Origin of the sequence: Kitasatospora sp. NPDC048298 (genome assembly GCF_043201465.1) — a bacterium.
Taxonomy (GTDB): Bacteria; Actinomycetota; Actinomycetes; order Streptomycetales; family Streptomycetaceae; genus Kitasatospora.
Window position 1 is genome coordinate 1 of the sequence record NZ_JBICYZ010000043.1, and the last position, 56293, is coordinate 56293.

The window sequence follows — 56293 nt, forward strand, 5'->3', positions numbered from 1 at the left end:
ACATTCCGAACCCGGAAGCTAAGCCTCACAGCGCCGATGGTACTGCAGGGGGGACCCTGTGGGAGAGTAGGACGCCGCCGAACAATTCTTCTGAAAAGCCCCTGATCCATTCGGATCAGGGGCTTTTCGCATTTCCCGGAAACCGGACTCGACGGACTCGACGGGCTCGATGGGTTCGAGGGATTCAACGGATCTGACGGGCCGACGGATTCGATCGATTCGCCAGACGGCCGCGTCAGCCGCGATCAGGGCACCGGAGGCACCGCGTGCCCCGCCCAGCCTTGTCTACGCCCGTAGCACCCCTTCACGGCCCGTCTGAAGGGTCGTGGGACCCCGTTGGCGTCAGTCGCCGGGCTTGGCGCTGGTGATGACGGCGAAGACGGCGCCGTGGGGGTCGACCAGCTGGGCCAGCCGGCCGACGCCGTGCACGTCCATGGCCGGGATCCGTACGGTCGCGCCGAGGGTGGCGGCGATGGCGAGGCTGGCGTCGGTGTTGGGGACCTCGAAGTAGGGGAGCCAGTGCGAGGTGGTGCCGCGCGCGGTGTGCTCGGGACCGAGCTGCATGATGCCGCCGTGGGCGTCGTCCGTGCCGCCGCCGGCCGGGGTGAGGACGGTGTACATCACCTCGCCGAGCGGGACGTCCTGCTCCTGCCACTCGAAGACGGCCCGGTAGAAGGACTTGGCGCGTTCGGCGTCGACGCTGTAGCACTCGGCCCAGCAGAGGCTGCCCTCCTCGGTGACGAGGTCCAGGCCGCGGGTGTCGTGCGGCTGCCAGACCGCGAAGTCCGCTCCGGTCGGGTCGGTGTAGCCGGCCATCCGGCCCGCGGTGAAGACGTCGAAGGGGGCGAACCGGACGCGGCCGCCGGACTGTTCGACCAGGGCGGTGGTGTGGTCGGCGTTCTCGGTGGCGAAGTAGATCGTCCAGCCGGGAGGGGCGCCGTCCTCGGCGACCGGGCCGAGGGCGGCGACGGTCCGGCCGTCGAGCTGGAAGAAGCCGTAGCCGCCGGCCTCGGGGCCGGCCGAGTCGAAGGTCCATCCGAACAGCGCGGTGTAGAAGTCGACGGACGCCCGGGTGTCGGGACTGCTCAGGTCGAGCCAGTCCGGGGAACCGGGGCGGAAGTCGGTGTTGAGCATGGCGGCACTGCTCCTCGGACGGGGCGCGGGCGGGCGCGGTCGACGGCGGTCCCCCTCGGTTCCTCCCACCTTGGCACCTCGGCCGGGGCGCTGCACGGCAGCAACGGTTCCGGGGCTGTCGGGGCAGGGCGGTACGGTGCGTAGCGGAATGATCCACCCGTACCGGTCGAAGGGGGTCCGGTGAGCAAGCAGGCGTCGCAGTCCGGGCAGCAGGTGCCGCGCCAGCTGGCGCAGGTCGAGGGCGTGCTGGAGCGGATCACCTACGCCAACGAGGAGACCGGTTACACGGTGGCCCGGGTGGACACCGGCCGGGGCGGGAACGACCTGCTGACGGTGGTGGGCGCGCTGCTGGGGGCGCAGGTCGGCGAGTCGCTGCGGCTGCACGGGCGGTGGGGCTCGCACCCGCAGTACGGGCGGCAGTTCACGGTGGAGAACTACACCACGGTGCTGCCCGCGACCGTCCAGGGGATCCAGCGGTACCTGGGTTCGGGGCTGATCAAGGGGATCGGGCCGCGGTTCGCCGAGCGGATCGTGGAGCGCTTCGGGGTGGACACCCTGGAGGTGATCGAGAACGAGCCGGGCCGGCTGATCGAGGTGCCGGGGCTGGGGCCGAAGCGGACGAAGAAGATCGCGGCGGCCTGGGAGGAGCAGAAGGCCATCAAGGAGGTGATGGTCTTCCTGCAGGGGGTCGGGGTGTCCACCTCGCTGGCTGTGCGAATCTACAAGCAGTACGGCGACGGCTCGATCGGTGTGGTGAGGAACGAGCCGTACCGGCTGGCCTCGGACGTCTGGGGCATCGGCTTCCTGACGGCGGACCGGATCGCCCAGGCGGTGGGCATCCCGCACGACAGCCCGGAGCGGGTGAAGGCCGGCCTGCAGTACGCGCTGTCGCAGAGCACCGACCAGGGGCACTGCTTCCTGCCGGAGGAGCGGCTGATCGCGGACGGCGTGAAGCTGCTCCAGGTGGACGTCGGGCTGGTGATCGACTGCCTGGCGGAGCTGGTGGCGGCCGAGGGGGTGGTGCGCGAGGCGGTCCCGGGGGAGGGTGGCGAGCCGGTCACCGCGGTGTACCTGGTGCCGTTCCACCGGGCGGAGATCTCGCTCGCCAACCAGTTGCTGCGGCTGCTGCGTTCGGACGAGGACCGGATGCCGTGGTTCGGGAACGTGGACTGGCCGGTGGCGCTGGACTGGCTGGCGAAGCGCACCGGGGCGGAGCTGGCGCCGGAGCAGGAGCAGTCGGTGCGGCTGGCGTTGACGGAGCGGGTCGCGGTGCTGACGGGCGGTCCGGGCTGCGGCAAGTCGTTCACGGTGAAGTCGATCGTGACGCTGGCGTTGGCGAAGCGCGCCAAGGTGGTGCTGGCGGCGCCGACCGGCCGGGCGGCGAAGCGGCTGGCGGAGCTGACCGGGGTGGAGGCCTCGACGGTGCACCGGCTGCTGGAGCTGAAGCCCGGCGGGGACGCCGCCTACGACCGGGACCGGCCGCTGGACGCGGACCTGGTGGTGGTCGACGAGGCCTCGATGCTGGACCTGATCCTGGCGAACAAGCTGGTCAAGGCGGTGCCGCCGGGTGCCCACCTGCTGTTCGTGGGGGACGTGGACCAGTTGCCCTCGGTGGGTGCCGGGGAGGTGCTGCGGGACCTGCTGGCCGAGGGCGGGCCGATCCCGTCGGTGCGGCTGACCAGGATCTTCCGGCAGGCGCAGCAGTCCGGCGTGGTGACCAACGCGCACCGGATCAACGAGGGCAGGCCGCCGCTGACGGACGGACTGGCGGACTTCTTCCTGTTCGCCGAGGACGACGCGGAGCGGGCGGCCGGGCTGACGGTGGACGTGGTGGCGCGCCGGATCCCGCAGAAGTTCGGCTTCGACCCGCGCCGGGACGTGCAGGTGCTGGCCCCGATGCACCGCGGCCCGGCCGGCGCGGGGAACCTGAACACCCTGCTCCAGGCGGCGGTGACGCCGGCCCGGGAGGGGCTGGCCGAGCGCCGCTTCGGCGGCCGCACGTTCAGGGTGGGGGACAAGGTCACCCAGATCCGCAACAACTACGACAAGGGGCGGAACGGCGTCTTCAACGGCACAGTGGGAGTGGTGACCGCCCTCAGCGTGGACGACCAGCGGTTGACGGTGCTCACCGACGAGGACGAGGAGGTGGTGTACGAGTTCGACGAACTGGACGAGCTGGCCCACGCGTACGCGGTGACGATCCACCGCTCGCAGGGCAGCGAGTACCCGGTGGTGGTGATTCCGGTCACCATGTCCGCTTGGACGATGCTCCAGCGGAACCTGCTCTACACCGCTGTGACCAGGGCGAGGAAACTGGTGGTGCTGGTGGGGTCACGCAAGGCGATCGGACAGGCCGTTCGGGCCGTCAGCGCAGGTCGGAGGCACACCGCGCTCGATCATCGGCTGTCTACTGGATGATTATCCAACGGGATGGTTGCCTCTAATGTTCTCTTGACGTGAAGAGATTTACGGCAGAGCCTAGGGTGGTGCCGATCTTGTCCGGTTCGTACCGGCTGCGGCGGCAGGTTTTGTAGGGGCGGGCCCTTTCGGGCCACCCCGGGTGCGCGACTGTCCTCCGGATGGGGGATGGTGGAGACAGTCAGGGCACCTTGGAAGAGGATTCATTTCGTCGGTGAGGAAGACGTGAGCGACAACTCGGTAGTACTGCGGTACCAGGACGGCGAGTACGAGTACCCCGTCGTCGAGAGCACTGCGGGCAACTCCGGCTTCGACATCTCGAAGCTGCTCCCGCAGACCGGCCTGGTCACCCTGGACAACGGCTTCGGTAACACCGCCGCGTACAAGTCCGCGATCACCTTCGTGGACGGCGACAACGGCATCCTGCGGTACCGCGGCTACCCGATCGAGCAGCTCGCCTCCGATGGCGGCTTCATCGAGACCGCGTACCTCCTGATCAACGGTGAGCTGCCGAACGCGGACCAGCTGGCGGAGTTCAACCGCGAGATCACCCAGCACACCCTGCTGCACGAGGACGTCAAGCGCTTCTTCCAGGGCTTCCCGCGGGACGCCCACCCGATGGCCATGCTGTCCTCGGTGGTCGGCGCGCTGTCCACGTTCTACCCGGAGAGCCACAACCCGTTCGACGCGGCCCAGCGCCACCTGTCGACCGTGCGCCTGCTCGCCAAGCTGCCGACGATCGCCGCGTACGCGTACAAGAAGGCGATGGGCCAGCCCTTCGTCTACCCGCGCAACGACCTGAGCTACGTCGAGAACTTCCTGCGGATGACCTTCGCCGTCCCCGCCGAGGACTACGAGCTCAACCCGGTCATCGTCAACGCGCTGGACAAGCTGCTCATCCTGCACGCGGACCACGAGCAGAACTGCTCGACCTCCACCGTGCGCCTGGTCGGCTCCAGCCACGCCAACCTGTTCGCCTCGATCTCGGCCGGCATCTCGGCCCTGTGGGGCCCGCTGCACGGCGGCGCCAACCAGGCCGTGCTGGAGATGCTGGAGAGCATCCAGAAGGACGGCGGCGACGTCGACGCCTTCATCACGAAGGTGAAGAACAAGGAAGCCGGCGTCAAGCTGATGGGCTTCGGTCACCGGGTCTACAAGGCCTTCGACCCGCGCGCCGCCCAGGTCAAGCTGCTCGCGCACGAGGTCCTCGGCCAGCTCGGCAAGAACGACGAGCTGCTGGACATCGCGCTCAAGCTGGAGGAGCACGCCCTCAAGGACGACTTCTTCATCTCGCGCAAGCTGTACCCGAACGTGGACTTCTACACGGGTCTGATCTACCGCGCCATGGGCTTCCCGACCAGCATGTTCACCGTGCTGTTCGCGCTCGGCCGGCTGCCGGGCTGGATCGCCCACTGGCACGAGATGATCAACGACCCGACCAGCCGGATCGGCCGCCCGCGCCAGATCTACACCGGCACCGCGATCCGCGACTACGTCCCGCTGGACGCCCGCTGACCGGAGCGGAGCCGACCACCGGCCCGCGCGGAAGCTGAAAGGGGCCCGACCGCTGCCTGAGCGGTCGGGCCCCTTCGCGTCCCGGTGGCGCGCCCGAGGGCCCGCGCGGAGACGGAACCGTACGGCGCACGACTCCGGGGCCGGCCGCAGCCGGGGACGGCCGCTCAAAGCGTCCCAGGCCCGCCAGAACCCCGGCGTCGTGCGCGAAGGCCGTCGAGAGCCGACGACCGTTCCCGGGGCCCGCCGGAGCCCCGTCGGCGACAGCCGCTGGAAGCGCGGGGACACGATGCCGTTCAGCGTGTCCCCGCCCATCGGAAAAACTGCCGCACTACCAACCTAAGACGTATCAGGGTGCGAGAAGTTACGCCCCGGGGGTGTGAGCTGCCTCTCGCCACGCTCCGTGTGCGCGTCGTACCTCGCCCATATCACACGTTCACACGGGTGGGACGTCACCCTCCCCGCAGTCACGGCAACCGAGCGTGATAGGAATCGTGGCATTCCGGTACGGACCGTCGCGCCATTCGCCACGCGACGGCGGAACTGGGGAGGGAGTGGGCTGATGGCCAGGAACGTCGTCGTCACCGGTGGTGGCACGGGAATCGGGTACGAAGTCGCGCGTCGGTTCGTCGAGGCCGGCGACCGCGTGGTGATCGTGGGCCGCCGCCGGGAGGTCCTGGAGAAGGCCGCGGCCGACCTCGGGCCGAACGTCACCCCGCTGGTGTGCGACCTCGCCGACCCGGACGCCGTCGAGGCCGCGCTCGCCGATCTGCCCGAGCGGATCGACGTCCTGATCAACAACGCCGGCAGCCGGGAGACCGTGGTCGGCGGCGGCCCGCACGCCCTGCTGGCGCGCTGGCGCGGCGACTTCGAGCGCAACGTGCTCACCGTGGTGCTGCTCACCGAGTCGGTCCGCGACCGGCTCACCCCGGGCTCCGGCCGCGTGGTCACCATCAGCTCCATCGCCGCCCTGCGCGGGGCCGGTTCGTACGGCGCGGCGAAGGCCTCGCTGCACGCCTGGAACCACTTCCTGGCCGCCCAGTTGGGCACGTCGGGCATCACCGCCAACATCGTCGCGCCGGGCACCGTCGCGGGCACCGAGTTCTTCGGGCCGCGGCTGGACGAGGCCGAGGTCGCCCGCCGGTCCGCCCGCACCCTGCTCGGCCGGATCGGCGAGACCGGTGAGGTCGCGGCGGCGGTGTACTTCCTGGCCTCGCCCGAGGCCGGGTTCATCACCGGCGAGATCCTGCACTGCAACGGCGGCGAGCTGCTGGGGCGTTGAGACGAGCCCGGACAGACCCGAGGGCCCCGGACCGGTGTCGGTCCGGGGCCCTCGCGCGTGCGGTCGGGGTGTCCCGGTCGGGGTGTCCGGGCTCAGGCGGGCCGGAAGCGGCGCAGCCGCAGGCTGTTGGTGACCACGAAGACCGAGGAGAAGGCCATCGCGGCCCCGGCGATCACCGGACTGAGCAGGCCGGCCGCGGCCAGCGGGATCGCCGCCACGTTGTAGCCGAAGGCCCAGAACAGGTTGCCCTTGATGGTGCCCAGGGTGCGGCGGGAGAGCCGGATCGCGTCGGCCGCCGAGCGGAGGTCGCCGCGGACCAGGGTGAGGTCGCCGGCCTCGATGGCGGCGTCGGTGCCGGTGCCCATCGCCAGGCCCAGGTCGGCCTGGGCGAGCGCGGCCGCGTCGTTGACGCCGTCGCCGACCATCGCCACGACCCTGCCCTCGGCCTGCAGCCGCCTGACGGTGGCGACCTTGTCCTCGGGGAGCACCTCGGCGATCACGTGCTCCGGCGCGATGCCCACCTCGGCCGCCACGGCCCCGGCCACCGCCCGGTTGTCGCCGGTGAGCAGCACCGGGGTCAGGCCCAGTGCCCGCAGCCTGTCGACGGCCTCGGCACTGGTCGGCTTGACCGCGTCGGCGACCTCCAGCACGGCCCGGGCCTCGCCGTCCCAGCCGACCGCGATCACGGTGCGGCCGGCCGCCTCGGCGGCGGCCTTGGCGCGGGCCAGGGAGGGCGGCAGGTGCAGGGCGCGGTCGGCCAGCAGGGCCTCGTGCCCGGCGACGACCGCGCGGCCCGCCACGACCCCCTCCACGCCCCGTCCGGGCACGTTGCGGAAGTCCGCGACGGCGGGCAGTTCGCCGGCCTCGGCCGCGGCCTCGGCGACCGCCCGGGCGATCGGGTGCTCGGAGGCGTGCTCGACGGCGCCGGCCAGGCGCAGCGCCTCGGCCTCGTTCACGCCCTCGGCGGTGTGCACCGCGACCAGGGCCATCCGGCCGGTGGTGACGGTGCCGGTCTTGTCCAGGACGACGGTGTCCACCGTGCGGGTGGTCTCCAGCACCTCGGGGCCCTTGATCAGGATGCCGAGCTGGGCGCCGCGGCCGGTGCCGACCATCAGCGCGGTCGGGGTGGCCAGGCCCAGGGCGCACGGGCAGGCGATGATCAGTACGGCGACGGCCGCGGTGAAGGCCTCGGTGGGGCTGTCGGTGGTCAGCAACCAGACCACCAGGGTGGCCAGGGCGATCAGGATGACGACCGGGACGAAGACGGCGGAGATCCGGTCGGCCAGCCGCTGGGCGGCGGCCTTGCCGTTCTGGGCCTCCTCGACCAGCTTGGCCATCCGGGCCAGCCGGGTGTCCGCGCCGACCCGGGTGGCCTCGACCACCAGCCGGCCGCCCGCGTTGACGGTGGCGCCGGTGACGGCGTCGCCGACGGTGACCTCGACCGGGACGGACTCGCCGGTCAGCATCGAGGCGTCCACCGCCGAGGCGCCCTCGACCACCGTGCCGTCGGTGGCGATCTTCTCGCCGGGGCGGACCACGAAGCGGGTGCCGACCGTCAGCCGGTCCACCGGCAGCCGTACCTCCCGCCCGGCCCGGAGTACCGCGACGTCCTTGGCACCGAGGTCGAGCAGGGCGCGCAGGGCGGCGCCGGCCCGGCGCTTGGAACGGGCCTCCAGCCAGCGGCCGAGCAGGATCAGCACGGTGACGGCGGCGGCGGTCTCCAGGTAGAGCGAGGAGGAGGGATCGGTGTCGCCGACGGACGGTGAGAACTCGTGGCGCATCCCGGGCCGGCCGGCGTGGCCCCAGAACAGCGCCCAGCAGGACCAGCCGAAGGCGGCCAGGGTGCCGAGCGAGACCAGGGTGTCCATGGTGGCGGCGCCGTGCCGCAGGTTGGTCCAGGCGGCGCGGTGGAAGGGCAGGCCGCCGTAGACCACGACCGGGCCGGTGAGGGCGAAGGCCAGCCACTGCCAGTTGGTGAACTGGAGGGCCGGGACCATCGACAGCAGGACGACCGGGAGGCTGAGGACGGCGCTGATCAGCAGCCGGTCACGCAGAGGGTCGGCGGGCTCGGGCTCGGGTCCGGGCTCGGGGGCGGCCGGGGCCGGGGGCGGCGGGAGTTCGGCGGTGTAGCCGGTGCGCTCGACGGTGGCGATCAGCTCCTCGACCGTGGTGCCGGGGCCGAAGTCGACCCGGGCCTTCTCGGTGGCGAAGTTGACGGTGGCCTCGACGCCGTCCATCCGGTTGAGCTTCTTCTCGATCCGGGCCGCGCAGGAGGCGCAGGTCATCCCGCCGATCGACAGCTCGACCCGGTCCCGGGCCCCGAGGTCCGGGGCGGACGTGCTCATGCGGATCAGCTCCTTGGTCGGGCGGACGGCGGGAGCGGTTCGAGGCCCCCGCCGTGCCGGGGGGTTCAGGCGCTGCGGCCGACCAGCTCGTAGCCGGCCTCGTCGATCGCGGCGCGCACCTGCTCGTCGTCCAACGGGGCGGCGGAGGAGATCGTCACGGTTCCGGCCGTGGCGTCGGCGGCGACCTCGGTGACCCCGGCCAGGGCGGAGACCTCCTCGCTGATCGCCTTCTCGCAGTGGCCGCAGCTCATGCCGGACACGGTGTAGGTGATGGTGCTGGACATGGAGGCCTCCGGGAGGTCAGGGCGGCCCGGGTGCTGCCCGGGATGCGGCGCCGACAACGACTCTGCTACCGACACCATACCCCTCCAGGGTATTTCCGGGCGGGGTGGGGTGGGATGTCCCGCGGTGCGGGGGACGGGCCGGTAGGGCCTCGCCCGTGATCGTCCCTTATGTTCGGTATGTGTTTCCGCTCCGCCGCGCCCAGTCTCCCTCGGCTCCCACGGCAGCCGGACTGCCGCCGGACCGGCAGCGCGGCGCCCTGCTCGCCGCCGACCTCCAGGACGTGCCGTTCTGGCGACGCGCCACCCCGGCACTGATCGCCGTCCTGCTGGTCGGGCTCGCGGACTTCCTCTCCGGCAAGGACCGCTACCTCGCCCCGCTGATGACCGTGGTGCCGACCGTCGCGGCGCTGACCCTGAAACCCCGCGAACTGCTCCTGGTCTGCTCCCTCGGGCTGGTCACGGTGTTCGGGCTCAGCCACCACGACGAGGTCGACAACATCAACGACGCCCGCTTCCTGTACGGGGCGATGGTCAGCTACGTCGTGCTGACGCTGTTCTCGGCCTGGGTCGCCAAGATCCGGATGCGGCGGGCGGCGGCCTTCGCGGCCGTCAGCTCCGTCGCCGAGGCCGCCCAGCGGGCGCTGCTGCAACTGCCGGGGCCGGCCGTCGGACCGCTGCGGCTCGCGGTGCGGTACGTGTCGGCGGCGGACGCCTCACGGATCGGCGGGGACCTGTACTCGGTGCTGGAGACCCCGCACGGCACCCGGGTCGCGGTCGGGGACGTCCGTGGCAAGGGGTTGGCGGCGGTGCAGACCGCGGCCGTGGTGCTGGGAGCGTTCCGCGAGGCGGCGTACGACGAGGCCGGGCTGCGGGGCGTCGCCGCGCGGATCGAGGCCAGCGTCGAACGGCATGTGCCGGACGGGGAGTTCACCACGGCGCTGTTCGCGGAGTTCCGGACGCCGGGGGCGATGGAGCTGCTGCAGTACGGGCACGTGCCGCCGATCCGGGTGGACGGCGACGGGCGGGCGCACGTGCTGCACGCGCCCGACCCCTGGGTGCCGCTGGGGCTCGGCCGACTGGCGGCGGGGGAACCGACGACCTGGGGGCAGCCGTTCGGTGCGGAGGACGTGCTGGTGCTCTGCACGGACGGGGTAATCGAGGCGCGGCACCGGACGAACGGGGAGTTCTACCCGTTGGCGGAGCGGGTCGGGCCGCTGGTGCGGGGAGCCGCGCGCTCGGCGGGGGAGCTGGAGGCGGCGGTGGGGCGGGTCTACGCGGACCTGCTGGCGCACACGGGCGGGGAACTGCGGGACGACGCCCTGCTGCTGCTGATCGCGCGGACGGACGGGTGAGGGGCGCTCCGCGGGGGCCGGGGGTTCGGGGGTTCGGGGGTTCGGGGTTCGAGGGTTCGGGGCGCGGTGCGGGTGGGGGCCTTCCGCTTCGCGCAGTTCCCCGCGCCCCTGCCGGGGCTCGGGGAACTGCGGGGGGAACAGGAAGGGAAAGGGCCCGGGATCTGCCCGAGAGCGCGGGCCGGGAGGGGAGCGCTCGGGGAACCGGGCGAGGAGGAACGGGGGGCTCAGGTGGCGGTGATGTCGGCGAGGGTGCGGAAGACGAGGGCCGTGGAGGTGGCGCCCGGATCCTGGTGGCCGATGCTGCGGTCGCCGAGGTAGGAGGCGCGGCCCTTGCGGGCCCGGAGCGGGACGGTGTCGAGGGCGCCCTGCTCGGCGGCGTCGGCGGCCGCCGACGCCGCCGCGGGGAGGCCAGCGCCGGCCGCGGCGCGGAAGGCGGCGACGGCCGGGGTCCAGGCGTCCACGATGGTCTTGTCGCCGGGTTCGGCCTTGCCGAGGAGGCGGACGGCGTCCAGGCCGGCCGACAGGGCCTCGGCGACCGCGGCCGGGCCGGCCGGTTCGGGCAGGGCGGCGCCCATCGCGCGGAAGGCCTTGCCGTAGAGCGGGCCGGAGGCGCCGCCGACCTTGGAGATGAGCGTGGTGCCGGTCTTGGTGAGGACGGCGCCGGGGCCGGCCGGTTGGAGGCCGTCCAGGGCGGTCAGGGCGGCGGCGAAGCCGCGCTGGAGGTTGCTGCCGTGGTCGCCGTCGCCGATCGCCGAGTCCAGCTCGGTGAGCCGGGAGCGCTCCTTCTCGACGGCCGCGGCGATCGCGCGGATCCAGGCCTCGGCCAGGGCGGTGTCGAAGTCCATCGGGTCTCCTTCGGTGTGGCTCGGGGCTGGGGCGAATTGATCGGACACGCCCTACGCCCGCTTGAGGGCGGGGGTGTCGACCGGGGCGTCCCAGAGTTCGAGCAGCTGGGCGTCGGCCTTGGTGAGGGTGAGCGAGAAGCCGGCCATGTCCAGGCTGGTGACGTAGTTGCCGACCAGGCTGCGGGCCACCGTGATGCCGCGCTCGGCGAGTCTGGCGGCGACCTCGCCGTAGACCACGTACAGCTCCAGCAGCGGGGTCCCGCCGAGGCCGTTGAGCAGGGCGATCACCTCGTCGCCCGGGGTCAGGTGGTGGTCGGTCAGGATGGTCTCGACCACCTCGGCGGCGAGTTCGCGGGCCGGGCGGAGCTTCTCGCGCCGGCGGCCGGGCTCGCCGTGGATGCCGACGCCGACCTCGACCTCGTCCTCGGGCAGGTCGAAGCCGGGCTTGCCGGCCGCCGGGACGGTGGCCGCGGTGAGCGCGATCGCGAAGGAGCGGGAGGCGGCGTTGACCCGCTCGCCCAGGGCGGCCACCTCGTCCAGCGGGGCGCCGCGCTCGGCCAGCGCGCCGGCGGTCTTCTCGACCAGGACGGTCGCGCCGGTGCCCCGGCGCCCGGCCGTCCAGGTGGAGTCCTCGACCGCGACGTCGTCGTTGACCAGGACGGTGCGGACCTCCAGCCCCTCCTCGGCGGCGAGTTCGGCGGCGAGCTCGAAGTTCATCACGTCGCCGGTGTAGTTCTTCACGATGAAGACCACGCCGGCGCCGGTCTCCACGGCCTTGGCGGCGGCCAGCATCTGGTCCGGGACGGGCGAGGTGAACACCTCGCCGGGGCAGGCGGCGTCGAGCATGCCGGGGCCGACGAAGCCGCCGTGCAGCGGCTCGTGGCCGGAGCCGCCGCCGGAGATCAGCGCGACCTTGGCGGCGGCCGGGCGGGCGGCCCTGGTGATCACCCGGTTGGGGATGTCCACCGCCAGCTCCGGATGGGCGGCGGCGATTCCGGCCAGCGCGTCCTCCAGGACGCCTTCCGGGGTGTTGATCAGCTTCTTCAACGCTCTTCGCTCCCTTGGTGACCTGGGTGACCTGGGCGGGGACGCCACGGCAGTCGACGCCGTCGCCCCGACGCTACGCCAGACGGGGGTGGTGGGCACGGGGTGCGACACGCGGGATTCCGACCACTCTCCCGGAGCAGCGGGTTCCGGCCGTAGGGTCGGCCGCATGAGTGAGAACGTGGGCATTGTTCTGGTCTCGCACAGCGCCCGGCTCGCGGAGGGGTTGCGCGAGCTGCTCGGCGAACTCGCCTCGGACGGCGTGCGGGTGGTCGTCGCGGGCGGCACCGAGGACGGCGGGCTCGGCACCAGCTACGACCTGATCGCGGCGGCGATCGCGCGGGCCGACGCCGGGGCGGGCGTGGTCGTGCTGCCGGACCTCGGCAGCTCGGTGCTCACCGCCGTCACGGTGCTGGAGGACGAGCCGCGCCCGGGCGTGAGGCTGGCCGACGCGCCATTCGTGGAGGGTGCGGTGGCCGCCGCCGTCACCGCCTCGACCGGGGCCGGGCTGGCCGAGGTGGTCGCGGCGGCCGAGGACGCGCGCGGGTTCCGGAAGCTCTGAGCTCCGGGCGGCGCGGAGGGGCCCCGGAAGGAAGCGCCGAAGGAAGCGCCGAAGGAAGCCCGGATGGGAGCCCCCGCGGGAAGCCCCTCAGGAAGCTCCGGTCACTTGGCGTCGGCGTAGCAGTCCACCACCGCCGTGCTGAGCGGGAAGCGCACCGGGGTGTCGCCGAACACCAGCCGGCGGGCCTCCTCGGCCGCCTCGGCGATGGCGGAGGCCACCTCGTCGGCGAGGTTGGCCGGGGTGTGCACGATCACCTCGTCGTGCTGGAAGAACACCAGGTGCGGGCGGTCCGCCGGGCTGGGCACCGGCAGTGCGTTCAGTCGGCGACGCAGCGCCGCGAGCAGGGCGAGCGCCCAGTCGGCGGCACTGGCCTGGATGACGAAGTTGCGGGTGAAGCGGCCACGGGCGCGGGCGGTGCGACCGCCGGCCTCGCCCGCCGTCTCGCCCTCGGTGAGGTCGAGGAAGTCCGCGGAGGCCGGCGGGCAGACCCGGCCGAGCCGGGAGGCGACCACGCCGCCGTCCTCTCCGGTGCGGGCGGCGGCCTCGACGTAGCCCATCGCGGCCGGGTAGCGGCGGTGCAGGGTGTTCAGCAGCGGGCCGATGTCGCCGCTGGTCTGCCCGTACATGGCGCCGAGCAGGCCGAGCTTGGCCTTCTCGCGGTCGCCCTGGAAGGCGTGGGCGGCGAGTGCCTCGTACAGGTCGCCGCCGGCGGCGGTGCGGGCCAGCCCGGCGTCCTGGGAGAGCGCGGCCAGCACCCGCGGCTCCAGCTGGGCGGCGTCGGCGACGACCAGGTGCCAGCCCGGGTCGGCGACCACGGCGCCGCGCAGGATGCGCGGGATCTGCAGGGCGCCGCCGCCGCGGCTGGCCCAGCGGCCGGAGACCACGCCGCCGACCACGTACTCGGGCCGGAACCTGCCGCCGCGGGCCCAGGCGTCCTGCCAGGCCCAGCCGTGGGCGACGTGGATCCGGGACAGCTCCTTGTAGCGGATCATCAGCCGCGCGGCCGGGTGGTCGAGGCCCTTGAGCTCCCAGGAGCGGGTGGAGCCGAGCTGGAGGCCCGCCTCGGCGAAGGCGCGCAGCACCTGGGCGTGCGAGTCGGGGTTGAACGGCTTGGCGCCGAGGGCCTGGTGGAGTTCGACGGCGAGTTCGGCGAGGAGCCTGGGCTGGGTGCCGGAGACGTTCGGGCGGGGGCCGAGCAGCTCGGTCAGCAGCCGGTCGTGGACGTCGGCCCGCCAGGGCAGCCCGTCGTGGGCCATCTCGGCGGCCACCAGGGCGCCGGCCGACTCGGCGGCGACCAGCAGCCGGAACCGCTGCCGGGCGGCCGGGTCGGTGAGGGCGGTGATCCGGCGCTGCTGTTCGGCGTGGACGGCGACCACGGCCGCCAGTGGGTCGGCGCCGGGCGGCAGTTGCAGCCGGTCGGGGGCGAACAGGCTGTCCTGGCCGTCGTCCGCGTCGGCCAGGCCGGGCTCGGGCAGGTCGTCGGGGACGGGCAGGCCGCGCAGCCGGGCCCAGGCCGCGCCGAGCGAGCGGGGCGCGCCGAAGCGGCCCTCGTGCGCCAGCAGCAGCGCCTCGACCAGCCGGAGGTCGTGGCAGCGGGCGAGCCGGTCGGGCAGGTGCGGCAGCAGCGGGGCGTACGCCGAGTCGGCCGCGGCCCAGACCCAGCGCGGACGCTCGGCGGCCTCCCGGGCGGCGACGGCGGCGGCGAGGTCGCGCACGGCCTCCGGCGGGCCGAGCGGGGCGCCCGCGTCGTCCAGCGGCTGGAGCCTGCCGCCGGGGCCGTGCGGATCGGGCGCGAGGGCGGTCCTGGGTGCCACGGGGGCTGCTCCTCTCCGGCGCGCGGTCGGGCGTGCGGGGACGGGGACGGGACGGGGTGCGAGCCCGCGGGCGGGGCGCGCCGCGGCCCGCGACCGACGGGTCCGCGCCGTCGACGTTAACGGGTGGGTCCGACAACGGGCGGCAGGCGGGTTCGGCGGGGGTCGGCGGGCGGGTGTGACAGGCGGGTGCGGCAGGGCCGACGGGTGGTCGTCCGCGGTGGGTGGTAAAGCGCATGAGCGGGGCGGGTGACACGGCGTATGGTCGCGAAATGACCGAGAACCCGTTCTTCCAGGCCAGCCCGCTGGTCTACGAACTCCCGCCGTTCGCCGAGATCCGCGAGGAGCACTACCTGCCCGCGTACGAGCGGGGCATGGCCGAGCAGCTGGTCGAGATCGCGGCGATCACCGCCGACCGGAGCCTGCCGACCTTCGAGAACACCCTGGTGGCCCTGGAGCGCTCCGGGGAGCTGCTGCGCCGGGTCGACGCGGTGTTCCTCAACCAGTCCTCCTCGGACACCACCGACGTGCTGGACGAGGTGGAGGCGAAGGTGAGCCCGCTGCTCGCCGCCCACCACGACGCGATCCACCTGGACCTCGCGCTGTTCGCCCGGATCGAGGCGTTGTACGAGGAGCGCGCCGGGCTCGGCCTGGACCCGGAGTCGCTGCGCCTGCTGGAGCGCCGGTACACCGCCTTCGTGCGGTCCGGCGCCCGCCTGGGCGCGGCCGAGCAGGCCCGGCTGCGCGAGCTGAACGCCGAACTCGCCGCGCTCGGGACCACGTTCCAGCAGAACGTGAACGCCGTCACCCGCTCCGCCGCGCTGGTGCTGGACTCCGCCGAGGAGCTGGCCGGGCTGTCCGAGGGCGCGATCGCCGGCGCCGCGGAGAACGCCCGGGTGCTCGGCCACCCCGGGAAGTACGTGCTGAGCGTGCGGAACACCTCCGGCCAGGCCGAGTTGGCCCAGCTCACCGACCGCTCGGTGCGCGAGCGGCTGCTGGCCGCCTCGCTCGGCCGGGGCCTCGACGTCAACGGCCCGCTGGCGATCCGGACGGCCGCGTTGCGCGCCGAGCGGGCCGCGCTGCTGGGGCACCCGAGCCACGCCTCGTACGTGGTGGCGGACGAGACGGCCGGCACCGTCGAGGCGGTCTCCGGGCTGCTGTCCCGACTGGTCGGCCCGGCCGTGGCGATGGCCCGCCGGGAGGCCGGGGAGCTGGCCAGGGAGGCTGCCGCGGACGGGATCGGGGAGATTGCCGCGCACGACTGGGCGTACTACTCGGAGAAGGTCCGGCAGAGCTCCTACCAGGTGGACGCGGCGGTGCTGCGCCCGTACTTCGAGCTGGAGCGGGTGCTGCGGGACGGCGTGTTCTTCGCCGCGAACCTGGCGTACGGGGTGAGCTTCACGGAGCGGCCGGACCTGATGGCGCACCACCCGGACGCCCGGGTCTTCGAGGTGTTCGAGGAGGACGGAAGCCCGCTGGGCCTGTTCGTCGGCGACTTCCACGCCCGGGCGTCCAAGCGCGGCGGCGCGTGGATGTCCGAGCTGGTCGCCCAGTCCGGGCTGACCGGGCGGCGGCCGGTGGTGCTGAACAACCTGAACATCCCGCGTCCGGCGCCCGGCGAGCCGGCGCTGATGGACTGGGACGAGGTGCGCACGCTGTTCCACGAGTTCGGGCACGCGCTGCACGGGCTGTTCTCGGACGTGCGCTACCCGCTGTTCTGGGGCACCTCGGTGCCCCGGGACTTCGTCGAGTTCCCCTCGCAGGTCAACGAGATGTGGATGGTCCGGCCGGAGGTGCTGGCCAACTACGCCCGCCACCACGCGACCGGGGAGGCGCTGCCGGCCGAGCTGGTCGAGCGGATGACGGCGGCCGAGGGCTTCGGTCAGGGCTTCCGGACGGTGGAGTACCTGGCGGCCACGCTGCTGGACTGGGCGTGGCACACCGTGCCGCGGGGCACGGAGATCGCGGACGCCGAGGAGTTCGAGGCGCGGGCGCTCGCCGCGGCCGGGATCGCGGTGGACGCGATCCCGCCGCGCTACCGGACGGCGTACTTCCAGCACATCTTCGCCAGCGGCTACAGCGCGGCGTACTACGCGTACATCTGGTCGGAGGTGCTGGACGCCGACACCGTGCAGTGGTTCGAGACCAACGGCCGCCCGGTGCGGGAGAGCGGCGAGCTGTTCCGCCGCGAGCTGCTGTCGCGCGGGTTCAGCCGGGACCCGCTGGAGTCCTTCCGTGCGGTGGTCGGGCGGGCGCCGGAGACCGGGCCGCTGCTGGCCCGCCGGGGGCTGGCGTGAGCGGCCCGGCCACGACGCTCACCGGGTTGCTCGCCGGGCGGCTCACCGCGCGGTGAGCGTGACCGTCACGGTCGTGCCCGGGCGGGCGTGCGGGAGCCGGATGCGTACGGTTCCCGCGTGCCCGCCCGTCGGCTGCTCGACCTCGACCCGGGCGCCGGCCGGGGCGACGGTGACCGCGGCCCCGTGCGGGAACGCGGCCGGGGGAAGCAGGAGTTCGCTGCCGCGTCCGGTGCCGTCGGCGCGCCAGCTCACGCCGGTGGCGGCCGTCCGGACGTCCGTGCCCGCGACGGCCACCGGGTACGGGCCGAAGGCGGGCTCGTCGCCGGGGGCGGGGCGTCCGGCCGGGTCGAGCGCGCAGTAGCCGCCGGCGCCCCGGCACCAGTACCACATCGTCCAGCCCTCGGCGAAGCCGTCCATCGCGGCGACCTGACGGCGGACCAGCTCGGCGTTGCCCGGGGTGCGGGAGTTCGGCGGGCCCCACTCGCCGACCAGGACGGGCAGGCGGTGGGCGGCCGGGTAGTCGGTGATCGCGGCGGTGTACCGCTCGACGAAGCCGCCGGTCGGATCCCAGTCGGCGCCGCCCTCGACCGCGGTGTCGTAGAAGTGCGGCGCGTAGCCGAGCCGGGGTGCGCCGGGGCGCGGGTCGGCGAAGCCGGGCAGCCGGGTGGGCACGCCCTGGCCGACCAGCACGGTGGGTTCCACGAACAGCCAGGCGCGGGAGTCGGACCGGCGCACGGCGGCGATCAGGCGGCGGTACATGTCGGCGAGCCGGCCCTGCTCCAGGGCGGCGGCGGAGGCGGCCAGCACGGCCGGGTCGGTCGGGTCGCCGTCCACCGGGCCGAACGGCTCGTTGAACAGGTCGTAGCCCAACAGCGAGCGGTGGCCGCGCAGTTCGCGGGCGAGTCGGGTGTAGAAGTCGGCCTGCCAGGCGCGCAGGTCGGGGTCGTCGTAGAGGTGCCGGAAGGCGGCCTGGACGGCGGGCTGGAAGTAGCCGGCGAACCAGTCGTCCGGGTCCGGGGTGAAGGGCAGGTCGTCGTCCCGGGTGGCCCAGGCGGGGACGCCGTTGTTGCCGCCGACGAACTTGGGCCCGTAGACGTCCTGGTGGAAGTCGACCAGGACCAGCAGGCCGAGTCGGTCGGCCCGGTCGAGGAGCCGCTGGAGGCGGCGCAGCTCGGTGGCGTCGAGGTGGCCGCGCCGGGGTTCCAGCCTGGTCCAGGAGACCGGCAGCCGGACCAGGGTGAAGCCCTGGGCGGCGACGGAGTCGAGGTCGGCCGGGGTGGCCTCGGCGTACTTGTCGAGGTTGAAGCCGCGCAGCCGCAGGTGGCGGCCCTGGGCGTCGGTGAGGGAGGTGCGGCCGTCGGCGGCGGTGACGGTGCCGGTGGGGAATCGGTCCGGCGGCCCGTCGTGGGCCGAGGCCGGGACGGCGGTGAGGGCGGCGGTGGCGGCGAGCAGCAGGGCGACGACGGTGCGGCGCAGGCGCATCGGGGACCTCGCACGGCGGGGGTGGGGGTGGGGCCCGATGATGCCCGGACTGTCGTGTGCCGCACAAGAGTTCAGTCGGCGGAGGGTGCGGTCCGCGGGTGCTCTGGCCGGCGGGCGCAACGGTCGGCGGACGTGTCGGTCGGCGGACGGTTCAGCCGGCGGACGGTTCAGCCGGCGGACGGTTCCGGCGCGGGCGGCAGGACGGCGGTCGGCAGGTCCGCGGCGGCGGCCAGCCGGCCCCAGAGCAGGTCGGCCAGGGCCTGCACCATCCGGGTGCGTGAGCAGGGCTTGCTCTCCAGCCACCAGTCCCCGGCGGCCAGCACCATGCCGGTGATGCCCCGGCCCCAGGCCTCGGCGAGCAGGTCGCGGTCGGCGCCGAGGTCGACCTGGCTCTGCACGGCCCGGGTGATCTCCTCGGCGATCTGCCGGAGCGCGGGGGCGAGCGCGTTGCCGGCGCCGCTCGGGTCGCCCGGCTCGGGGTGGGTGAGCAGCCGGTAGACCTGGGGGCGGGCCTCGATCCCGGCGAGGTAGGTGTCCAGGACGTGCTCGACCCGGTCGCGGCGCTCCAGCGGTTCGGCGAGGGCGGCCCGGACGGCGGCCAGCAGGCCGCCGGTGTGGCGTTCGGTCAGGGCTCTGATCAGGCCGTTCCGGTCGCCGAAGTGGCGGTAGAGGATCGGCTTGGTGATGCCGGCCTCGGCGGCGATGGCGTTCATGCTGGCGCCCGGCCCCTCGCGTTGGATGACCCGGTCGGCGGCGTTGAGCAGCTGCTCGCGGCGGGGCTCTCGGGACATGCGCTGCTCCTCGGGTCGGGTTCGGGCGGGGTCTGCCTGGGCGTTGACACCGGTTACCAATCAGTAGCAGACTCCGACGATGTTACCCGAGGTAACACCCCGGTCGGCCGCACACGTCTTCGGAGGCAAGCACCATGAGCAGCACGTTCTCGCTGGATCCGGGCGCGGACCAGCTCGCTGTACGCGACTGGCTGCACGGCTTCGCCGCCGACGTGATGCGCCCGGCCGCGGCCGAGTGGGACGAGCGCGAGGAGACCCCCTGGCCGGTCATCCAGGAGGCCGCCAAGCTGGGCATCTACTCGCTGGACTTCTACGCCCAGCAGTACTTCGACCCCTCCGGCGTCGGCATCCCGATCGCCATGGAGGAGCTGTTCTGGGGCGACGCGGGCATCGGGCTGTCCATCGTCGGCACCACCCTGGCCGCCGTCGCGGTGCTGGCCAACGGCACCGACGAGCAGATCGGCACCTGGACCCCGCAGATGTTCGGCACCCCCGAGGACGTCAAGGTGGCCGCCTTCTGCTCCTCCGAGCCGGACGCCGGCTCCGACGTCTCGGCGCTGCGCACCCGGGCGGTGTACGACGAGGCCAAGGACGAGTGGGTGCTCGACGGCACCAAGACCTGGGCCACCAACGGCGGGATCGCCGCCGTCCACGTGGTGGTCGCCACCGTCGACCCGGAGCTCGGCGCGAAGGGCCAGGCCTCCTTCGTCGTCCCGCCGGGCACCCCGGGGCTGAGCCAGGGCCAGAAGTTCAAGAAGCACGGCATCCGCGCCTCGCACACCGCCGAGGTGGTACTGGACGGCGTCCGGGTGCCCGGCAGCTGCCTGCTCGGCGGCAAGGAGAAGCTGGACGAGCGCCTCGCCCGGGCCCGCGAGGGCGTCAAGCGCCCGGGCGGCAGGGGCAACGCGGCGATGGCCACCTTCGAGGCCTCCCGCCCGGCCGTCGGCGCGCAGGCGATCGGCATCGCCCGGGCCGCGTACGAGGTGGCGCTGGACTACGCGAAGACCCGGGAGCAGTTCGGCCGGCCGATCATCGACAACCAGGGCGTGGCCTTCCAGCTCGCCGACATGCGGACCCGGATCGACGCGGCCCGGCTGCTGGTCTGGCGGGCCTCCTGGATGGCCGTCAACAACCAGCCGTTCACCGCGGCCGAGGGCTCGATGTCCAAGCTGTACGCGGGCGAGACCGCCAAGTACGTGACCGCGCAGGCGATGCAGATCCTCGGCGGCAACGGCTTCACCCGCGAGTACCCGGTGGAGCGGATGCACCGGGACAGCGCGATCTACTCGATCTTCGAGGGGACCAGCGAGATCCAGCGACTGGTGATCGCCCGGGCGATCTCGGGGGTGCCGATCCGCTGACTCAGCGGGCCAGCCAGAAGGTGAGCCCGGCGGTGACCGCGCCCACCACCGCGCCGACGACGGTCTGCGCGGTGGTGTGGTCCCGCAGCACCACCCGGGACCAGCCGATCACCGGGACCAGCGGGCCGAGCAGCAGCCAGAGCGGGCCGAGCGCGACGGCGAGGCAGACCACCGCGCCGGTGGCCACGGCGGTGTGCACGGAGACCTTCCACCAGGCGGTGATCACCAGGATCGGGACCAGCGAGGCGAACATCGCCAGCACCAGCGCGGTCAGGTCGGTCGGGGCGTCCAGCGCGATCATCACCGCGAAGCCGAGCAGCACCGAGGCCATGATGAGCGGGAAGACGGTCAGCCGGCGCTGCCGCCGGCCGACGTGGCGGTCCGTCACGGTGCCCTTGCGCATGCCGTACCGGATGATCAGGGTCGGGACGACGGCGGCGAACAGGACGGCGAACAGCGCCCAGCCGATGCCCGGCCAGCCGTAGCGCAGGCCGCCCAGCAGCGGGAGCAGCGCGAGGATCACGTTCTTCGGCTCCAGGCCGTCGGTGATCCGGCGGGCCCAGATCGTCCGGCTGGTGGGGGCGGGCGCGGCCTCGGCCTCGGTCGTCATCGGGGTGGTGCTCCGGGGGCGTGTGGGGGTGGGCGGGTCTCGGTCGGATGATCGTATGGGTCGTGGGGTGCGGCCCGAGCCCTCAGGGGCGGGCGGGGCTCAGAAGCGGGCGGGGCGGCCCTCCAGGAAGGCGGCCAGGCCCTCGCGGACGTCCGAGCCCTCCCGGGAGCGGAGCAGCCAGGGGGCCAGGACCTCGTCGGCCCGCTCGGGCGGGGCGTCCAGGACGGCCTTGGCCGCGCCGATGGTGTGGGTCGAGCGGCGGGTCAGCAGCCGGGCGAAGTCCAGGGCGGCGGCGTCCAGTTCGGCGTCCGGCAGGACGCGTTCGGCCAGGCCCAGCGGCAGGGCGTCCCGGCCGGTCACCAACTCGCCCGAGAACAGCAGGTACTTGGCCCGGGCCGGGCCGATCAGCCGGGACAGCCGTACGGTCGGCACCGCCGAGTAGACCACGCCGAGCTTGGCCGGGGTGATCCCGAGCCGGGCGTCCTCGGCGACGAAGCGCAGGTCGCAGGCGACGGCCAGTTGGCAGCCGCCGCCGACGCAGGCGCCGTGCACCACGGCGAGGGTCGGGTGCGGGAAGGCCGCCAGCGCCTCCTCGGCGGCGACGTTGGTCGCGTGGTAGGCCTCCGCGCGGTCCGGATCGCCGTACACCTCGGAGAGTTCGGCGATGTCCGCGCCCGCGCTGAAGGTGTTGCCGGCGCCGGTGAGCAGCAGGACGCGCACGCCCTCGTCGTCGGCCAGCTGCTCGAGCACCTTGGGCAGCGCCTGCCAGATCGCCAGGGTCACCGCGTTGCGGCGGTGCGGGCGGGCGAACTCCAGTACCGCGACGCCGTCCTCGCCGACGTACGCGTTGAGGCCCTCGGCCTGCGCGGGCAGGGCGGAGCGGTCCCGCGTGAGCAGCGGCTGGTCCATGCGCACCTCCGGTCGGTCGTGGTGCGCCAACTCTCTCAGGCGGCGCCGGAGCCGTAGTCGCCGAGGCCGTGTTCGATCAGGGCGAAGGCGCGGCGGGCCTGGTCGAGGGCCGCGGGCAGGGCGTCCGCGGCGCGCCCGCCGGCCAGCATCCGGCGCTGGTTCTCGCCGGTCAGGGTCAGTTGGGCGGCGAGCAGTTGGGCGGCGGCGATCCTGGCGGTGAGTTCCTCGCCGGCCGGGTCCTGCGCCAGCAGCTCGGCCGTCAGCAGGGCCTGTGCCCGGTGGTCGTAGCCGGTGGTGGCGCGCAGGAGCAGGGCCGGGGTCCGGTGGATCACCCGGACCACGTCGAGCACGACCGGGTCGTCGCTCAGCCCGGTGGAGGGGTCGAACCGCTCCAGCGCGGCCAGGTAGTGCGCGCGCAGCGCCGCCACGGCGGAGGTGCCCGGAGCGCGTTCGCGCACCACCCGGGCCGGCTCGTCGAGGTGCTGCTCCATCGGGCTCATGACCAGGTCTTCCTTGCTGGGGAAGTAGTTGAAGACGGTCATCTTGGACACCTCGGCGGCGGCCGCGATCTCGGCCACCGAGACCTGGTCGAAGCCGCGTTCGGCGAACAGCCCGACCGCGGTGCGCCAGAGCCGGATGCCGGTCTGGATCTTCTTGCGCTCCCGCAGGGGGAGTGCGTCGAGGTCGAGGCCGGCGTCGAATCCGGGGTGGGTCGCCATGGGGGGACTGTACCAGGCTCAAATGTTGACCGGGCAGAAAGATTGGTCTGGATGAAGAATTGACCCAGTCTAAAAAGCCTGCCATGGTGAGGGCGTAGCGCCGGCCACCCCGGTTCCGGCGCGAACTCCACGGACCCTGGGGGGACTTGACCATGGCCATCACCGCCGCACCCGCGCCGCCCGATGCCGCCGCCGCGCTGATGACACCCGTCCAGCGCAAGGTGGGCATGCTGCTCTGCCTGGTCACGATCGTGCTGGCGGTGCTCGACATGAACATCGTGTCGGCGGCCACCGTGCCGATCGTCCGGGACCTCGACCCCGTCCACGGCGTCGACCGGCTGCCCTGGCTGGTCAGCGCGTTCGCCCTGGCCGCGACCGCGCTGCTGCCGCTGTACGGCAGGCTCTGCGACGTGTACGGCGCCAAGCGCGTGCTGCTCGGGGCGGTCGGCACCTTCCTGCTCGGCTCGGCGCTCTGCGGGGCGGCGCAGTCGATGGGCCAGTTGATCGCCTTCCGGGCGGTGCAGGGCATCGGCGGCGGCGGGCTGATGAGCGTCACCATGGTGGTCATCGCCCAGTTCAAGGAGCCGGAGGAGCGCGGCGGCAAGGGCGGCGCGGTGGGCGGGATCGTCGCGGGCCTCGGCATGGCGGTCGGGCCGCTGGTCGGCGCGCTGTTCACCGACCACCTGGGCTGGCGGTGGATCTTCTACCTCAACCTGCCGCTCGGGCTGCTGGTCCTGGTCGGCGTCGCCCTGGTGGTCAAGGTCCCGTCGACGACCGGCCGCCGGAGCCTGGACTTCACCGGCGCGGCCCTCGCGGCGGCCTTCTCGGTCGGTCTGCTGCTGGTCACCGAGTGGGGCGGCACGGAGTACGCTTGGACGTCCCCGGTGATCCTCGGGCTGGCGGCCGCGACCCTGGGCGCGTTCGGCCTCTTCCTGTGGCGCCAGGCCACCGCCGCCGAGCCGGTGCTGCCGCTGTCGCTGTTCCGGATCCGCGCGGTGCGGCTGGGCTTCGCGATCCAGGGCCTGGTCGGGATGGGCATGATCGGCTCGATCGTCTACGTGATGCTCTACCTGCAGGTCGCCCGGGGCGTCGCCCCGACCTCGGCCAGCCTCTACCTGATCCCGATGGCGGCCGGGATGACGGCGTCCGGGATCGTGGCCGGCCGGCTGAGCGGGCGCGGCCACTCGACCCGGACGTTCCCGGCGGTCGGCGCGGGATGCTCGGCGCTCGCCCTCGCCCTGCTCGGCCTCAGCGGACCGGACACCGGACTGTGGGCGGTGCTGGCCGAACTCGCCCTGCTGGGCTGCGGGCTGGGGCAGTTGATCGGCCAGCTGATCACGGTGGTGCAGGAGGCCGCGCCCCGGCACCAGCTGGGGGTGGCGACCACCGGCATCCGGTTCTTCCAGAGCCTCGGCAGCGCGCTCGGCGCGGCGCTGTTCGGCACCGTGCTGTCCCGGGTCTTCGCGGCGGGGGAGCCGGGGCGGTCGCTCGGCGCGGTCGGCGCGCTGGCCGGTGCGGCGCGGGAGCACGCGGTGCGCAGCTTCACGGACGCGGTGGACGTGGTGTTCCTGTCGGCGGGCGGGGTGCTGGCGCTGGCACTGGTGTGCGCGCTGCGGCTGCGGTCGACGGAGGAGGCCCCGGCCGCCTGACGGGGGTGGCGGCCGAGGCGGCGGGGCCCGGTGGACGGGGGAGTCCACCGGGCCCCGCGCTGTCGCGTCCCGGACTCGATCGGCTCCTCAGGACCGGCCGGTTCTGCGGGCCCGCGGGCCCCGGTCGGATCCTCGGGCCTCAGGCCTTCAGGCCCGGCCGGTCCACTCCGAGGCCAGGATGGACCAGATCTCCTTGTCGTAGCGGACCCCGTTGTACGGGAACCATTCGCGCAGGACGCCGTCACGGGTCATGCCGACCCGCTCGGCGACCGCCCGGCTGCGGGCGTTGACGGAGGAGCACCACCACTCGGCGCGGTGCATGCCGCGGGTGACGAAGGCGTAGTCGAGCAGCTGCCTGACGGCCGCGGTGACCAGCCCGTGGCCCTCGCCGGCCGGCTCGGTCCAGGCGCCGATCTCGCAGACGCCGGACCGGGCGTCGAAGTTCACGAACATCACGCCGCCGACCAGCGTGCCGTCCAGCCAGATGCCGTAGATCCGCTTCTGGTCGGTGTTCAGGCCGTCGGCGTAGCGCTGGAGGGTGGCGCGGGCGGAGTCCAGGTCGACGGAGAAGGTGGCCCAGGGGATCCACGGGTCGGTGTGGGCGCGGGCGCGGTCCAGGTGGGTCAGGAACTCGGGGGCCTGCCAGGGCTCCAGCGGGCGCAGTTCGGCGTTCTCGGTGAGCGGTACGGCAAACACGGGCGGCCTTTCAGGGTGGTGCCGAGGTTGGTTGGATCATTCATAACAAACGTTTGGTATGTACGATAGCCCCCATGACACCGGCCCGCGGAGACCACGACGCCCGACGTTCCGAAGTGTCCGAGGGGGTGTGGCGCGTGCTCTCCAGTCGGGGCTTCGAGGGGCTGACGCTGCGTGCGGTGGCCGCCGAACTTGGCGCCTCCACCGGGCTGTTGACGCACTACTTCCCGAACAAGCGGGCGCTGCTGAGCCACGCGCTGGAGGAGCTGGACCGGCGCTCGCTGGCCCGGCCGCGGCGCACCGAGCCGGCGGACGGCGGCCCGCCGCCGTCCGGGCTGGCCCGGGTGCGGGCGTCGCTGCTGGACGTCCTGCCGCTGGACGCCGAGGCCGCGGCCGACAACCGGATCTGGGTCGGCTCCTGGGACCACGCCCTGGCCGATCCGGAGCTGGCGGACGCCCACGCGGGCCGCTACGCGCGCTCGCGCACCGCGCTCACGGCGCACGTCGCGGACGCCCAGCGGCTGGGGGAGCTTCCGGCACAGGCCGATCCGGCGGCGCTCGCGGCGGGGGCGCAGGCCTTCGTGCTGGGCCTGGTGGTGCAGGCGCTGTTCGCCCCGGAGGAGTTCCCGGCGCAGCGGCAGACGGGGCTGCTGGACGCCTATCTGGCCGGGCTGGCGGAGTAGGCCGGGCCCGGCGGGCGGAGCGGGGCGGGCTGTTCCGTTCCGTTCCGTGCGAGGGATTCGCCGGGAATTCCGGTTGTTCCGGTTGACCCCGTTTTCGGCCGCGTATTCGCGGCGCTCACCGACACGCATGGTCACGAGTTCTGTGCGATGCGTGCGCGGCTTGTTCACCGCGGGAGATTACGGGGTGGCCCGGAACGGATACGGAAAGTGTTCGCCGACTCGTTGGCCTGCGGAATTGCCGAGTGGTGCCCCCAGCAGGATTCGAACCTGCGACCTACCGCTTAGAAGGCGGGTGCTCTATCCGCTGAGCTATGGGGGCGGGACGGGCGGCGTCCTGGCGGGCGCGACCGTGGCCGGGATCGGGCTGGCGAGCGCCGGGGCGCGCGCTGTACCGGCCCCGTACCTGAGGGAGGGGTGGGGGTGGCGGGCCCTCGCCCTGTCGGGGACAGGATAAGGGTGACCGGTTCCCCGGCCGGGTGTGACGACACCGCCGTTGGTGTGTCGGTTCGGTGGAGCGGTCCGATAATCGCAGGTGAAGGCCGTGAGTGCAGCGGTCTGGGAGTGTTCCGCGCCGGACGTTGTGCAGTCGTTACGGGGCTGCCTCCTCACCCGTTATGGATTCGGCACGGAGAATGTGCCGCGACGGCGCGGGTGGGGGGCCTTAATCGCGCTTGCCCCGGTCGGATGACGTGCGTGGACGGCTGTCGGGGCGCGTTCCGCCGCGTGTTCCCGGGCGGGTTCGGCGGTGCGCCGGCGGGGCGGCGAGCAGCGGGTTTGTTGTCATGGCCGCGAAGAAGCGGGGGTGAAGCGGCCGCGGAGGGCTGAAATTCACCCCTGCGAGTGACAGCAGTTCCGTAGTGGCGAGTTATCCACAGGATTTCGGAAGTCGGTGGCCGGGATTTCCCCGGAAGTGCACGCTCAAGGCGCACCGGTCGATTCCGTACGGTGCATCGGCGAGAGCGGAGGGTGTGCCGTGAGTGAGACGCATGTGACGGTGATCGGCAATGTGGCGACGGAGGTGAGCTACGGCGAAACCAGCGGCGGGGTGCCGATGGCCAACTTCCGGCTCGCCTGCACCGAGCGGAGGTACGACCGGCAGCGCGAGTGCTGGGTGGACGGCGAGACGCAGTGGGTGACGGTGACGGCCTGGCGGGCGCTGGCGGTCAACCTGATCGGCTCGCTGGCCAAGGGCGATCCGGTGCTGGTGAGCGGTCGGCTGCGGGTGCGCGAGTGGACGGAGGGGGAGGTGAAGCGGAGCCGGGTCGAGATCGACGCGCGATCGGTCGGGCACGATCTCACCCGTGGTACCACGGCGTTCCGGTGGGCGGCGGGGGTGCGCGGGCAGCCGCCGGCCGGTCCCGGGCCGGGGGGCGCGGAGGTCGGGGGTGAGGTGGTGCCGGAGTGGATCGTCAGCGCGGTGGAGGCGCGCAGGGGTTCCGGGGCGCCGTACGGGGCGGCGCCCGCCCCGGCCCCGGCACCGCTGGCGGCAGCCGCCGTACGGGCGCTGCCGGCGGGCGGGCGGGCGGCGGCGGGGGAGTCGGGCGAGGCGCCCGGGCGAGAGCGGGGAGGTGACGCCGGAGGGGCGCTCTGATCCGACGGGTCGGTGACCTTCCTGTCGACAAATATGTTGATCGAGATGGTCGTTGTACCCGCGTGCGCAATCCGACGGGATAACAGAAAACCGCACGCGAGTTTCTGGTCGGTCGTCAGCTTGTGTGGGACCTGAGGGGATTGATAACGATCCAGATACGGAATCGTCCTGATTTCGCATGGGGGTTTCGGGGCCTCCGGGGCTCAATAGGATTCGTCTGGTTCATACCCGCAGCGGCGCCACAGGGGGCACGCGCGGGACGGCAAGTCGGCGGGCCGCCCATTCGGTGCGGCCCGGCCCGGAGGGATCCCAGATGTTCCAGAGGCAGGGGCGGAGTCTGTCCCGGATAACCACTGTCATGCTCACGACCAGCTTGGCGTTGGGCGGAGGCCTGTTCGCGGCCGGTGCGGCGGCCGCGGCCGGCGCCGCCGCTCCGACCTCGGGCGTGACCGCCGAGGTCCAGAACGAGATGCTCGGCGAGAAGATCGATGTCGGGAACAGGACCGTCGACGGTGGTCTGTTCACCCTCAAGACGGACGCCGGCGAGAAGCTCCGGACGTACTGCATCGACTTCGACAACCCGGTCTACCTGGACAGCAGCGCCAAGTACCACGAGGCGGACTGGGCGTCGAGCTCCCTCAACAGCAACGCCAACGCCCCCAAGATCCGCTGGATCCTGGACAACTCGTACCCGCAGGCGACCCTGGCGTCCCTGATCACGAACAGCCACATCGAGGGCCTGAGCGAGGCGGACGCCGCCGCCGGCACCCAGGCCGCGATCTGGAAGTTCTCGGACAACAAGGACGCCGTCCCGCGCAACGAGAAGGCCAAGAAGCTGCGCGACTACCTGGTCGGCGACGCCAACAAGGGCGTCGCGGCCGAGCCGAAGCCCTCGCTGACGATCTCCCCGGACTCGGCCTCCGGGAAGTCGGGCGGCAAGCTCGGCCCGTTCCTGCTGAACTCCAGCGCGAACGAGGTCAAGCTGAGCGTCACCGGCGACGCCGCGGACAAGGTCAAGCTGCTGGACAAGGACAACAAGCCGGTCAACGGCAGCCTGGCCGGCCCGATCGGCAAGGACACCCCGCTGTTCCTGGACGTGCCGGCCGGCACCCCGGACGGCAAGGCCGCCATCAGCGCCACCGCCGAGGCCAACGTGCTCAGCGGCCGGGTCTTCATGAGCAAGGTGGACAAGCAGGGCCGCCACAGCCAGACCATGATCCTGGCCAGCTCCACCAAGGTGAACGTCGCGGCCGGTGCCAAGGCCACCTGGAAGCAGGGCAAGGGCGCGCTGATCGACAGCTCCGCCAAGGAGGAGTGCGCCGCCGGCGGCGTGCGGGTGTCCGTCACCAACAACGGTGACGAGGCCGCCACCGTCACGGTCGGCAAGCAGCAGGTCGCCGTCCAGCCGGGCAAGACCGAGAGCGTGCTCGTCAAGGTCGAGGAGAAGGCCAACTACGACTTCACCGTGACCGGCCCGAACGGCTACACCAAGCAGTTCACGGGCGTCCTGGACTGCAAGGTCGGCGTGACCCCGACCCCGGCCCCGACCACCCCGGCCGCGACCCCGTCGGGCACCCCCGCCGCGACCCCGTCGGGCACCCCGAGCAACGGCGCCGGTCAGCCGGCCCCGGCGACCACCAGCGCTGCCCCGGGCACCGGTGGCCTGGCCCAGACCGGTGCCAATGACTCCACCCCGATCCTCGCCGCCGTCGCCGGTGGCCTGGTCGTGGCCGGTGGCGCCGCCGTCTTCGTCCTGCGCCGCCGCGGCCGCCACGGCCGCACCACCGCCTGAACCGGTCGGACCGGCTGAACCGGCCGAACCGACCGAACCGCCCGAGCGGGCCGGGAGGCACTGACCTCCCGAGGCCCTGAGAGCGGCAACCGGCCCGGCTCCCCGCACCCGCTGCGGGGAGCCGGGCCGTCCCGCGTCCGGGGCCCGGCCGGCGTGTCCACGGGGCCCGGCCGGCCGGGGTGTTGCCGGTGGGGCGGGAGCGTCGGGGCCGCGGCGGGCGGGGAGGGGCTCCGGATACCCCCAAGGGGTCACCTGGGCGATTCGGGCCTCCGGGCCGGGTGCGGCACAATGGAAGGCTGCAAGCCGAATTACTCCCGACGACGCCGGAGCGATCTCACGTGGCGGAATACATCTACACGATGCGCAAGGTGCGCAAGGCTCACGGAGACAAGGTCATCCTTGACGACGTGACGCTCAGCTTCCTCCCCGGAGCGAAGATCGGCGTCGTGGGCCCCAACGGTGCCGGTAAGTCCACCGTGCTCAAGATGATGGCCGGCCTGGAGCACCCCTCCAACGGCGACGCCTTCCTCTCGCCGGGCTTCACCGTCGGCATGCTCCTCCAGGAGCCCCCGCTCGACGAGACCAAGACGGTCCTGGAGAACGTCGAGGACGGCGTCAAGGAGATCAAGGGGAAGCTCAACCGCTTCAACGAGATCGCCGAGCTGATGGCGACCGACTACTCGGACGCCCTGCTGGACGAGATGGGCAAGCTCCAGGAGGACCTGGACCACGCCGAGGCCTGGGACCTGGACGCCCAGCTGGAGCAGGCCATGGACGCCCTGGGCTGCCCGCCCGGCGACTGGCCGGTCACCAAGCTCTCCGGTGGTGAGAAGCGCCGCGTCGCGCTCTGCAAGCTGCTGCTGGAGGCCCCCGACCTGCTGCTGCTCGACGAGCCCACCAACCACCTGGACGCCGAGTCGGTGAACTGGCTGGAGCAGCACCTGGAGAAGTACAAGGGCACCGTCGTGGCCGTCACCCACGACCGGTACTTCCTGGACAACGTCGCCGAGTGGATCCTGGAGCTCGACCGCGGCCGCGCCTACCCGTACGAGGGCAACTACTCCACCTACCTGGAGACCAAGCAGTCGCGTCTCAAGGTCGAGGGGCAGAAGGACGCCAAGCGCGCCAAGCGCCTCAAGGAGGAGCTGGAGTGGGTCCGCTCCAACGCCAAGGGCCGCCAGGCGAAGTCCAAGGCCCGTCTGGCCCGCTACGAGGAGATGGCGGCCGAGGCCGACAAGATGCGGAAGCTGGACTTCGAGGAGATCCAGATCCCGCCGGGCCCGCGTCTGGGCAGCGTCGTCATCGAGGTCGAGAACCTCAACAAGGCCTTCGGTGAGAAGGTCCTGATCGACGACCTGAGCTTCACCCTGCCGCGCAACGGCATCGTCGGCATCATCGGCCCGAACGGCGCCGGCAAGACCACCCTGTTCAAGATGCTCCAGGACCTGGAGACCCCGGACAGCGGCACGGTCAAGGTCGGCGAGACGGTCAAGATCAGCTACGTCGACCAGTCGCGCGCCAACATCGACCCGAAGAAGACCCTCTGGGAGGTCGTCTCCGACGGTCTGGACTGGATCAACGTCGGCCAGGTCGAGATGCCGTCCCGCGCCTACGTGTCGGCCTTCGGCTTCAAGGGCCCGGACCAGCAGAAGCCGGCCGGCGTGCTCTCCGGTGGTGAGCGCAACCGCCTGAACCTGGCGCTCACCCTCAAGCAGGGCGGCAACCTGCTGCTCCTCGACGAGCCCACCAACGACCTCGACGTCGAGACGCTCTCCTCGCTGGAGAACGCCCTGCTGGAGTTCCCCGGCTGCGCCGTGGTCATCTCCCACGACCGCTGGTTCCTGGACCGAGTGGCCACCCACATCCTCGCCTACGAGGGCGAGAGCAAGTGGTTCTGGTTCGAGGGCAACTTCGAGTCGTACGAGAAGAACAAGATCGAGCGGCTCGGCGCCGACGCCGCCCGTCCGCACCGGGCCACGTACAAGAAGCTGACCCGAGGCTGACACCCAGCCGTCACAACGGCCCGGCAGACTGCCCTCCGGGGCGGCCTGCCGGGCCGCGGCCCGTCGCCACCGCCCGTCGCCACCGCCCGTCGCCATCGCCCGTCGCGTGACGCTCTGCGCCACCGCCGGCCGACGCCGAGGAACGGCGCCGGCGGGCGACCGGACACCGAGGAGAACTTCCGTGGCTCGCCACATCTACGCCTGCCCGCTGCGCTGGTCCGACATGGACGCCTTCGGACACGTCAACAACGTGGTCTTCCTGCGCTACCTGGAGGAGGCCCGGATCGACTTCATGTTCACCCAGGCCGCCGCGGCCGGCGCCGGGGAGTTCGCGGGCGGCTCGGTGGTGGCCCGCCACGAGATCGACTACAAGCGCCCGCTGGTGCACCGGCCCGAGCCGGTCACCATCGAGACCTGGGTGACCAGGATCGGCGGCGCCTCGCTGACCGTCTCGTACGAGATCAAGGACATCGCCGAGGACGGCGGCGACATCGTGTACGTCCGGGCGTCCACCGTGGTCGTCCCCTACGATCTGGCCGAGGGCCGGCCGCGCCGGATCTCGCCGGTGGAGCGGGAGTTCCTCGGCCGCTTCATGGACGAAGAGCCGGCAGTCGCCACCGTCTGACCCCACCTGACGATTCGAGCTGAACGACTGTGACCATCACCGCCCGTCTCGCCCTGACCGACACCGGGGAGGCCGCCGACCTCTCCGCCTTCCTGCTGCGCCTGCTGCGCTTCGACCGGGCGGCGGCCGTCCGGATCCAGGCGGTGGGCCCGGGTGAGGGGGACGGCGTGCTGGCTGTCTTCGGACGGCTGCCGCTGGGTGGCAGTGGTGCGCTGGCGATCCGCACCGTGCGGCTGAGCGGCCTGGACGAGGCGGTGGACCTGACCGTCTCGGCGGGCCAGTTGCTGGACGGTGTGGACGCCGACGCGGGCGCCGTCGCGCTGCCCGCGCCGGTGACCGGCCCGGCCTGGGCCGGGATGCTGCCGCCGCGCACCGGCTGGCGGCCGGTCGGCGCCCCGTCGGTGGCCGAGGTGTACCCCGAACTGATGGCCGGGGTGCGGGAGTTCCGCGAGCGCAGCGAGGCCGTCCCGGCGCACCACCGCACCCGCGCGGTGCTGGACGCGCTGGCCGACGAGATCTGGTCCCGGCCGGTCACCGCGCTGCCCGAGCTGCCGCTGCGGGTGCCGCACGCCGCGTACGTGATCGGCTTCCTGCGGCCCGACGCCCCGCTGACCGTGCACCGGGCGGGCGGCTGGCTGCGGCTGAGCGCCCCGGCGGGCTCGGTGGTGGTGCGCACCGTGGCCGCGCCGGGTGCGGGGCTGGGGCTGAGCCCGGTCCGGTGACCCCAGGCCGGATCAGGTGACCGCCTGCCGGAGCATGGTGACCCCCGGCCGGATCCCGGGGACGGGCCGGTTCAGCCCGGGGTGTTGATCATCGAGGCGGCGGCGTACGTCAGGTACTCGAGCAGCTGCCGCTCGTGCTCGGCCGACAGCTCCAGGCTCGCCACGGCCGCCCGCATGTGGGTGAGCCAGGCGTCGTGCGCGGCCTTGTCGACCTTGAACGGCACGTGCCGCATCCGCAGCCGCGGGTGGCCGCGCTGCTCGCTGTAGGTGCGCGGGCCGCCCCAGTACTGCATCAGGAAGAGCGTCATCCGCTCCTCGGCCGGCCCGAGGTCCTCCTCGGGGTACATCGGCCGCAGCAGCTCGTCCTGGGCGATGCCCTCGTAGAACCGGTGGACCAGCCGTCGGAAGGTCGGCTCACCGCCGACCTGGTCGTAGAAGGTCTCCTCGCTCAGCGTGCCTCGCCGGATCTCTGTCACCCGACCATGGTCGCAGACGCCGACGGGGTCGTACACCGGGACCAAAGGCGTACGACCCCGTCGGGATCGGTGGACGTCGACCGGCGGACGCCGGTCGGCTGATGTCCGCGGACAGGTCTGAGGACAGGTCTGCGGACGTCAGCCGGGGAGGGTCAGTCCTCCCAGCGGAACAGCTTCCAGGAGATGCCGGTCAGCACCGCCGCGAAGAGCAGCAGGCCGCCCATGGTCGGCAGGGCGTCCATGACGCCGCCGCCGCGGGTGAGCACCGACTGGGCGGAGTCGACCAGGTAGTGCAGCGGCATGACCTGGGAGACGCCCTTCAGCCAGCCCGGGGCCCCGTCCAGCGGGAAGAACGAGCCGGACAGGAAGGACATCGGCAGCACGATGATCTGCGAGATGCCGTTGGCCGCCTCCTCGGTCTTGGCGACCGAGCCGGCCAGCAGGCCGATCGACATGAAGGCGAGCGTCGCGCAGGCCACCAGCGGGATGACCAGCCACCAGTTGCCGGTGAGCTTCAGTCCGAAGAAGCTCGTCGCGACCACCAGGAAGACGGCGGTCTGCAGGAAGGCGGTCAGCAGCGACACCAGGATCCGGGAGCTGACCACGGTTCCGGCGTTGATCGGGGCCAGCCGCAGCCGGCGCAGCACCTTGGACTTGCGCCAGTTGACCAGCGTCAGCGCGGCACCGAACACCGCGCCGGTGGCGACGGCCCAGCCGAGCAGGCCGGGGGTCAGGAACTGGATCGGCTTGAGCGACTTGTCCTCGACCTGCTGGGAGTCCAGCACGAAGGCCGGCTTCTGGCCGGTGGCCGCCTGGTTGGCGTTCTGGACCACCGAGTTGAGGATGCCCTGGAGCGCGCCGGCGCGGACCTGGTCGGCGGCGGTGTAGCGCAGCTCGACCTTGCCGTCCGGGCCCTGCTTGATCAGCGCGTCGTAGTCGCCCTTGCGGACCTTCTCCAGGGTGGCGGCCTCGTCGTCGGTCTTCGTGATGGTGAGGACCTTGTCCAGCCCGGCCCGCTCGTTGCCCTGGATGGAGTCGAACAGCTTCACCGCGCCGACCTGCGCGACCTTGGCGTGGGGGCTGCCGGAGCCCTTGGTCACGGTGCCGAAGAAGACCAGGAACACCAGCGGGAAGAGCAGGATGAAGAAGGTCGCGGTGCGGTCGCGCTTCATCCCGAGCAGCATGGCGCGGGACAGGCTCCAGAACGCGCTGACCCGCTCCCGCTCGCCGGCGGCCTGCGGCTTAGTGGGGGTGGTGGCGGTCATGCGCGGAACTCCCGTCCGGTCAGCTGGAGGAAGACGTCCTCCAGGGTGGCGCCGCGCACTTCCAGGCCGCGCAGCGCGTTCTGCTCGGCGAGGACGCTGAGGACCGGGGCCGGAAGGCGGGTGGAGACGGAGAGCGAGACGGTGTCGTCCTCGAGGTTGGCGATGTCCGCGCCGGCCGCGGTCATCAGCTCCCGGGCCCGGTCGAGCGGGAGCTGGCCGGAGGCCACGCTGATCCGGACGGTGTCGTCGATCTCGCGGATCAGCGCCGCCGGGGCGCCGGTGTGCAGGATCCTGCCGTGGTCCATGATCGAGACCCGGTCGCAGAGCACCTCGGCCTCGTCCAGGTAGTGGGTGGTCAGCACGACGGTGCGGCCCTCGGCGTTGATGTCCCGCAGGAGGTCCCAGAGGTTGCGCCGGGACTGCGGGTCAAGGCCGGTGGTGGGCTCGTCCAGGAAGACGAGTTCCGGGTCGTGGGCCAGTGCGCAGGCGATCGACAGGCGCTGGGCCTGGCCGCCGGACATCTGGTCGGTCAGGGTCTCGGCCTTGTCCGAGAGGCCGACCCGCTCCAGCATCGCGTCGGCCCGCCTGGGGCCGACCCCGTAGAAGGACGCGAAGGTGCGGATGGTCTCCCGGGCCGTCAACTTGCGGAAGAAAGCGGTCGCCTGGAACTGCACGCCGATTCGCGGCAGCAGTTTCGGATTGCGCGGCCAGGGCTCCATGCCCAGCAGCTCGATCCGGCCCTCGTCCGGTTTCCGGACGCCCTCCAGGATCTCCATCGTGGTGGTCTTCCCGGCGCCGTTGGGGCCCAGGATCCCGTAGAACTCGCCGGCCTCGACGGTGAGGGACACCCCGTCGACGGCCTGCACATCCCCGTACCGCTGGCGGATGCCGTCAGCGGATATAGCAGCAGTCATGTGCCATGAGCCTAGGGGTTGTGAAGGCTCCTGTGCACATCTGTGCGAGCGAATTTGCGGACATTTTAAAGGCGGTGCAAACAAATCCGGGCCGGGCGGATGTCGAATTCCGCCCGGCCCGGCCGGAGTTGGCGATGATCTGCGCTGATCGACCGTCGGGAAATGATCGGACGGACTTTCAGTTCACGGCCTTTCAGCCGCGGTGCACGGTGATGGTGGTCCAGGCGCCGATGTGGATCCGGTCGCCGTCGTTCAGCGGCACGGCGACGTGCGGGGTGATCGGCTCCGCGCCGCCGTTCATGGTGGTGCCGTTGGTCGAGTCCTGGTCCACCAGGACCCAGCTGCCGTCCGCCTGTTCGGCGAGTAGCGCGTGCTGGTGCGAGGCACCCGGGTCCTCCGGCGGGACGGACAGGTCGATCTCCGGGACGGTGCCGCGGTGCTGGCTGCGCCGCCCGATCCGCAGCTGGCCGCGGCCGGTCAGCGGGATCCGGCGCTCGGGGCAGTACGGCGGGAAGAACAGGCCGGCCGCCTCGGGGCCGCTGCGGGCCATCATCTCGGTGAAGTAGTCCCGGTCGGCCGAGACCACGGCGATCCAGTTGGTCCGCACCGGCTCGGCCGGGGCGGGCTCCTGGGGCTGCGGCGGGGCCAGGTTGAAGGAGGTGCCGAAGTCGCCGCCGCGGTTGTTCGGGCCGGGGCCGGCCGGCTGGGCGTACACCGGGCCGGAGTCCTCGCGCACCGCCGGGTCGGGGAACGCGCCCTCGGGCGTGGGCCCTTCCTGCCCGATGCCGGGCGAGGAGGGCGGGTAGCCGTAGGTGTGGGGGTGCGCCGGGGCCTGCGGCTGCTGCGGGACGGGCGGGGCGACGGCCTGCTGGGCCGCCGGCGGCTGGCCGAACTGGGGCTGGCCGAGGGGAGGCTGGCCGAGGGGCGGCTGCCCGAACGGGGGCTGGCCGAACGGCGGCTGACCGGCCTGGGAGTGGCCGGCCGGGGCCTGCGGCGGGGTGCCGCCGTAGGCCGGCGGGATGTTCAGCGGCGGCTGCTGGGCCGGGCCGGGCGGAGTGTGGCCGGCGCCGGGCACCTGGCGGTGCGAGGGCGTGGAGAGCTCGTAGTCGTAGCCGCACTCCTCGCAGAACCGTCCGGTCTGGGGGCTGCGGCAGATCGGGCAGACGGCCAGACCCGCGGTGAGGCCCTGCGGCCCGGTGTGCGGCGGGACGGCCCCGTGCGGCGGGACGGCTCCGTGCGGCTGGGCGGCGCCCTGCGGGGGTACGGCCCCGTGCTGCGGCGGGGGCACCATGCCGGGCGGCGGCAGCGGAGCCCCGTGCGGCGGGACGGCGCCCGGCGGCATCGGCGGCGGAGGCGTCGGCGCGCCGAAGGAGGCGCCACCGTACCCCGGGTGCCCGGCGTGCGCACCGGGCGCGGGGTCGCTCCCGGGTGCCCCCGGGTAGCCTCCGTGCGCCCCCGGGGTGGGGGCCGGCGGAGTCATCGGGAAGCCGCAGAAGTCGCACCAGTCCTCGGCCTGCGACTCGTGGCCCCTCGGGCAGATCGGCATCAGGTCCCCCTCGTTTCGGGCCGGCGCGGTGCGGCGTCGCGCCGGGGTGCCGGCCCGGTCACGTCTTCAGCGGTCACTTCTTCACACGTACCGTCTTGGTCGACCGGGTCTCAAGGGTCATCGAGTCGGCCTCGCTCACGTTCTTACGGAACCGAACCGTACCCTCCTTCGGGTCCACCACGTCCACCACCTTCTGGAGCAGCCTGTAGGTGCCCTCGTTCCCGGTCGCGTGTGCGATCCGGACGGCGGCGCCCAGCTTGGCGGTCGCGCGGTCGACGTCCCCGGCCCGGTGGGCCTCCAGGCCCTCCTGGATGGAGGAGGCGAGCTCGGCCTGCCCGGTGTAGTGGGCGACCTGTGGGCTGATCCGGGTGGAGGAGGCCAGGTCGTCCGTCCAGACCGCCTTGACCAGGCCCTGGGTGAGCACCTCGGGGGTGCCGCCGGCGACCTGCTCGGGCAGCACCAGGCTGACCCGGGCGGCCAGCATCTCGTTGCCGACCGCGGCGGCCGGCACCTCGACGCAGACGTGGTAGTCGCGGCTCTCGTCGCCCCAGGAGCCGGTCGGGTAGTCGCCGGCCCGGGGGCCGGCCTCGGTGCGGCGGGAGGTCAGGTCCTCGACCGCGGGGGCGACCTGCTTGACGAACCGGACCGTGGCGTTGGCCGGGGTCCAGATCCGCAGCGCGACGTCGGCGACCTGCTTGCCCATCGCGCCGGCCATCATCGAGCGGAAGTCCTCGGCCAGGCCGGAGGGCTCGGCGACGATGTCGGTGGTGCCGAGCAGCGCCGAGGAGATCCGGCGCAGCTCGTCGATCCGCCAGTCGGTGCCCACGCCGCGGCAGTCGGCGGTGAAGTGGCCGGTCACCCGCTCGATGTTGCGGGCCAGGTCCTCGGCCGACTCGTGCTCGTTGTTGCCGTCGGTGAGCAGGATGGCGTGCCGGATGGCGATGTCGTGGCGGGTCAGGAAGAGCTTGTCGGCCTTGGCCAGCCAGGTGCCCATCGCGGTGCCGCCGGCCGCGGTGAGCCGGCGCAGCGAGTCCTTGGCCTGCTCGCGGGTGGTGGCGGAGGCGATCGCGAGGGTGCCGTCGCCGGGGTAGATGTCGCGGGCCTCGTGGGTGCCGGCGACCACGGCGAAGGCGGTGCCGTCGCGCAGCGCGTCGACGGCGGCGGCGGTGGCCTCGCGAGCGCCGTTGATCTTGGTCTTGGGGTAGTCCATCGAGCCCGAGCAGTCCACCAGGATGACCACGGCCGCCGCCGTCCCGGTGCCCGCCGGGGTGGCGTCGGCGAAGCCGAGCGGCCGGCCGCCGGAGGTGCCGCCGCCGGTCGCGGTGACGGTGACGATGGCGTTGACCTCGCGGGCGCCGTCGGCCAGGTACTCGTTCTGGAAGATCTCCACGTGGAACCTGGGCAGACTCGGCTTCGCCAGTGTTGCCATGGGGCGGTCGACTCCCGTCGGGTGAGGGGTGGACGTGCTCAGGACGGTGGGGCGGCCCGCCGGGCGGGCCGGCGGGTCGTGGCGCCGGGGCGTCCGGCGGGTGGTCGGTCAGGCCGTCGGCGGGTGCGGCGGCTGCGGCGGGACGGGCGGCGCCGGGGGGACCTCCGGGGGTGCGGGCGGGACCGGGGGCAGCGGGGCCGCGGCGGAACCGATCACCGGGAGGTCCGGCAGGGTCGGGTCGTGGTCCTCGTCGTCCCCGCCGTCCCCGCCGTCCGCCGCCGGGGCCGGTCGCGGAGCGATCACCGGCAGGTCCAGCGCGGTCGGGGTCTGGTCGGCGTCCTCGGCGGCGGCCGGCGGGTCGATCGGCAGCACGGCGACGGTGATGTTGTCGTGGCCGCCGGCCGCGACCGCGAACTTCACCAGGGTCTGCGCCGTGGCGAGCGGCTCGGTGCGGGCGTCCGGGCGCACGTAGTACGCCAGGTCGGTGGCCGCCTCGGCGTAGTTCCACAGGCCGTCGGTGCAGATCAGCACCACGCCGGGGACGTGCGGGGTGAAGTCGAGGGTGTGCGGCACGACCTCCTCGGCGTCGGCGCCGAGCCAGCCGGTGATCGCGTGCGCGCGCGGGTCGGAGTAGGCCTCGGCCTCGCTCATCAGCCCGGCCTCGACCATCCGGGCCGCCCAGGAGTCGTCCTGGGTGAGCCGGAACGGCTCCGCGGCGGCGCGGTCGTCCGGGATCCAGTACGCCCGGGTGTCGCCGACCCACCCGATGGTGACCCGGCCGCCAGCGGCTATCGCGCTGACGTAGGTGCAGGCGGGCGCGTTGAGGTCGGGCCGGGTGGGGCCGGCGCCGTCGGTGGCGAGGTCGGCGACGGCCTGCGCGGCGTCGGCGATGGCCTGGCGCATCGCCTGGTTCGGGTCCCGGCCGGCCTCCAGGGCGGTCAGCAGCGACTCGGAGGCGGCGTCGACGGCGGTCTCCGAGGCCTCGTCGGGGCGGTCGGAGGAGGAGACGCCGTCGCACACCACGGCGACCACGACCGGCTCGCCGCCGGGCAGCGAGGTCGCGGCGACGGTGAAGGAGTCCTCGTTGCGGTGGTGGCGCACGCCGCGGTCGCTGACCCCGGCGACGCCCCCGAGGGCCTTCTCCATGTGGTCGCGCGGGCGCGGCTGGGCGCTGCCGCAGCCCTCGCAGTAGCCGTCCGGGGCGACCTGCGGCTGCCCGCAGTGCACGCAGACCGGCCCGCGCGGCGACGGTACGGCCTCGCCGCGTGCGGCGGCCCAGCTCGCCGGCATCGAGCCGGGGGCCGCCCGGCCGTCCCGGCCCGTCCCGCAGGAGCCGCAGTAGGCGTCCTCCGGCTCCATCGGCTCCGAACAGCTCGGGCACTCGGTCTGCTGCGGCATCTGCTACACCCACGTCCTGGGACGGGCTCGGTTGGCCCGTTCCACCATCTCGATCCTGTTCTCGGCCCGGTCGGCCAACCGGGCGAGTACCCGGTAGGACTGCTCCAGGGCGAAGCGCAGTTCCCGCTCCTGTGCGGGACGTCCCAGGACCACCAGTCCGGTGGCCCGCCGGCCGGCGGCCGCCTCGGCGCCGACCCAGCCGAGGGCCGCGTCGAGCACCTCGACGGCGAGCTCCTCGCGGCGGCGGTCGTCCAGCCGCAGCGCGGTCAGCTGAGCGGAGCTCGCGTCGAGGTCGGCGGCCAGGTCGTCGGTGGGCCGGCGCTCGCGCAGCCGGGCCCGGACGGCGGCGATCCGGGCGGCGGTGTACTGGCTGGAGGTGGCCGGGACGGTCTCCAGGACGCGGACCGCGCCGGTCCGGTCCTCCTCGGCCAGCCGGACCCGGGCCAGCCCGAAGGCGGCGCTCAGGTAGGCGTGGTCGGTGGCCCACACCAGCCGGTAGAACTCGGCCGCGTCGCCGCCGTCGCCGAGCAGTTCGGCGCAGATGGCGAGGGCCAGCTTGGGCGCGGCCTCGCCGGGGAAGGCGTCGTAGACCGCGTCGAAGGCCTCCGCGGCGGCTGTGACTCGCCCGCTCGCCTCCGGGCGCTCCTGGCCCGGCGCCGACGGTCGTCGCTCCCTCGCCCCTGCGCCGCTCCCTCGCTCCTCGCTTTCGGCGCCGGCGCGCCCTTCGGCCCGGAGTCGGGAGTCCCCGCCGCCGACCAGCGCGGTCAGGCCGCGGTACCAGACCACCCGCCAGTCGTCCGGCTGGTCCCGCTCCAGCTCGGCGAGCCGGCTCACGGCGTCCTCGTGGCGGCCGAGTTCGAGCAGGGCGCGCAGCTCGCGCAGCCGGCTCTCGACCGAGACGGTGGGTGCGGCGGCCAGCGCGGCGAGCGTCTCCTCGGGGTCGGGGGTGACCAGGACGGCCAGGAAGCCGGCGTTGGGGTCGCCCGGGTCGACCCGCGGGACGGGCAGCGCGAGGGCGGCGGCGGCCGGGTCCAGCGGGGCCACCGCGAGCTTCCCGGCCTGCTCGGTGGGAAGCACCAACTCGGTGTCCACGACGCGCAGTTCGGGGCCGAACAGGGTGGAGGGCGCGGGCCTGGGCCGGTCGTCCTGGAGGGCCAGCACCTCCCGCAGCACGCCGGTGAGCTGGTCGGCCATCTCCTCGGCGGAGGCGAAGCGGCGGGCCGGGTCCGGGTCGGTGGCGCGGACCAGGAAGCGGTAGTACGACTCGTACCGGGCGAAGATCTCGACCTGCTCGGGGCCGGGCAGTGAGTCGCGGTAGGTGCTGCTGTAGCCCTGGAAGTCGAAGGTGAGCACCGCGAGGGTGCGGGCCACGGTGTACAGGTCGGAGGCGGCCGAGGGGCCGTCGGTGGCGATCTCCGGGGCCTGGTAGCCGATGGTGCCGTAGATCGGGCCGTCGTCGTCGAGTCGGCGGACCGCGCCCATGTCTATGATCTTGAGCGCGTCGCCGCTCTGGATCACGTTGTCGATCTTGAAGTCGCAGTAGACCAGGCCCCGGCCGTGCAGGTAGCCCAGGGCCGGCAGCGCCTCCAGCGCGTACGCGATCGCCTGCTCGACCGGCAGCGGCTCGCGCCGGCCGTCCGGGGTGCGGCGCTCGTTGGCGATGTCCTTGAGCGACTTCCCGCCGACGTACTCCATCACGATGTAGCCGTCGGTGGCACCGGTGCGCAGGTCCGGGTGCTCGGCGAAGTTGATGATCCGGACGATGTTCGGGTGGTCCACCTCGGCCAGGAAGCGCCGCTCGGCGACGGCCACCGCGAGCGCGTCCTCGTCCCCGGTGTCCAGCAGGCCCTTGAGTACCACCCACTTGTCGTTGACCCGCCGGTCCACCGCCAGGTAGATCCAGCCGAGCCCGCCGTGCGCCAGGCAGCCCACCACCTCGTACTGCCCGCCGACCAGGTCGCCGCGGCGCAGCTTGGGCGTGAACGAGTACGGCGTGCCGCACTTGGTGCAGAAGCCGTCCGGGCGGCCCGGGCGGCCGTTCTTCTCCCGGCCCACCGGGGCGTCGCACCTGGAGCAGAACCGCTTGCGCTCGGGCACCTCGGCGTCGGCCAGGACGGCCCGGGACGGGTCGGCCGCCTCGACGGTCGGCACGGTGACCAGACCGGCGCCCAGCCGGTTGCGGGTGCCCGCGGAGGCGCTGCCCCGGGTGGAGCGGACCGAGAGCGAGCGGCCGCTGCCGGTACGGGTCGAGCGGTGCGAGCGGGAGCGGCCGGACATCGAGCGCGCCGAGCCGGTGCGGGCCGACGGCGAACGGGCGGAGCCGGTGTGCCCCGAGCCGGTGTGCCCGGAGCCGCCGGAGACCCGGGCGGAGGGGACGTAGGGCTGGGTGACGCCGGTGTCGTCGGCGGGCGGGGTCAGGCCGCACTCGTCGCAGTAGCCGTCCGGGTCGATGCTGCCGGAGCAGTCGCGCGGACAGGGCGAGCCGGGCCCGGCGGGCGCGGCTGCCCCGGTCGTTCCGGTCGTGGTCGCCGAGGTGGTCCCGGCCGTGGGCGCCGTGGTGGTCCCGCCCGCCGGTGCGAGCCCGCACTCGTCGCAGTAGCCGTCGGCGTCGATCCTGCCGCTGCCGGAGCACTCCGGCCGTTCGCACGTCCCGCCCATCAACCTCAGCCCCCCTGAGCCTGTCCGTCCTGAGCCTGTCCGTCCTGAACCTGCGAGGCGCCCGGCGCCGGGCCGGCCGCCTCCTGAGCCCGCCCGGGCTCGGCCTCGGCGTGGGCCGGGCGCAGCGACTGCTGGAACCGGGCCACCGCGGCGGCCGCCGCCCGCAGGTCGCAGGGCGCGCTCCAGAGCAGCCAGCGCGCCTTCTCGTACCGTTCGACCACTTCCGGGTCCTCGGCGACCCGCAGCCGGGCCGCCATCGCCTTGTAGGCGTCCAGCCGGCCGCGCAGCTCGGCCCGGACGGCCAGCGGCTGGGTCACCTCGGTGAGCGACTGCCGGGCCCGGCCCAGCTCCTTGGCGGCGGCGTCCTCCAACGCGTCCAGCAGCGGCGCCAGCCGGCCCCACTGCCCGGCCTGGCGCAGGTCAAGCGCGGCGACGATCCGCTCGCGCAGCGCTGAGGCGGGGCCCGGCACCGCCGGGACGTCGCTGGACGCTATCTTCGCCAGCACCTCGCCGCGCGCCCGGCGGGCCTCGGCCAGGGTGGCGTCGGCCCGCTGGAGCAGGTCGCCGACGCCCTGGAGGCGATCCTCGGCCTCGTCGCGCAGCCGCAGCAGGTCCTCCAGCTCCAGCCGGACGCCGTCCAGCGCCCGCCCGGCCCGGTCGAACCGCTCGGTGTCCACCACCCCGGCCGGGCCGGCGAAGGCCGAGCCCTCCGGGACGGTGCCGCGCTGGGCGGGCACCCGGGCCGGGCGCCACAGCGCCAGCGGGTCCCCGTGCACCTCGGTGCGCAGCGCGGTGAGGTCCTGCTCGATCCCGGCCAGGTCGTCGCCCAGCGGGTGGCCGCCGGTGCGCACGCCGAGCGAGGCGGCCAGGGTGCGCACCCGCTGGAGCTCGGCCAGCAGCAGGTCGATCCGGGCCGGCAGTGCCGACCAGACCGCGTCGGCGGCGCTGACCACCTCCAGCACGGTGGCGTACCAGGAGTTCATCCGGGCCATCAGCGCCTCCAGGCTGATCCGCTCGACCAGCTTGGCGGGCGCACCGAGCACCTGCGGGCCGTCCGGCACCACCCCGCCGGGGACGGTCACCGCGTCGCCGGTCAGCAGCTCGCTCAGCTCGGCCAGTTCGGGCGCGCCGGGCTTGGCCTTGCGGGCCCGGACGGCACGGGCCGAGGCCAGCGCCTCGGAGTAGCGGTCGAACAGCGCCCAGAGCAGTGGCAGGCCCTTGCCGGCGACGGACCAGCGTTCCAGGGTGCGCCCGGACAGCTCGGCGCCGTCCAGCAGCCGCAGGCCCGGGTGGTCCTGGAGGGCGAGCAGCGCCGACTCGACCGCGTCCCGCTCCGCGCCGAGGCGGGCGAGCGCGCGGTCGACCTCCTCCCGGCTCAGTGCCGGGCCAGCCGATGCCGCCACCGCGGTGTCCTTCCTTCCTCGCGTGCGATCCCGACGTGCCTGACGTGCGGTCCCACGACAACCCCCGTGTCCACCACCGGTCTCCCCGTGGTGATCGTCCCGAACCCTAACCGGTGGCCGTTGCGGCGGAGCGGGCGCGGGGCGTCAAGGCGCCGTCAACGCCCCGCTGACGGCGCGCGCGCTACCTCCCCCGCGCCGTCCTCCGCGTCGCCGCGGGCCGGCCCCGCGCGTCGCCGCCGGGCCGGCCGGACGCCGCCTCAGTGTGAGCCGGGCCAGTAGTGATCGGCCTCGTTGAGCATGTACGGCTTGAGCCAGTGCTCGTACGAACGGGCCCAGTCGCCGCGCGCGTAGTAGTCGGCCAGGACCTGGTTGACGCGGGCAGTCAGGTCGGTGCTGTCCTTCAGCATGGCGACGCCGATCACCTCCGGCTGCGCCTCGCCGTCCACGATCCGCACGGTCTGGTCCTGCGCGGCCTGGCCGGCCGCCAGGCCGTTGTCGGTCATGGTGGCGTCGACCTTGCCGAGCTGCATCAGGACCAGGCAGTCCAGCTGGTTCTCCACCGTGACGACCTGCCGGGCGGTCTTCTTCTCCTTGACGATGTTCAGCGCGGTGGAGCCGTCGGCGGCGCAGACCGCCTTGTCCTTGACCGCGTCGTCGATGTTCTTCGCCGGCGACGACTTCGGCACCAGGACGCGCTGGCTGATGTTGAAGTACGGCTTGGAGAAGGCGACGTCCTCCATCCGCTTGCAGTTGATCGTCATGGTGCGGACGATCAGGTCGACCCGGCCCTTCTTGATGGCGTCCATCCGGTCGGCCGTGGCCACCGGCTTGAGCACCACCTTCTCCGGGTCGCCCATGACGGCCGCGCCGATCGCCCGGGCGAGGTCGATGTCGAAGCCCTCGATCTGCCCGGTGTTCGGGTTGCGGGCGCCCCAGCGGTAGCTGTTCTGGTCCACGCCGATCACCAGGCTGCGCTTGGCCTTGATGGCCTTGACGGCGGGGCCGTCCTCGGTGCTCGGCGGCACGCTCTTGTAGACGTCGCAGCCGTCGCCCGGTGTCTGCTCCTGCTGTACGGCCAGGGGCGCGGCGGTCGCGGCCGCGGGTGCGGCGCCGACCGGGCCGCCCCCGGCGAGCACGGCCGCGCCGGCCGCCAGCAGGGCCAGCGCGGCGGCGGGCCTGGTGGTTCTCCGGAAGGTCCTGTTGCGCATCGGTCGGTCTCCCCCTTGCCCGTTACCGGTACTCGGCCAGTCGTCGGCCCAGGCCCCGCAGCGCGGCGGCCGCGGCCAGCAGGCCGAGCAGCGCGGCGGCGACGCCGGCGGCGCGCAGGTCCCCGCCGGTGCCCTCGGCGGCCTTCGTGAAGCGGTCCTGCTCGATGTCGGCGGCCTGGGCGAGCGCCCTGTCGGTGGCGTTGAAGGCGGCGTCGGCGGTGGCCGCGTCGCCCGTGGCCGTCACGGTGGCCTCCAGGGCGCCCTGGTAGTCGGCGTCGCTCACCTCCCGGACCCGGGCCGCGTCGTGCCGCCGGCGCCACTCGTCGAACTGGTTCCTGGCCTCCTGGATGCTCGGCCTGGCGGCCTCCGGCGCCTTGTAGAAGGCATCCGCCAGGGAGCCGCTGTACCGGCCCGGTGGAGTCTTCTCGGCGCCGGCCAGGTTCTCGGCGGCCTTCGCCCACTGGTCGGCGTACCTGGTGGTCGAGCCGCGGGCGACGAAGTGCAGGTTCTCCGCCAGCCGGGCCGTCAGCACGTCCGCCCGGGCGGAGTTGAGCGCCTGAAGCGGGTTCGCGCCCTCGCGGCTGCTGCGGTGGAGGGCCGAGTCGGTGGCCAGCCCGGTGACGGTCAGCCACAGGGAGCCGGCCAGCACGGCGGCGGTGGCGCCCAGCAGTCCGATGTTGAACACCCGGTTGGTGCGGCGGAACAGCGTCGACTGCACCCAGACCAGCGCCGCCAGGGTGACCAGCGCCAGGCCGTACGCCGCCCACGGCACCGCCTCGGCGGCGGCGTAGTCGTCGGACAGCTCCTGGTTCTCGGCGGCGGCCAGTTCGGCGGCGGTCGGCAGCAGCACCGTCTGCATCTGCTCGGAGGCGTACCGCAGGTAGCCGCCGCCGAGCGGGATGCCCTGCCGGTTGTCGGCCCGCGCCGTCTCCACCAGGCCGGCGTACACCGGGAGTTGCTGGTTCAGTCGGGCGAGCGAGCCCTGTGCGGGGGAGGTCGCCGTGGTCCGGGCGGCGGCCTCGGCGATCAGCTTGGCGGCGGTGGCGACATCCTGCTCGTAGCGGCTGCGGACCTCGTCGGGCTCGGCGCCGGCCAGCAGGAAGCCGCTCGCCGCGGTGGTGGCGGCGTCGGCCAGGTTGCGGTGGATCTCGGCGGCGTCCCGGCTGAGCGGCTGGCTGTACGAGACCACCCGGTCGGCGGCCTGCGCCCTGGTCTCCAACTGCCAGGCGGTGAGCCCCCCAAAGGCCACGGTGAGCACCGCGAGCACCACACCGGCCAGCCGCAGCCGGCCGGGGGGCGTGCGGGTGGCCTGGGCGAGCCGGGCGCGCACACCGGTGGCGACGGCCGTCGAGGGGCGCTTCACCGGCGCCCCGCCGGGTCTGGGCGCCGGGGGAGCGCCGCCGGGCCGCGCGGGCGGGGCCGCTCCGGGGACGGCAGGGCCCCCCGACCCGGCCGTCGCCGCCGGTGCGGCCGTCGCCACCGCCGTACCCGGCGGCTGGTTCGGCCGTGCCGGGAACGCGGCGCCGGACGCGCCGCTGCCTACTGGTGTTGCCACCCGCCTCATCCTCCCCTGGGGCCGGGCCCGTCCCCGGGGTCCGACCGATGGCAGCAGTATGGCCGTGACTCCCCGCGACCACACCCGACTTGCGCCGATCTTGAGCATGTCGTGCACGTTCCCCGGGGCGGTTCGTACCGCCGGTACCGCTCGTACCGCTCGTACCGCCAGTACCGCTCGTGCCGGTCCCTGCCGCGCGTGCCGGTCCCTGCCGCGCGTGCCGGTCGTGCCGGTCGTGCCGGTCGCCCCGAGAGGTGGCGAACCGTCCGACGCCGGCCGCCCCCTCCGCGGTTCCCCGCCGGGCGGAGCGCGGGGGCCGGGTGCGGACGAGCGTTCCCGGGTGCGGCATCCCCTCGCTCCGTACGATGGAGGTATGCGCCTGCTTGGAACGATCTCGCCCGACCGCCCGCTGCTCGTCGTCGCCGTGCGCGAGGAGGCCGCCCACCTGGACGACCGCCTGCCCGTGCTGCTCACCGGGATCGGGAAGGTCAACGCCGCCGTCGCGCTGGCCACCGTCCTCGCGCAGGGCGAGAAGCCTTCCGAGGTGATCAACCTGGGCACGGCCGGTGCGCTGCGTCCCGGTTGGGAGGGCATCCACCACGTGGTCCAGGTGATCCAGCACGACCTGGACACCACCACCCTGCACGCGCTCACCGGGCGTGAGTACGGCGCACCGCTGGTGATCGGCAAGGGCGACGGCCCGGTGCTGGCCACCGGCGACCTCTTCGTCTCCGACCCGGACGCCCGCGACCGGCTCGCCGAGCACGCCGACCTGGTGGACATGGAGGGCTACGCCGTCGCCACCGTCGCGCACCGGGCCGGCGTTCCCGTGCGGCTGGTCAAGCACGTCAGCGACGAGGCCGGGGACGGCGCGGGGCACAGCTGGAAGGAGTCGGTGGACGACTGCGCCCGGAAGCTGGCCGACTGGGTGGTCGCGCAGGGCTGGTGACGCCTCCTCAAAGTCGCTGTCCCGGGGCTCCGGCGCTGGCTAGGGTGGCGCGATGACCGAGACCACCGTTCCGAGCGAGCCCTCCGACGTCCGTCCGCCGAGCCTGAACGCGGACGAGCCGACCACCCTGCTGGCCTTCCTGGACTACCTGCGCGCGGCGGTGATCGCCAAGCTCGACGGGGTCGCCGACGAGGACGCCCGGCGCCCCGGCGTCGCCTCCGGCACCAGCCTGCTGTGGCTGGTGCGGCACCTCGCCGTGGTCGAGGACAACTGGTTCACCTGGGCCTACCGGGGCGTGGGCGACGAGCCGCGCAAGACGGGCGAGGCGCCGCTGGACGGTGCGACCGTGGCCGCGGAGCTCGCCGGCTACCGGGCGGCGATCGAGCGGTCGAACGCGGTGGCCGCGGCCGCCCCGGACCTGGACCGGCCGGGTGCGCGCTCGCTGCGGCCGGAGGCCGCCGAGGGGCCCTCGCTGCGGTGGGTGCTGGTCCACATGATCGAGGAGACCGGGCGGCACGCCGGGCACGCGGACATCATCCGCGAGCAGCTGGACGGCGCGGTCGGGCGCTGACGGCGGAGCGGGGGCGGGAGGGCGGACCGGGCCCTCCCACCCCCGCCGCCCCGGGGTCAGGCGTCCCGGAAGTCCGAGAGGTCCAGCGCCGCCAGCCGTTCCGGGTCGGTGAGCACGTCGATCGCGACGATCGCGCCGTCCACCACCGTGAACGCCATGATCGACAGCGCCCGGCCGTTGTCGCCGATGACCACCGCGCCCGCGGTGCCGTTGACCAGCGCCGGGCGGGCGAACGGCGACAGCGTGCCCCACAGGACGGCCTGACCGGCCACCGTGCCCGCGCCCGAGAGCACCACCGTGTGCCGGGCCAGCACCGTGCCGCCGTCCGAGCGCAGCACCACGTCCGGGTCGAGCACGGCGACCAGCGCGTCCAGGTCGCCGTTGCGGGCGGCGGCGAAGAACGCGTCCACGGCCGCGCGCTGCCGGCCGAGGTCCGGGTCGGGGGTGGGCGCCTGCCCCCGCACCTTGCGGCGGGCCCGGCTGGCCAGCTGGCGGGTGGCGGCGGCGGTCTTCTCGATCAGCGGGGCGATCTCCTCGAACGGCACCGCGAACAGGTCGTGCAGCACGAAGGCGACCCGCTCGGCCGGCGACAGCGACTCCATCACCACCATCAGCGCCAGCCCGACCGAGTCCGCGAGCACCACCTCCTGCTCCGGGTCCACCACGCCCTCGCGCCGCAGCAGCGGGTCCGGGATGCGCGGCGGCCCGGGCTCGCCGCCGGGACCGGCGGGCTCCAGCGGCTCCTCGCGGCGCTGGGCGCGGGTGCGCAGCAGGTTCAGGCAGACCCGCGAGACCACCGTGGTCAGCCAGCCGCCGAGGTTGGCCACGTCGGCGGTGTCGGTGCGGTCGTAGCGCAGCCACGCGTCCTGGAGGGCGTCCTCGGCCTCGCCGACCGAGCCGAGCATCCGGTACGCGACGGCGCGCAGGTGCGGGCGGTGCTCCTCGAAGAGCGCGGCCCGGGCGGCTCGGTCGTCCACCTTCTCGTCCACGTGTCACGGTCCTTCGTCGCCGGGGGCAGGGCAGCAGGAGCCACCCAACAACGGCGGCGCCGGGAGATCAACTCCCTTCCGGCGACGTGCCTGGGCGCCGTGCCCCGGCGGGGCGGTCGGGGGCGGTCGGCGGGGCGGTCGGCGGCCCGGGGCCCTGTCCGAGGCGCCTCGTAGGGTGGCCGCCATGTCCCTCCTCGATGCGATCCGCGCCGACTCCGCCGCCGCCGACTTCCTGGCCTGGCCGGGCGACTTCTCCCTCGACGTCTACGAGCACGGTGAGGAGGTCGTGCTCGCCTCGGGCGAGGCCCTGGAGCCGTTGGCCAAGGACGGCGCGGGCGGCACCTACTTCCTGTGCGGCGAGGGCGGCGAGGAGCGGCCGGTGCTGTACGCCGACTCCGAGGGCGGGGCGGCCCTGCTGGCCGTCGGGGTGCCGGAGCTGGTCCGGCTGCTGCTGGCGGTGCCGTGGTGGCGGGACTGCCGGCGGCTGACGGTCGAGGAGAGCGAGGCGGCGGCCGAGGAGTACCTGGAGGACGAGCCCGGGCTGTACGCCGAGCGGGACGCGGCGGCCGCCGCGCTCGGGCTGGACGTTCCCTCCCCGGCCGAGGCCCTGACGCGGCTGCGGGAGCGCGCGCTGGGCCTCGGGGCCTCGTACGTGCTGCTCAACGCGGAGGAGGAGGGCGCCGTGTACGAGCCGCTGTTCAGGCCGTAGCGGCTTCGGTGACGTCCCTGGTCGTGACCACCTTGGCGAAGCGGTTGGCGTGCAGGGTCGTCGCGGTGGCGCGGGCGAGCTCGGCGGCGGGGACGGTGGTGCCGTCGGGGCCGGTCATGTCGAAGGAGTGCATGGCGTCGGTGGGGAAGATCGCGTCGTAGCCGAGGTTGCCGGCCATCCGGGTTGTGGTCTCGCAGCACACGTTGGTGATGATCCCGGCGACGACCACCTGCCGGGCGCCGCGCTCCTGGAGCCAGGCGTGGAGGTCCGGGGTGCCGTAGAAGGCGCTGTTGACGGTCTTGGTGACGTGCAGGGCGGGGGTGACGCCGGCGACGAAGTCCTTCAGCCCGTACCCCGGGGTGCCCTCGGCGAGCGGGCCCGCCGTCGAGGCGTGCTGGACGGTGACGATCGGCCGGCCGGTGGCCTGCCAGGTGGCGATCAGTTCGGCCATCCGCTGCTCGGCCCGCGGGTTGTCGCGCGGGCCCCAGAAGGAGGCGTCCTCGAAGCCCTTCTGGACGTCGACGAGCAGCAGGACGGCGTCGGGGTCGAGGGTGAGCGGGGCGTCGAAGGCGTCGGTGTTGGTCATGCCGACCATGGTGGTCGGGGCCGCCGGGGAGGCGTGATGGGCGGAGAAGCCACCCATCGATGGATTCCTGCCACGGGTTCCCGTGCCATAGGTTCCTGCCATGCGAACGGTGGGGTGTCTGATCTTCGACGGGGTCCGGGCCTTCGACTACGCGGTGATCGGCGAGGTGTGGGCGAACCGGACCTCCCGGCCCGGCCTGCCCGCCTTCGACCTGCTGGTCTGCGGGCCGGAGGGCGCCCGGGTGCGGCTGGGCGGCGGGCTGGAGCGGGTCCCCGACCACGGCCCCGCGGCGCTGGCCGACTGCGACCTGGTGGTGGTGCCGGGCGTCGAGGACCCGGCCGTCCGGCGGAGCCCGGAGATCCTGGACGCCCTGCGGGCCGTCTCCGCCGCCGGCGTCCCGATCGCCTCGCTCTGCGCGGGCGCCTTCGTTTTTGCCGAGGCCGGCCTGCTGGACGGCCGCGAGGCCACCACCCACTGGGCGCTCGCCCCGGAACTCGCCCGCCGCTTCCCGGCGGTGACGGTCCGTCCTGAGGTGCTCTTCACCGGCGGCGACGGCCTGTGGACCTCGGCGGGCGTCGCGGCGGGCATCGACCTCTGCCTGCACCTCGTCCGCACCGCCCACGGCCAGCAGGCCGCCGCCACGATCGCCCGCGCCATGGTCACCGCGCCGTTCCGGGCGGGCGGCCAGGCCCAGTTCATCCCCTCCCCGGTCCCGGACGCCGCAGCCGGCGACGACCCGCTGGCCCGGCTCCGGGCGGAGGTGCTGACCTCCCTCGACGCCCCCTGGACGGTGCGCCGGATGGCCGGCGCCGCCCTGATGTCCGAACGCACCTTCGCACGCCGGTTCACCGCCGCCACCGGAGCCGCCCCGATGCGCTGGCTCCTCGACCAGCGCGTCCTGGCCGCCCAGCGCCTGTTGGAGGAGACCGACCTGCCCGTCGACGCCGTCGCCACCCACTGCGGCTTCGCCTCGGCGGTCTCGCTGCGGCCGGTCTTCACGGCCAGGGTGGGTGTGGCGCCGAGGGAGTACCGGCGGGCCTTCCGGGGGCGGGAGGAGGGCTGAGGTCTACGGGGTCAGGCCGTGACCGCCGCGCCGACGGGGAGCGCCACGACGATCTCCTCGTCCTCGTGGTCCCCGGTCGGCCGGAAGCCGAGCGAGGTGTAGAGGTGCCCGGCGGAGGTGTTGTCCGGGTGGTAGGAGAGGCGGATCTCCCGGCACTCCGGCAGCGCCGACAGGCGCTCGATCACGGCGTGCACGGTGGCGCGGCCCACGCCCCGGCCCTGTTCGGCCTCGGACACCACCATGCCGCCGATCCAGTGGGTGCCGTCCTCGTCGTCGTACGCCCACATGACGTGGCCCACGATGTCCTCGCCGGCGCGGACGCCGAGGGACGTCCAGACCCCGCCGCGCTGGGAGAGCAGGAGGTAGCGCGCGGCGAGTGCGGCCACGTACCGGCGCTGGTCGTCGGCGGGCGCCACGTCGGCGACGTCGCGCCAGTTCTCCTCCGTGATCTCCTCGAGCACCACGGTCCGGCCCTGGCGGTCGGTGGTCTGCTGCGTCATGCGTTTCCCCACATCTCTGCTGGTCATGGGGGGTGATCATAGGCATGCGAACAGGTGGTCGGGGAGTCATTTTCGCGGGGCCCGGCGAGGCCGGGTAGGGCGGGGGAGGAGCCGGGCGGGGCCCGGCGAGGCGAGGAAGGGGGGAGGGGCGGGGGGGGGGGGGGGGGCCCCCCCCCCCCCCCCCCCGGGGGGGGCCGGGGGGGGGGGGGGGGGTGGGGACACACCCACCACCGGGGGGGGGGGGGGGGGGGGGGGGCGGGGGGGGGCCCCGCCGGGGGGGGGGGCGGGGGGGGGGGGGGGGGGGGCGGCCCTCAGCGCCGCCACCCCGTTGGCTTCTCGGCACGGGGGCCGTGGTCCGTTGAGCCAAACCCCACCATGGGGTGAAGCCGTGGGCCGTGGGCCCGGTGGGCGCCGTCAGCCCGTGGCGGCCGCGCGCAGGCGCTTCTTGTCCGGCTTGCCGACGGGCGTCAGCGGGATCTCGTCGACGACGTGCAGCACCTCGGGGGCGAAGATCCGCCCCTTGCGCTCGGTGACGAAGGCGCGGAGTTCGTCCAGCCGCGGCCGCTGTCCCGGCGCGGGGACGACGGCGACGTGGACGTGCTCCGCCTCCTGGTCGTCGCGGACCCCGAAGACCGCGCAGCGGGCGACCGTCGGGTGGGTGAGCAGGAGCTCCTCCACCTCGGAGGGGTAGACGTGCCCGCCGACCACGATGATCAGGTCCTTGACCCGGTCGGAGAGGTAGAGGTAGCCGTCCTGGTCGAAGTAGCCGATGTCGCCGGTGTCCAGCCAGCCGTCCCGCAGCACCGCGGCGGTGAGGTCCGGCCGCTTCCAGTACCCGGCCATGACGACGTCGGAGCGAATGTGGATCTCGCCCTGCTCGCCGGCCGGCAGGTCGGTGCCGTCGAGCGAGCGGATCGCCACCTCGACGCCCGGGACGGGCCGGCCGACCGGGACCCGGCCGCCCTGACCGATCCGCTTGTGCTCCTGCGGCATGAGTACGGAGATCAGCTGCGCCTCCGACATCCCGTACATGCCCACCAGGACGGGCCCGAAGACCTTGAGCGCCTCGCGGATCCGGGTCGGTGAGGCGGCGCTGCCCCCGTACAGGATCTGCCGCAGGCTGGACAGGTCGGTGCGGCCGATCGCCGGGTGGTCGAGGAGCTGGTGGAGCAGCGGCGGCAGCACCCAGAAGTCGGTGATGCGTTCGCGCTCGACGGCGGCCAGGACCGCGCCGGGGTCGAAGGAGCGCTGGAGGACCACCGTGCCGCCGTGCTGGAGGGCCAGGTCGGCGAGGACCCCGCCGAGGTGGGCCAGCGGGGTGGCGGCGAGGAAACGGGGCGGGCCGCCGGTGCTGACGACCGGGTCGTCGAAGACGCGCCGGTAGGGCCCGTGCAGGCTGAGGATGCCCTTCGGGATGCCGGTGGTGCCGCCGGTGTGGCGGATGCTGAGATCGTCCTCCGGTCCGATCCGGACGTCCGGGGGCTCGGCCGGGCGGTGGGCGGAGGCGGCGATCACGTCCTCGCCGATGGCCGGGGTGCGGCCGTCGAGCGGCCCCGGGCCCAGGGTCAGGACGGTCGGCACGTCGATCAGCGGGAGCAACTCGGGGGCCTCGGCGTACCGTTCGGCGTCCACGAGCAGCACGGCGGTGTCGACGCTCGCGGTGATCTCGGCCAGGACGGGGATGCTCATGCCGTCGTACAGGTTCACCACCCGGGCGCCCGCGAGGCCCGCCGCGTACCGGGCGCTGAGGGCCTCGGGGGTGTTGCCCGTCAGCAGGGTCACGGTGGTGCCGACGGCGGCGCCCCGGGCGATCAGCTCGTGGGCGAGGCGGTAGGTGGCGGCGGCGAAGTCGCCGGCGGTGACCTCGGTGCCGTCGGCGGCGACGACGGCCCGCCGGTCGGGGTCGGAGGCGAGGGACTGGAGGATCAGCGCGGGGCCGCTGACGAACTCCTCGTCGGGCATGGCTACTTCTTCCTTGTAGTTTGCAACCATGGCCACAGGCTAACCCCATCCGTGCCGCCGGGTCGGGGACGCCCTGCGGGCAATTGGCGTGAACATAGCGCTGTCGGCGCATTCGTGACGGTCGATCAGTTGCTTGGCGCCGGCGCTGCCTCTGTTCGAGTGAATCGCCCGGGAGTTCGGTGCGCCGCCCCGTTGCCCCGTTCAGAACGCCGCCGGGGGCCGCAGGGCGAGGTCGGTGGCGGCGGCCCAGTGCTCGGTGGTGGCGGTGACGATCACGTAGCCCCGCTGGGAGGGGAGCCGGGGGAGCAGGGCGCTGCGGCAGCCGTGGCTGTGGTGGACCTCGACCGGGACGGGGGCGCCGTGGAGCAGGACCTCGCCCGGGGTGGGCGGGCCGTCGAGCGGGGCGAGGTGGGTGCGCAGGTCCAGGCGGTCCGAATTGGCCAGGAAGGTGGAGAGTTGGGACTGCGGGGTGGTGAGGGAGCCCACCCGGTGGCCGTCCGGGACGGGGCGCGAGGTCTGGACGACGGCGACGAGCTCGCCGTCCAGGTGGTAGTTGAGGTCCAGGTGGCAGAGGTAGCCGTCGGAGGAGAGCCGCCCCAGCAGGAAGGACCACCCGGGCGGAGCGCCGCGGAGCGCGGCGATCTGCTCGCCCCACTCCTCGGCGGTCTCGCGGTGGGTCGGTACGCGGATGCCGCGCGGGCGGGTGTCGCGGAACAAGGGCTTCCCCCAACGAGCGGTCGGTGAATGGTCGTTGGGATGAGTATGCGGGTGCCGACCGGCCGTTCGGGGGCGGATCGGCCGGTAGGCTCGGGTGCGATGCGGAAGTGATCCGTTCCGGGCGGGAGTGATCCGTGACGACGTACGTTCTGATCCATGGCGCGGCCGCCGACGCCTGGTGCTGGGAGCCGCTGGCGGCCGAGTTGCGCAGGCGCGGCCACGAGGTGCTCGCGCCGGAGCTGCCGTGCGACGACGACGCGGCCGGGCTCGCCGAGTACGCGGACGCGGTGGTCGCGGCGATCGGCGACCGGACGGGCGGGCTCGTGGTCGTCGCCCACTCGTTCGGTGGCTTCACCGGTCCGCTGGTGTGCGCACGGGTGCCGGTGGACCTGCTGGTCATGCTCCAGGCCCAGGTGCCGGCACCCGGGGAGACACCGGGCGCCTGGTGGGAGAACACCGGCTACGGGCCGGCCCGCCGCGAATCCGACCGCGGCAGGGGCGTGCCGGAGGGCGCGGAGGAGGACGAGCGCGCCCTGTTCCTGCACGACACCCCGGCCGCCCTGGCCGAGGAACTCCTCACCGGGCACCAGCGGCGGCAGTCGGCGACGCCGTTCGGGACACCGTGGCCGCTGGCGGCCTGGCCGGACGTGCCCACCAGGTTCCTACTGGCCACCGGCGACCGCTTCTTCCCGCCCGCGTTCCTGCGGCGCCACGTCGAGGAGCGCCTCGGCCTCCGGCCCGACGAGATGCCGGGCGACCACCTCCCGATGCTCGGCCACCCGGCGGAACTGGCGGACCGCCTGGAGGCGTACCGGGCCGCGCTGTAGGCGGGGCGGGACGGGGCGAGGCGCGGCAGCCGTCGGCCGTCGGCGCCTACGGCCCTGCCGGCGTGACGATGGTGCAGATGTCGTCCGCCGTGCAGGCGGCGGGGTCGGTGGTGGCGGCGCGGTCGGCGAGGCCGCGGAGCGCCTCCCGGGTGGCGGCGAGGTCGGCCATGCGGCGCTCGATGTCGGCGAGGTGCTCGTGGATGAGGCCGGTGAGGTGGCTGCAGGGGGCGTGGCCCTCGTCGCGCAGGACGAGGACCGAGCGGATCTCGGCGAGGGTGAGGCCCGCGCGCTGGGCGTCGCGGACGAACGCGAGCCGGGTCACGGCGGTGTCCGGGTAGTCGCGGTAGCCGCCCGGCGTGCGCGGCGGCGCGGGCAGCAGGCCGCTGTCCTCGTAGAAGCGGATGGTCTTGGTCGTCAGCCCGGTGCGGGCGGCAAGGACGCCGATGCGCATGCCTCCAGGCTAGCCCTTGACCTTCCAGTGCACTGGAAGGTCTAGCGTCGGACGACGGAGACGGAGTCGGAGTCGAACGACGGCCTGGAGGGCTGAGCACATGCGGATCATGGTGCTGACGGTGGCGGACTGCCCGAACGCGCGGCCCGCGCTGGACCTGGTGGCCACCGCGCTGGACGGGCGGGAAGCCGAGGTGGAGCTGGTCGAGGTGGCCGACGAGGCCGAGGCCGCCCGCCTGGGCATGTACGGCTCGCCGACGATCCTGCTCGACGGCACCGACCCGTTCGCCCCGCCCGGCGCCGTACCGAGCCTGTCGTGCCGCCTCTACTGGGGAGCGGACGGCGCGATGTCCGGCCTGCCGGACGAGACCGCCCTGCGCCGGGCCCTCGCCGGACAGGCCGCGCCGGTCCGCGATGCCGGGGGGCCGGGACCGGGACCGGCGGACTGCTGCTCCCCGCTCCCGGAGGCGCCGGACCTCCCGGACGTCCGGCGCGTCGTCGACCGGGCCGGCCGCGGACGCCGCGCCCCCGCCGAGCGCGGCCTGCGCGCCGTGCAGCAGCAGATCCTGCGCCACTTCGCCGACACCGGGACCGCCCCC

The 56293-nt window shown here is 73.8% G+C and carries 48 protein-coding genes, 1 tRNA gene and 1 rRNA gene (1 of these 50 cut by a window edge); 21 read left to right on the forward strand and 29 right to left on the reverse strand.

Annotation, left to right across the window (positions count from 1 at the left end):
* Positions 1-83, forward strand: a 5S ribosomal RNA gene (gene rrf, locus ACGF0D_RS27855); the annotation flags it as partial.
* A gap of 259 nt (positions 84-342) precedes the next feature.
* On the opposite strand, the gene ACGF0D_RS27860 is transcribed toward rrf, so the two are convergent.
* Complete coding sequence (locus tag ACGF0D_RS27860; RefSeq protein WP_392878823.1) at positions 343-1134, reverse strand: VOC family protein; 792 nt, start codon at positions 1132-1134, stop codon at positions 343-345.
* Between the two features lie 180 nt (positions 1135-1314).
* Between ACGF0D_RS27860 and ACGF0D_RS27865 the strand changes: the two genes are divergently transcribed.
* From ACGF0D_RS27865 to ACGF0D_RS27875, 3 genes are all read left to right on the forward strand, one after another.
* Positions 1315-3552: an ATP-dependent RecD-like DNA helicase gene (locus tag ACGF0D_RS27865; RefSeq protein WP_392920848.1), complete on the forward strand. Its 2238-nt coding sequence runs from the start codon at positions 1315-1317 to the stop codon at positions 3550-3552.
* A 225-nt stretch (positions 3553-3777) separates the two neighbouring features.
* A complete protein-coding gene (locus ACGF0D_RS27870; RefSeq protein ID WP_359830231.1) occupies positions 3778-5067 on the forward strand; it encodes a citrate synthase in 1290 nt (429 codons plus the stop codon).
* 559 nt (positions 5068-5626) lie between these two features.
* On the forward strand, positions 5627-6346 hold the full coding sequence (locus ACGF0D_RS27875) for an SDR family NAD(P)-dependent oxidoreductase (RefSeq protein WP_392878817.1): 720 nt from the start codon (positions 5627-5629) through the stop codon (positions 6344-6346).
* Between the two features lie 92 nt (positions 6347-6438).
* On the opposite strand, the gene ACGF0D_RS27880 is transcribed toward ACGF0D_RS27875, so the two are convergent.
* Positions 6439-8691: a heavy metal translocating P-type ATPase gene (locus tag ACGF0D_RS27880; protein WP_392920852.1), complete on the reverse strand. Its 2253-nt coding sequence runs from the start codon at positions 8689-8691 to the stop codon at positions 6439-6441.
* A gap of 65 nt (positions 8692-8756) precedes the next feature.
* The gene (locus ACGF0D_RS27885; RefSeq protein WP_387757800.1) at positions 8757-8975 is read right to left on the reverse strand and encodes a heavy-metal-associated domain-containing protein; all 219 of its coding nucleotides are present in this window, start codon (positions 8973-8975) and stop codon (positions 8757-8759) included.
* A gap of 179 nt (positions 8976-9154) precedes the next feature.
* Here ACGF0D_RS27885 and ACGF0D_RS27890 point away from each other — a divergent pair, with 179 nt between their 5' ends.
* Positions 9155-10327 (forward strand): PP2C family protein-serine/threonine phosphatase, encoded by a 1173-nt coding sequence (locus ACGF0D_RS27890; protein ID WP_392878814.1) that lies wholly within the window; start codon positions 9155-9157, stop codon positions 10325-10327.
* 224 nt (positions 10328-10551) lie between these two features.
* Here ACGF0D_RS27890 and dhaL read toward each other — a convergent pair whose 3' ends face one another.
* Together dhaL and dhaK are read right to left on the reverse strand one after the other, a co-directional pair.
* Entirely contained in the window at positions 10552-11172 is a 621-nt protein-coding gene (dhaL, locus tag ACGF0D_RS27895) for a dihydroxyacetone kinase subunit DhaL (RefSeq protein WP_392878812.1), read from the reverse strand.
* A 51-nt stretch (positions 11173-11223) separates the two neighbouring features.
* Positions 11224-12219, reverse strand: a complete 996-nt coding sequence (gene dhaK / locus ACGF0D_RS27900) for a dihydroxyacetone kinase subunit DhaK (protein ID WP_392920855.1) — start codon at positions 12217-12219, stop codon at positions 11224-11226.
* A gap of 166 nt (positions 12220-12385) precedes the next feature.
* On the opposite strand from dhaK, the gene dhaM reads away from it, so the two are divergent.
* Positions 12386-12778 (forward strand): dihydroxyacetone kinase phosphoryl donor subunit DhaM, encoded by a 393-nt coding sequence (gene dhaM / locus ACGF0D_RS27905; protein ID WP_392878808.1) that lies wholly within the window; start codon positions 12386-12388, stop codon positions 12776-12778.
* A gap of 101 nt (positions 12779-12879) precedes the next feature.
* Here dhaM and ACGF0D_RS27910 read toward each other — a convergent pair whose 3' ends face one another.
* Positions 12880-14592, reverse strand: coding sequence for a bifunctional 3'-5' exonuclease/DNA polymerase (locus tag ACGF0D_RS27910; protein WP_392920858.1), 1713 nt, complete (start codon positions 14590-14592; stop codon positions 12880-12882).
* Between the two features lie 269 nt (positions 14593-14861).
* Here ACGF0D_RS27910 and ACGF0D_RS27915 point away from each other — a divergent pair, with 269 nt between their 5' ends.
* Positions 14862-16886: a M3 family metallopeptidase gene (locus ACGF0D_RS27915; protein ID WP_392878802.1), complete on the forward strand. Its 2025-nt coding sequence runs from the start codon at positions 14862-14864 to the stop codon at positions 16884-16886.
* Between the two features lie 42 nt (positions 16887-16928).
* Here the strand turns inward: ACGF0D_RS27915 and ACGF0D_RS27920 are convergent, their stop codons facing one another.
* Positions 16929-18368, reverse strand: coding sequence for a cellulase family glycosylhydrolase (locus ACGF0D_RS27920; RefSeq protein WP_392920860.1), 1440 nt, complete (start codon positions 18366-18368; stop codon positions 16929-16931).
* Between the two features lie 167 nt (positions 18369-18535).
* Complete coding sequence (locus ACGF0D_RS27925; RefSeq protein WP_392878796.1) at positions 18536-19159, reverse strand: TetR family transcriptional regulator; 624 nt, start codon at positions 19157-19159, stop codon at positions 18536-18538.
* A gap of 134 nt (positions 19160-19293) precedes the next feature.
* Here ACGF0D_RS27925 and ACGF0D_RS27930 point away from each other — a divergent pair, with 134 nt between their 5' ends.
* A complete protein-coding gene (locus ACGF0D_RS27930) occupies positions 19294-20520 on the forward strand; it encodes an acyl-CoA dehydrogenase family protein (RefSeq protein ID WP_392920863.1) in 1227 nt (408 codons plus the stop codon).
* Position 20521: 1 nt separating this feature from the next.
* On the opposite strand, the gene ACGF0D_RS27935 is transcribed toward ACGF0D_RS27930, so the two are convergent.
* The 3 genes from ACGF0D_RS27935 to ACGF0D_RS27945 form a co-directional block, all read right to left on the reverse strand.
* On the reverse strand, positions 20522-21130 hold the full coding sequence (locus ACGF0D_RS27935; protein ID WP_392878790.1) for a hypothetical protein: 609 nt from the start codon (positions 21128-21130) through the stop codon (positions 20522-20524).
* Positions 21131-21229: 99 nt separating this feature from the next.
* On the reverse strand, positions 21230-22039 hold the full coding sequence (locus ACGF0D_RS27940) for an enoyl-CoA hydratase/isomerase family protein (protein ID WP_392920866.1): 810 nt from the start codon (positions 22037-22039) through the stop codon (positions 21230-21232).
* A 35-nt stretch (positions 22040-22074) separates the two neighbouring features.
* On the reverse strand, positions 22075-22758 hold the full coding sequence (locus ACGF0D_RS27945; RefSeq protein WP_392920869.1) for a TetR family transcriptional regulator: 684 nt from the start codon (positions 22756-22758) through the stop codon (positions 22075-22077).
* A 152-nt stretch (positions 22759-22910) separates the two neighbouring features.
* On the opposite strand from ACGF0D_RS27945, the gene ACGF0D_RS27950 reads away from it, so the two are divergent.
* Positions 22911-24407 carry an MFS transporter gene (locus ACGF0D_RS27950; protein ID WP_392878783.1) on the forward strand — a complete coding sequence of 499 codons (1497 nt, stop codon included), beginning with the start codon at positions 22911-22913 and terminating at the stop codon, positions 24405-24407.
* 147 nt (positions 24408-24554) lie between these two features.
* On the opposite strand, the gene ACGF0D_RS27955 is transcribed toward ACGF0D_RS27950, so the two are convergent.
* Positions 24555-25103, reverse strand: coding sequence for a GNAT family N-acetyltransferase (locus tag ACGF0D_RS27955; RefSeq protein WP_392878781.1), 549 nt, complete (start codon positions 25101-25103; stop codon positions 24555-24557).
* 74 nt (positions 25104-25177) lie between these two features.
* Between ACGF0D_RS27955 and ACGF0D_RS27960 the strand changes: the two genes are divergently transcribed.
* On the forward strand, positions 25178-25786 hold the full coding sequence (locus ACGF0D_RS27960; RefSeq protein ID WP_392920872.1) for a TetR/AcrR family transcriptional regulator: 609 nt from the start codon (positions 25178-25180) through the stop codon (positions 25784-25786).
* Between the two features lie 243 nt (positions 25787-26029).
* Here the strand turns inward: ACGF0D_RS27960 and ACGF0D_RS27965 are convergent.
* Positions 26030-26105, reverse strand: a tRNA-Arg gene (locus ACGF0D_RS27965).
* A 654-nt stretch (positions 26106-26759) separates the two neighbouring features.
* Here ACGF0D_RS27965 and ACGF0D_RS27970 point away from each other — a divergent pair.
* From ACGF0D_RS27970 to ACGF0D_RS27990, 5 genes are all read left to right on the forward strand, one after another.
* On the forward strand, positions 26760-27377 hold the full coding sequence (locus ACGF0D_RS27970) for a single-stranded DNA-binding protein (protein WP_392920874.1): 618 nt from the start codon (positions 26760-26762) through the stop codon (positions 27375-27377).
* Between the two features lie 358 nt (positions 27378-27735).
* Positions 27736-29169, forward strand: a complete 1434-nt coding sequence (locus tag ACGF0D_RS27975) for a Cys-Gln thioester bond-forming surface protein (protein WP_392878774.1) — start codon at positions 27736-27738, stop codon at positions 29167-29169.
* 338 nt (positions 29170-29507) lie between these two features.
* Positions 29508-31172, forward strand: a complete 1665-nt coding sequence (ettA, locus tag ACGF0D_RS27980) for an energy-dependent translational throttle protein EttA (protein ID WP_380457732.1) — start codon at positions 29508-29510, stop codon at positions 31170-31172.
* 181 nt (positions 31173-31353) lie between these two features.
* Positions 31354-31797, forward strand: a complete 444-nt coding sequence (locus ACGF0D_RS27985) for an acyl-CoA thioesterase (protein WP_392920877.1) — start codon at positions 31354-31356, stop codon at positions 31795-31797.
* 29 nt (positions 31798-31826) lie between these two features.
* Positions 31827-32519, forward strand: coding sequence for a hypothetical protein (locus tag ACGF0D_RS27990; protein WP_392920880.1), 693 nt, complete (start codon positions 31827-31829; stop codon positions 32517-32519).
* 71 nt (positions 32520-32590) lie between these two features.
* On the opposite strand, the gene ACGF0D_RS27995 is transcribed toward ACGF0D_RS27990, so the two are convergent.
* From ACGF0D_RS27995 to ACGF0D_RS28040, 10 genes are all read right to left on the reverse strand, one after another.
* Positions 32591-32995 carry a globin gene (locus ACGF0D_RS27995; RefSeq protein ID WP_392878766.1) on the reverse strand — a complete coding sequence of 135 codons (405 nt, stop codon included), beginning with the start codon at positions 32993-32995 and terminating at the stop codon, positions 32591-32593.
* A gap of 152 nt (positions 32996-33147) precedes the next feature.
* Positions 33148-34260 (reverse strand): ABC transporter permease, encoded by a 1113-nt coding sequence (locus ACGF0D_RS28000; protein ID WP_392920883.1) that lies wholly within the window; start codon positions 34258-34260, stop codon positions 33148-33150.
* A complete protein-coding gene (locus ACGF0D_RS28005) occupies positions 34257-35174 on the reverse strand; it encodes an ABC transporter ATP-binding protein (protein ID WP_392878760.1) in 918 nt (305 codons plus the stop codon). The genes ACGF0D_RS28000 and ACGF0D_RS28005 overlap by 4 nt, the downstream gene beginning before the upstream one ends.
* A gap of 193 nt (positions 35175-35367) precedes the next feature.
* Positions 35368-36720, reverse strand: coding sequence for an FHA domain-containing protein (locus tag ACGF0D_RS28010; protein WP_392920886.1), 1353 nt, complete (start codon positions 36718-36720; stop codon positions 35368-35370).
* Between the two features lie 73 nt (positions 36721-36793).
* Positions 36794-38149 (reverse strand): VWA domain-containing protein, encoded by a 1356-nt coding sequence (locus ACGF0D_RS28015; RefSeq protein WP_392878755.1) that lies wholly within the window; start codon positions 38147-38149, stop codon positions 36794-36796.
* A gap of 108 nt (positions 38150-38257) precedes the next feature.
* Positions 38258-39547: a protein phosphatase 2C domain-containing protein gene (locus ACGF0D_RS28020; RefSeq protein ID WP_392920889.1), complete on the reverse strand. Its 1290-nt coding sequence runs from the start codon at positions 39545-39547 to the stop codon at positions 38258-38260.
* A gap of 3 nt (positions 39548-39550) precedes the next feature.
* Entirely contained in the window at positions 39551-42205 is a 2655-nt protein-coding gene (locus ACGF0D_RS28025; protein ID WP_392920891.1) for a tetratricopeptide repeat protein, read from the reverse strand.
* 5 nt (positions 42206-42210) lie between these two features.
* Positions 42211-43608 carry a hypothetical protein gene (locus tag ACGF0D_RS28030; protein ID WP_392920894.1) on the reverse strand — a complete coding sequence of 466 codons (1398 nt, stop codon included), beginning with the start codon at positions 43606-43608 and terminating at the stop codon, positions 42211-42213.
* A 257-nt stretch (positions 43609-43865) separates the two neighbouring features.
* The gene (locus tag ACGF0D_RS28035) at positions 43866-44816 is read right to left on the reverse strand and encodes a glutamate ABC transporter substrate-binding protein (RefSeq protein ID WP_392878744.1); all 951 of its coding nucleotides are present in this window, start codon (positions 44814-44816) and stop codon (positions 43866-43868) included.
* A gap of 22 nt (positions 44817-44838) precedes the next feature.
* Positions 44839-46179: a hypothetical protein gene (locus tag ACGF0D_RS28040; RefSeq protein ID WP_392920897.1), complete on the reverse strand. Its 1341-nt coding sequence runs from the start codon at positions 46177-46179 to the stop codon at positions 44839-44841.
* Between the two features lie 565 nt (positions 46180-46744).
* Between ACGF0D_RS28040 and ACGF0D_RS28045 the strand changes: the two genes are divergently transcribed.
* Both ACGF0D_RS28045 and ACGF0D_RS28050 read left to right on the forward strand, forming a co-directional pair.
* Positions 46745-47320 (forward strand): nucleosidase, encoded by a 576-nt coding sequence (locus tag ACGF0D_RS28045; protein WP_392878738.1) that lies wholly within the window; start codon positions 46745-46747, stop codon positions 47318-47320.
* A gap of 52 nt (positions 47321-47372) precedes the next feature.
* Positions 47373-47891 (forward strand): DinB family protein, encoded by a 519-nt coding sequence (locus ACGF0D_RS28050; RefSeq protein WP_392878736.1) that lies wholly within the window; start codon positions 47373-47375, stop codon positions 47889-47891.
* A 56-nt stretch (positions 47892-47947) separates the two neighbouring features.
* Here ACGF0D_RS28050 and ACGF0D_RS28055 read toward each other — a convergent pair whose 3' ends face one another.
* Positions 47948-48880 (reverse strand): sigma-70 family RNA polymerase sigma factor, encoded by a 933-nt coding sequence (locus ACGF0D_RS28055; protein ID WP_392878733.1) that lies wholly within the window; start codon positions 48878-48880, stop codon positions 47948-47950.
* A 184-nt stretch (positions 48881-49064) separates the two neighbouring features.
* Here ACGF0D_RS28055 and ACGF0D_RS28060 point away from each other — a divergent pair, with 184 nt between their 5' ends.
* A complete protein-coding gene (locus tag ACGF0D_RS28060) occupies positions 49065-49589 on the forward strand; it encodes a hypothetical protein (protein WP_392920900.1) in 525 nt (174 codons plus the stop codon).
* Here the strand turns inward: ACGF0D_RS28060 and ACGF0D_RS28065 are convergent.
* Complete coding sequence (locus ACGF0D_RS28065) at positions 49579-50175, reverse strand: cysteine hydrolase family protein (protein WP_392878873.1); 597 nt, start codon at positions 50173-50175, stop codon at positions 49579-49581. The two genes, ACGF0D_RS28060 and ACGF0D_RS28065, sit on opposite strands and share 11 nt — an antisense overlap.
* A 100-nt stretch (positions 50176-50275) precedes the next feature.
* On the opposite strand from ACGF0D_RS28065, the gene ACGF0D_RS28070 reads away from it, so the two are divergent.
* Positions 50276-51238 (forward strand): GlxA family transcriptional regulator, encoded by a 963-nt coding sequence (locus ACGF0D_RS28070; RefSeq protein WP_392920902.1) that lies wholly within the window; start codon positions 50276-50278, stop codon positions 51236-51238.
* An 11-nt stretch (positions 51239-51249) separates the two neighbouring features.
* On the opposite strand, the gene ACGF0D_RS28075 is transcribed toward ACGF0D_RS28070, so the two are convergent.
* The 3 genes from ACGF0D_RS28075 to ACGF0D_RS28085 form a co-directional block, all read right to left on the reverse strand.
* Positions 51250-51765, reverse strand: coding sequence for a GNAT family N-acetyltransferase (locus ACGF0D_RS28075; RefSeq protein WP_392920905.1), 516 nt, complete (start codon positions 51763-51765; stop codon positions 51250-51252).
* Between the two features lie 387 nt (positions 51766-52152).
* Complete coding sequence (locus tag ACGF0D_RS28080; protein WP_392920908.1) at positions 52153-53730, reverse strand: AMP-binding protein; 1578 nt, start codon at positions 53728-53730, stop codon at positions 52153-52155.
* 171 nt (positions 53731-53901) lie between these two features.
* Entirely contained in the window at positions 53902-54417 is a 516-nt protein-coding gene (locus ACGF0D_RS28085; protein WP_392920911.1) for a hypothetical protein, read from the reverse strand.
* A gap of 134 nt (positions 54418-54551) precedes the next feature.
* Between ACGF0D_RS28085 and ACGF0D_RS28090 the strand changes: the two genes are divergently transcribed.
* Positions 54552-55244, forward strand: a complete 693-nt coding sequence (locus ACGF0D_RS28090; protein ID WP_392920914.1) for an alpha/beta fold hydrolase — start codon at positions 54552-54554, stop codon at positions 55242-55244.
* Positions 55245-55290: 46 nt separating this feature from the next.
* Here the strand turns inward: ACGF0D_RS28090 and ACGF0D_RS28095 are convergent, their stop codons facing one another.
* Positions 55291-55695, reverse strand: coding sequence for a heavy metal-responsive transcriptional regulator (locus tag ACGF0D_RS28095; protein WP_392920917.1), 405 nt, complete (start codon positions 55693-55695; stop codon positions 55291-55293).
* 100 nt (positions 55696-55795) lie between these two features.
* Between ACGF0D_RS28095 and ACGF0D_RS28100 the strand changes: the two genes are divergently transcribed.
* Positions 55796-56293 carry the 5' portion of an alkylmercury lyase family protein gene (locus tag ACGF0D_RS28100; RefSeq protein ID WP_392920919.1) on the forward strand. It continues 489 nt past the right edge of the window, so the window shows 498 of its 987 coding nt (coding positions 1-498); the start codon lies at positions 55796-55798; its stop codon lies off the right edge, out of view.

Bases quoted from the DNA above. Each gene is read 5' to 3' on its own strand.
- ACGF0D_RS27860 (WP_392878823.1), bottom strand. From the start codon at position 1,134: ATGCTCAACACCGACTTCCGCCCCGGTTCCCCGGACTGGCTCGACCTG.
- ACGF0D_RS27875 (WP_392878817.1), top strand. From the start codon at position 5,627: ATGGCCAGGAACGTCGTCGTCACCGGTGGTGGCACGGGAATCGGGTAC.
- ACGF0D_RS27880 (WP_392920852.1), bottom strand. From the start codon at position 8,691: ATGAGCACGTCCGCCCCGGACCTCGGGGCCCGGGACCGGGTCGAGCTG.
- ACGF0D_RS27885 (WP_387757800.1), bottom strand. From the start codon at position 8,975: ATGTCCAGCACCATCACCTACACCGTGTCCGGCATGAGCTGCGGCCAC.
- dhaL (WP_392878812.1), bottom strand. From the start codon at position 11,172: ATGGACTTCGACACCGCCCTGGCCGAGGCCTGGATCCGCGCGATCGCC.
- dhaM (WP_392878808.1), top strand. From the start codon at position 12,386: ATGAGTGAGAACGTGGGCATTGTTCTGGTCTCGCACAGCGCCCGGCTC.
- ACGF0D_RS27915 (WP_392878802.1), top strand. From the start codon at position 14,862: ATGACCGAGAACCCGTTCTTCCAGGCCAGCCCGCTGGTCTACGAACTC.
- ACGF0D_RS27920 (WP_392920860.1), bottom strand. From the start codon at position 18,368: ATGCGCCTGCGCCGCACCGTCGTCGCCCTGCTGCTCGCCGCCACCGCC.
- ACGF0D_RS27925 (WP_392878796.1), bottom strand. From the start codon at position 19,159: ATGTCCCGAGAGCCCCGCCGCGAGCAGCTGCTCAACGCCGCCGACCGG.
- ACGF0D_RS27930 (WP_392920863.1), top strand. From the start codon at position 19,294: ATGAGCAGCACGTTCTCGCTGGATCCGGGCGCGGACCAGCTCGCTGTA.
- ACGF0D_RS27935 (WP_392878790.1), bottom strand. From the start codon at position 21,130: ATGACGACCGAGGCCGAGGCCGCGCCCGCCCCCACCAGCCGGACGATC.
- ACGF0D_RS27940 (WP_392920866.1), bottom strand. From the start codon at position 22,039: ATGGACCAGCCGCTGCTCACGCGGGACCGCTCCGCCCTGCCCGCGCAG.
- ACGF0D_RS27945 (WP_392920869.1), bottom strand. From the start codon at position 22,758: ATGGCGACCCACCCCGGATTCGACGCCGGCCTCGACCTCGACGCACTC.
- ACGF0D_RS27950 (WP_392878783.1), top strand. From the start codon at position 22,911: ATGGCCATCACCGCCGCACCCGCGCCGCCCGATGCCGCCGCCGCGCTG.
- ACGF0D_RS27960 (WP_392920872.1), top strand. From the start codon at position 25,178: ATGACACCGGCCCGCGGAGACCACGACGCCCGACGTTCCGAAGTGTCC.
- ACGF0D_RS27975 (WP_392878774.1), top strand. From the start codon at position 27,736: ATGCTCACGACCAGCTTGGCGTTGGGCGGAGGCCTGTTCGCGGCCGGT.
- ACGF0D_RS28000 (WP_392920883.1), bottom strand. From the start codon at position 34,260: ATGACCGCCACCACCCCCACTAAGCCGCAGGCCGCCGGCGAGCGGGAG.
- ACGF0D_RS28005 (WP_392878760.1), bottom strand. From the start codon at position 35,174: ATGACTGCTGCTATATCCGCTGACGGCATCCGCCAGCGGTACGGGGAT.
- ACGF0D_RS28010 (WP_392920886.1), bottom strand. From the start codon at position 36,720: ATGCCGATCTGCCCGAGGGGCCACGAGTCGCAGGCCGAGGACTGGTGC.
- ACGF0D_RS28015 (WP_392878755.1), bottom strand. From the start codon at position 38,149: ATGGCAACACTGGCGAAGCCGAGTCTGCCCAGGTTCCACGTGGAGATC.
- ACGF0D_RS28020 (WP_392920889.1), bottom strand. From the start codon at position 39,547: ATGCCGCAGCAGACCGAGTGCCCGAGCTGTTCGGAGCCGATGGAGCCG.
- ACGF0D_RS28025 (WP_392920891.1), bottom strand. From the start codon at position 42,205: ATGGGCGGGACGTGCGAACGGCCGGAGTGCTCCGGCAGCGGCAGGATC.
- ACGF0D_RS28035 (WP_392878744.1), bottom strand. From the start codon at position 44,816: ATGCGCAACAGGACCTTCCGGAGAACCACCAGGCCCGCCGCCGCGCTG.
- ACGF0D_RS28045 (WP_392878738.1), top strand. From the start codon at position 46,745: ATGCGCCTGCTTGGAACGATCTCGCCCGACCGCCCGCTGCTCGTCGTC.
- ACGF0D_RS28050 (WP_392878736.1), top strand. From the start codon at position 47,373: ATGACCGAGACCACCGTTCCGAGCGAGCCCTCCGACGTCCGTCCGCCG.
- ACGF0D_RS28060 (WP_392920900.1), top strand. From the start codon at position 49,065: ATGTCCCTCCTCGATGCGATCCGCGCCGACTCCGCCGCCGCCGACTTC.
- ACGF0D_RS28065 (WP_392878873.1), bottom strand. From the start codon at position 50,175: ATGACCAACACCGACGCCTTCGACGCCCCGCTCACCCTCGACCCCGAC.
- ACGF0D_RS28070 (WP_392920902.1), top strand. From the start codon at position 50,276: ATGCGAACGGTGGGGTGTCTGATCTTCGACGGGGTCCGGGCCTTCGAC.
- ACGF0D_RS28075 (WP_392920905.1), bottom strand. From the start codon at position 51,765: ATGACCAGCAGAGATGTGGGGAAACGCATGACGCAGCAGACCACCGAC.
- ACGF0D_RS28080 (WP_392920908.1), bottom strand. From the start codon at position 53,730: ATGGTTGCAAACTACAAGGAAGAAGTAGCCATGCCCGACGAGGAGTTC.
- ACGF0D_RS28095 (WP_392920917.1), bottom strand. From the start codon at position 55,695: ATGCGCATCGGCGTCCTTGCCGCCCGCACCGGGCTGACGACCAAGACC.